This window comes from Streptococcus suis YS56, from assembly GCF_000440115.1.
Lineage (GTDB): Bacteria > Bacillota > Bacilli > Lactobacillales > Streptococcaceae > Streptococcus > Streptococcus suis_L.
This window is the reverse complement of record NZ_ALMY01000074.1, coordinates 1-44,426: the sequence shown is the minus strand read 5'-3', so window position 1 is coordinate 44,426 and position 44,426 is coordinate 1. Positions and strand designations below refer to the sequence as shown.

The following is a 44,426-nucleotide window of genomic DNA, read 5'->3' as shown; positions in this document are numbered from 1 at the left end:
CCAAACTCCTTGTCCCACAAGGGGTTAGCTATCCTTTGCATTTTTTTATGTGATAAAGTCGGGATTATAACACAAATTGATGAAAGTGCAAGTTTGGACTACAAACTAACTATCCGAAGCGGCTTGTGCCTTCAAGGCTTCTTTCTCAGCTTTTTGCTTTTCTCGCCTCTGTCTGAAAAAATCTTGCATAATCTGAGCACAGGATTCTTCCAAGATACCCGTTTCCACTTCCACACGGTGATTGAGCCGCTGGTCTGTCAAAATGTCATAGAGGCTACCTGCAGCCCCAAACTTCTGATTGGCAGCTCCGTAGACCACCTGGGGAATACGGGCAAGGCCAATAGCTCCACTACACATAACACAGGGTTCTATTGTGACAAAAAGGGTCGTATCCAGCAGTCGCCATTTCCCTTCCACTCGATTGGCTTCTTGAATGGCCATGACTTCGGCATGCATGATAGCCTGATTGAGTTCCTCGCGAGCATTGTGCCCACGACCAATAATCTGTCCATCCTTAACGATGACACAGCCGATAGGAATTTCATCTTTTGCCAGCGATTTTTCAGCCTCTGCCAAGGCTTGGCTCATAAAATATTCTTTTTCTTCTTGTGTATAGTCCATGGTGTTATTATAACAAAAACAGTCCCGAAGGACTGTTTCAAAGGTTATCTTAGAGTTCACCAACCAATTTCACAACATTTTCTACTGTGAAGCCGTAGTTGTCAATAACGGTTTGGGCTGGAGCTGATGCACCGAAGGTATCAATTCCGAGAACTTTACCGTCAAGACCGACATACTTGTACCAGCTTTGAGTTGCACCCATTTCGATTGCCAAACGACGACGGATAGCATTTGGAAGGATTTCTTCCTTATAAGCTGCATCTTGGGCATCAAATAGCTCAGTTGATGGTACAGAAACCACACGCACTTTTGTACCAGCAGCTTCTAGTTCTTTGGCAGCTTTAACAGCCAAGTTAACCTCTGAACCAGATGCTAGAAGAATCGTATCAAAGCCTTCTGTTTCGTAAACCACATAGGCACCTTTGGCAACCTTGTCAAAGTCAGTACCTTCTTCAACTGTCAAGTTTTGACGAGTGAGGACAAGTGCTGATGGAGTTGACTTGCTAGTCAATGACAAGTACCAAGCCGCCTGTGTTTCACGCGCATCTGCTGGACGGAAGACATTGAGGTTTGGCATAGCACGAAGTCCTGCCAAGTGTTCGATTGGCTCGTGAGTTGGGCCATCTTCACCAACTGCGATAGAGTCGTGTGTGAAGACGTAAGTCACAGGAAGACCTTGAAGGGCTGACAAACGAACCGCTGCCTTCACATAGTCTGAGAAGACGAAGAAGGTACCACCATAGACACGAAGTCCGCCGTGGGCTGCCATACCGTTCAAGATAGTACCCATAGCAAATTCACGCACACCGAACTGGATGTTGCGGTTGAGTGGATTTACTGAATCTTGCAAACCATCTTCCTTGATGTAGGTCATATTTGAGTGAGCCAAGTCTGCTGAACCACCGAGGAAGGTTGGCAAGACCTTAGCCGCTGCGTTGAGGGCATCTTGTGATGAGTTACGAGTTGCTTGTGAAAAGCCATTTTCATAGACTGGGAAGTCTTCTGGTTTCACTTCTACTACATCGCGACCTTCCAAGATAGCTGTTACTTCTTCAGCCAATTCTGGATGAGCTTGCTTGTAGTCTTCTACCAATTTCACCCAGGCATCGTAGGCTGCTGCACCACGGTCTGCTACATTTTCCTTGAAGTCAGCATAGACTTCTGCTGGAATTTCAAATGGACCATAGTTCCAGTCAAGCGCCTTACGAGTTGCTTCTGCTTCTTCCGCACCAAGTGGCGCACCGTGAACAGCGTTTGTGCCTTGTTTGTTTGGTGAACCATGTCCGATAACTGTCTTAATCTCGATAAGAGATGGTTTACCTGCTGCCTTGGCTTTTTCAATAGCTGCGAAGATGGCATCTACATCCGTACCGTCTGTTACCAAGTCCGTGTGCCAGCCGTAAGCATTGTAGCGAGCACGTACATCTTCTGTGAAGGAGTCTTTTGTTTCCCCGTCCAAGTTGATGTCGTTTGAATCGTAAAGAACGATCAGTTTTTCTAATTTTTGAAGACCAGCATACGAAGCCGCTTCTGCAGAAACACCTTCCATCAAATCGCCATCGCCACAGATGACATAAGTATAGTGGTCAAAGATTGGGAAACCGTCGCGGTTGTACTTCGCTGCGAGGAAACGCTCTGCTTGTGCAAAACCTGTCGCAGTTGAGATACCTTGTCCAAGAGGGCCAGTTGTCGCGTCGACACCTGCTGTATGACCAAATTCTGGGTGACCTGGTGTTTTTGAACCCCATTGACGGAAGTTCTTGATTTCATCCATAGTGACATCTTCAAATCCTGACAAATGAAGAAGTCCGTAGAGGAGCATTGACCCATGACCTGCTGATAAGATAAAGCGGTCGCGGTTCATCCAGTTTGGCTGAGCTGGGTTGATACGAAGTTCTTTAGTAAAAAGGCTGTAGGCCATTGGAGCCGCACCCATGACGACACCTGGGTGACCTGATTTTGATTTTTCGATGGCATCAATACCAAGGAAACGAATCGCATTGACTGAAAGATTTGACATGTTTTTCTCCTTTTTTAAAGTCATGAATTTATTATACCATAAAGCGTTTTCTATGTCTGTTTGAAATGAAGCGAGAAATAAATTGTCCGTAGAAAAGAGGCAGGACTTTCGTCCCGCCCTTGGAGTGAACAGTAGTAATTCGCACATTTCATACTTTATCAGAGTTTATAGTACCTCTCCTCGTCTCTATGGAGCAAGAGAGTTCTAAATCTTATAACAAAGCCTTAAATTGAATATTTGAGTCTTCTAAGAAGCAATCATCAAAGCCACGTGGGTGGTGATATTCAATACGGTCCTTGTCCATCGGATAAGTATACTTGCCACCAACTTCCCAGATGAATGGATGGAAGTCGTATTGCAGGCGTTCTTTGCGCATTTTCCAGAGCTGCAAGATTTCATCTGTTGACGCCATAAAGTTAGACCAGATGTCATAGTGAACAGGGATGATTACCTTAGCACGCAAGTTTTCTGCCATACGGAGAAGGTCGATTGAGGTCATCTTGTCTTGGATACCGATTGGGTTGTCACCGTAGTTGTTGATAGCAACGTCGATGTTGAAGTCGCGGCCGTGTTTTGCAAAGTAGTTTGAGAAGTGTGAGTCTGCACCGTGGTAGATAGTTCCGCCAGGTGTTTCAAAGACATAGTTGACTGCCTTACGAGCCATGAGTTCATCTGTCACAGGAAGTCCTGCTAGTTTGCCGCCATTTTCTTCGTAGCCTCCGATTGGAAGAGTTACCAAGCAGGTGCGGTCGAAGGATTCTACAGCGTGAACCTTGATGTCTTTGAATTCAAAGCTGTCTCCTGGTGCGATGCGGATAATGCGGTCTGCTGGAACGCCCCATTTTTCCCAGATGTCGCCACTTTCAACTGGTCCTACAAATTTGACATGGTCCAATTTAGGATTGTTGATGATGGCTGCGGCTGTGCTGATGTCCATGTGATCACTGTGGACGTGTGATACTAGGTAGTAGTCCAATTCATTGATAGCGAATGGATCGATAACCATTGGTTGTACACGCAAGTTTGGTTGCAATTTGCGAACACCTGCCATATTAGCCATTTGGTGTCCCCAAACCATATCTTTTACTTTTTTAGTTGACTTACCGCGAGATGACCAGAGGTCCATGACCACGTTAGCACCACCAGGTGTCTTGATCCAAACACCACAGTTACCTAGCCACCACATAGCAAAGTTGCCTTCGGGCACTACTTCTTCTTCAATTTCTTCATTGAGCCAAGTTCCCCATTCTGGGAAGGTTGAAAGAATCCATGATTCTCTTGTAATATCTTGAACTTTAGCCATTTTTCATTCCTCCTGTAAGGTACGTTTCTATGCTTCTAGTATATGCTCCAAAGGCAACAAAAAAAAGACCAAATAAAACACAGGTTTGTGTTCACATTTGGACTTTAATATAAGTCTGTTTCGATTTCCTGCCCCGACAGACTGGTCAGCAATTCATTGGCAATCAAGCCTTGCAAGCGTTGTTTTAGTTCTATCGCCTGTTTCTCGTCGGAAACATAATTTCCCAGAAGCTTGTCTAGCTCCATTGCAAAGCCTTTCTGACTGTCCGTCAAGGTACGGTATTTGGCAAAATGAATCAATTTCAAAACATCATCAAAATCTAGAATCGGATGCACCTGTATCAAGGGCAAGTCTGTTTCCAGAGCCTCATTGGTCGACACCAGAAAATCAATATCCAAGAGGTCTTCCACGCTCTTAAACTGCTCTGTTGTAAAGACAGCAGAGATTGTCTTATCCGGCAAATGATGCTGGCATTGCTTGAGTAAGAGCCTCTGGACCGAAACCCCTTCATCACAAATCAGATAAACAGTCGGACTGCTGACCTTCCGACTACCACTTCGACGGAGGGCACCTCCCAAATGAATGGTCAGGTAGGCCACATCTTCATCGGTCAGCACAATCTGCCAGGCCTCTTCCAAGATATGTCCCGCCGTTTTCGTCACCCGAAACAGCGTATCGTACTTGTAGCGAATCTGTTCTGCCAAGGGATTACGCGATAAAATCCCGTAGGTTTTGCGAAATAGCAGAGCTTTACAGTGAGCCAAGAGATGATGAGAAAGTTCCTCCTTATTCTCAAGCTCAAAGGAAGAATGAATCTCGAAATAACGAATAAATTTATCAACTACTTTTTTAAGTTCTACAAAATCCTGACTGGTCACATGGGCATCGCGGTCCTTCCGATAAGACAAGAGCAAGACCGCTATCAAAGAAACCTCAATATCATCTAGCTCAATATCAAAAGCAGTTTCTAAGGCTTGTTGAAAATGATGAGCGACCGTATACTCAATCCGCTCATAGACCAAGGTAAATTCGCGGACAATTGCCTCCTTATCCTCAGCCGTCAAGTCCATATTGCGATAGCTGAGCAAGATATAAGGCAAGATTTTCAACATAAACTCGATTTCAGATCGATTAATCTTTTTCCCCAGTTCCCGCTCAATGACCGATACTTGTTTGGTCAAAAATTGAGAAAGTTGGTCCGAGAAGAACTCCTGACAACCTGAAAAATCACCGACCTTGCCTTCTAATACCTGTATAAAACCTTCATTGGCCTCGGCGTAGAGATTATAGAGCAAGGAGTGCATATACTGAATCTTATTGAGAGGGTGGCAGTCCAAATCATAGCCATGTACCTTGGATACATACAGGGTCATCTGGTATTGTTCCTGAGCTAGCTTGCCCCTGATTTCATTCAAGTCATTCAGGACGGTATTGCGGGAAACCTCTGTCAACTCCATTAGTTTTTCAATGGTCACTCGCTCTTGTGCAATACAGATATAGATCAGCATCAACTGCATCCGCTCAGTCATATTGAGAATATAGCTATAGGAATCCAGACCTTCCAAGAGAACCTGACAAGCTTCTTTCTGCTCTGGCGTTAGCAGCAGACCAATCCGAGGCTGACTTTCAATCATATCTAGATGAGCCGGCAAGGAAGCATTGATTTTCTCGAGATGATAGTAAATCTTACGCCGTGATTGTCCCAATTCACGTGATATCTCCATTACCGTCGCTGGCTCCTGCAAGCGAATGAGGTAGTGTAACAAATCACAGCTACTCTTATCTAATAACATCTGGTCCTCCTTTTCATGTCACCGTTTCCATTGTATCATGTTCTGAGTCCTATTACCAGTTATCTTATCGTACGAAGTTCTCTACAGCATTCAATAGACGCTTTTTATAATTTCCACTCTTGTAATCAAATCCCCATGCATATTGTCAATTCGTAAGGCCACATTTTTCAGATAGACACAGGCACCGATAGCAATCGTTTTTTCCTCTTCATTCAGTTTGCGAGTGACAAATTCGCGCAGAGTCTCACTACCTTGGCTGGGAATTTTGACACGGGCAATGATATTGGCAACCTTGACCTTTTGACTGGCCCGCATGATGATATTATTAGAATCATCAAACTGGGTAAAGAGGTATTTTCGCACCGCAAATAAGATGGCAACCGACACAATGCCAATCAGGTAATCCATACTGGAACCATGCTCCACAATCAGTTGGCGAGCAATGGCAACCAGGAGTACCTCAATCACCGTGCTAGGGGATTGTTTGCAGAGCATTTTGATAAATTCAACCCCGACTGCCAGGGTCATGGCCTTGCTCAAAAAACTCTGGATAAAAGCATCTGCCTGTATCCCACCTGTGAGGGACTGAAGGAGGTCAGCTAGTAGCAGGCCCGACAAGGCAAGAAGGGCAAGCCCTAAAATGGCAGACAAGATCAACTCAAGATAGTAGGCAATCTCTGTCAGGCTGTCTTGTAAAAACTTTCTCATGTCCTCTCCTTTCAAAAAAAGAAGAATGAGGAGAGCTCTTTTCTCATTCTTCTAATCCTTTTTCTAGAAACCAAGTTTAGTGAGCATCGCCCTTTTGGCCGTAGTAGGCATTTGGACCATGCTTACGGAGGTAGTGCTTGTCCATAATATAGCTTGGTGCTGGCTCCACCCGTGGATTGATTTGTTCGGTGTAGCGGTTCATCCGAGCCACTTCCTCAAGGACAACACTGTGGTAGACTGCCTGAGCAGGATCCTTGCCCCAGGTAAATGGTCCATGGTTACGGACAACTATTCCTGGAACGGCAACTGGGTCAATGCCGCGACGCTCGAATTCCTCGATGATGACTGCACCTGTTTCTTTTTCATAGGCCGAGTTCACTTCCTCAGCTGTCAAAGAACGGGCACATGGTACTGGACCGTAGAAATAGTCCGCATGAGTGGTTCCATAGAATGGAATATCCCGACCTGCCTGAGCCCAACCAACTGCCTCTGTCGAATGCGTATGAACAACGGCATGGACATTTGGCCAAGCCTTGTAGAGGGCAACGTGAGTTGCCAAGTCAGATGAAGGATTGAGGTCACCTTCTACCACATTTCCATCCAAGTCCGTAACGACCATGTTTTCAGGGGACAATTTTTCATAGTCCACACCAGACGGCTTGATGACAATCCGACCAAGTTCTCGGCAGACTTCTGATACGTTGCCCCAAGTGAATTTAACAAGTCCGTGGGCAGGTAGGGCGATGTTGGCCTCATAAACCCGTTGGCGCATTTCCTGTAAATCTTTTGGCATTAGTTCAACCCCGCTTTCTCAATCAATGGATAGAGGAAATCTTGCGCTTCCTTGATAGCAGCTCGTGTTTCCTCAACCGTTTCGCAGTTTTCAGACCACATCTCAATCAAGAATGGACCTTGGTAGTTGGTCTTTTTCAAGACTGCAAACATATTGTCCCAATCCACACAGCCCTGACCGAATGGGACATCACGGAATTGACCTTTAGAAGTTTCCGTTACCGCATAGGTATCTTTCAAGTGAAGGGCTGCAATAGAACGGTGTCCTAGGTAAAATTCGCTGTAAATGTCATTGTGCCAAGCAGACACGTTTCCAGTATCTGGATAAACAAAGAGATATGGCGAATCGATTTCTTTTTCAACGGCTAGGTATTTTTCAATGGAGTTGATAAATGGATCATCCATGATCTCAATAGCCAACATGACCTGAGCCTGCTCAGCCCAGTCGCAAGCCTTACGGAGATTCTTTATGAAACGCTCTCTAGTTTCAGGCGATTTTTCCTCATAGTAGACGTCATAGCCAGCCAACTGGATGACACGAACACCAAGGTCCTGAGCCAGTTCGATACACTGTTTCATGGTTTCCAAGGACTTAGCTTCAAGAACAGGATCATTGGAACCTAGCGGGTAGCGACGGTGACCAGAGAAGCAAATGGTCGGAATACGGACACCTGTTTCATAGATAGCCTTGACCAGCTCCAAACGCTCTTCCTTGGTCCACTCCAAACGAGCCAAACGTGCATCACTCTCATCCACCGACATTTCCACAAAGTCGAAGCCTAATTCTTTGGCAAACTCCAAACGCTCCTTCCATGTGAAGTGCTTGGGTGTTGCCTTTTCATATATTCCGATTGGTCGTGCCATGGGCCTTACCCCCAAATACGACGGATTTCGTCTTTAAATTCACGTGCTGCAGCTGCTGGGTCTGCTGCTTCTGTGATACCGCGACCTGCGATAAAGGTGAAAACATCTACACCCTCGAACAATTTAAGCGTGTCAACATCCAAACCACCTGTTACAGAAACACGGAAGCCCATTTCAACCAATTTTTTCACTTTGTTGAGGTCTTTTTCGCCCCAAGTTTCGCCAGCAAGGAGTGCATCGCGTGATTGGTGGTAGATTGCTTGGGAAATGCCCGCATCCAACCAGAGTTGAGCTTGTTCATAAGTCCAATCACCGTAAAGTTCGATTTGGATTTCACCCTTGTCACCACGCACTTCCTTGATAGCCTTCAAAGCCGCTTCCATAGTTGGAATAGTTGCAGAACAGATACAAGTCATCCAGTCTGCACCACGAACGGCATTGTTTTTAGCAACCGTACCACCAGCATCCGCACACTTGGTATCCGCAACGATGATTTTGTCTGGGAAAAGGCTACGAAGCACTTCTACCAACTCGCTACCAACTTGGAGCAAGCAAACTGTACCTGCTTCGATAACATCCACTTCATGACCAACGGAGACAGCCGCTTTAATCGCACCTTGCAAGTCTGAATGATCCAATGCAACCTGTAGATTTGGGATATGTTTTGTCATCTTTTCTTCCTCCTAGCTATCCAAGTCTAAACCTTCTAAGTATGGGCTATTTTTAGATTCTTCAACCATTGCCAAAACCTCTTCTGCTGTCTGACAAGCTACCAGACGCTCAATGGAATTTTCCAATTCGAAGAGAGCAATGATTTGAGGGATAGCTACTGAAGTATGGATTTTTGGATCTGTCGCTGCAAGTGTCAAGAGGACAGAAACTTCCTTACCATCTGAGAAGGCTACTGGTTTTGTCAAGGTAATCAAGGCAAAGGAGTCCTTCAAGACACCGACACCAGCTTGAGCATGAGGCATAGCCATGCCTGGCATGAGCACATAGTAGGGACCATATTCTTCCGTCGAAGCGATGATGGCATCGTAGTATTCTTCTGTTGCAGCACCGCTTTCAATCAAAGGCTCAACTGCCAAGTGAACAGCCTCCTGCCAGGTTTCCGCCGTCAATCCCAAGCGAATGGAATTATTTTCCGTAAATGATTTTTGTAAATTCATATTGTCTTCCTCTCTATGTGAAAGGGGATGGGAAGAAATCCCGTCCCCTATTCATTACAATACTTGACTTAGTTTTGTCTTGATTTCGTTGTCGTCCATGAGATTGTCAAGACCAACCAAATGACCTTTCGTACGACCTTCCAATTCAGCAATTAGGTGATTAGAAGCAACCACAATGTCATACCCCGCTGCCAAGCCTTTTGCCTCACCTACTGAGCAAGAAGCAGATTGGAAATCTGTTACACCAAGTTGACGAAGAGCATTTTCAACCTTCATCTTGATAACCATGGATGAACCCATGCCATTACCACAAGCTGTTAATACCTTAACCATATTGTTTTCTCCTTGTTTTTTATAAAATATATTTTGTTGTTTTGTTAATGAACCAAGTAATAAATAAAGTTTTGTTCTGTTGATTTATGAAGAACTCTCGTCTTTCAGTTTGCTTTTAGTACGAGGCAACGAGATGCAGGCTGTACTAGAGTACGGCAAAGCGAGTTAACGAAGTAATAAAAGATAAACTGGATGACGATGTTAGTCAGCTTTCGCCTCACCGCGATAATAAGCTTCCTTATCTTTTGCTTTCGCAAATTGAAGTTGCGGAATAGCCAATAAGAAGAGGCAGACAAGAACATAACCAGCAACACCAAGGTATTTGAAGGCATATCCAAATGGCAACCATGGGATTTCGAAGTCGATGTTTCCGTGGTAACCACCGCTCAATTCAAGCAAGCCAACGCAGACTGCACCAAGAGCAACTTGAAGGACACCTGACAGGAAGGAAAGAATTGCTGCGGCTTTCCAACCACCACGTTTGTCAGCGTACACTGCGATCGCTGCGTTATCGAAGAATACAGGTACGAAACCAGTGATGATGAGGATTGGACTCTTGAAGACAATCAAGAGAACGATGGTAATCAATTGACCGATCAAACCGAAGGCAAAGCCTGAAAGAACTGCGTTAGATGAGCCGAAGCCGTAAGAAGCTGCAACGTCCACCGCTGGGAATGAACCAGGAAGCAACTTGCTTGAGATACCTTGGAAGGCATTGGTCAATTCTGCTACGAACATACGTACACCTTGCATCAAAATGAAAAGATATACTGAGAAGGTGAAGGCTGTTTGTAAAACATACATGAAGAAATCTTGTTTAGCTGGGTTGTATGGCGCACCTGAAGTGATAACTTCTGGATTTGCCATGATTTCTGGACCCAAGATGAACAAAATCACACCGAAGAACACAAGCATCAATGTTGCTGAAGCAACAACTGTATCGTGGAAGATGTTGAGGAAGCTAGGCAACTTCAAGTTATCTAGGTTTTCTTCTTTTTTACCAAGTTTTGGTGCAATCTTATCGACAAACCAGATAGCGAATTGTTGTTGGTGACCGATGGCAAATCCACCGCCGCCTGTTAATCGTTGGGTTGGTTCAACTGTCATATTTGAGCTGACTGCCCAGTAAATACCACAGATGATACCAATCGCTGCTGTACCGAATTGGTTACGAAGTCCTGGAATCAAGAAAAGCACCATCAAGGAAATAGTTGCAGCCTGTTGAACCATGATGTGTCCAGTGATGAACAGAGTACGTACTTTTGTAACCTTACGAAGTGCAACCAAGAGGATATTGACACCAAAACCAATCAAGAGGGCTGTCGTTGCTGCTGATACGAAATCAGGGAACTCCTCAGCAATTTTCCCATTTGCTGCTGCAAGACCGAAGTAAGGGTCAATAACTGCTGCATCAATTTGGAACTTATAGTTCAAAGCCGCCAAAATCGGACGGAAGGTTGTTACCAAGCCACCAGCAGCTACGTTCAAAATCATATAGCCGACTGTCGCTTTGATAAACCCTGCAAAGACATCATGAGGCTTTTTCTTTAAGAGGGCATAACCCACCAAAACCAAAAGACCTACGAAGAAGGCTGGATTCTGCAAAATGTTTTGCGAGAACCAGTTTAACGGGGTTTGAAGAATATCCATTTTTCATTCTCCTTTTTTGAAATGATTTTTATGGTTTTATTATAAGTTATGTAAGCGGAAACAAAAAGACCAAATAAAGCACAGGCTTGTGTTCACTATTGGACTATTTCCGAACTTTTCTAATTATTTTTTTCAACTACAGTCGAATGAATTAACTTTCAGACAAGGAACTGAGGTGCAGGTTGCTAAAATAAAATAATCGAAGCAAGTCACTTCTGTAGAGTACGGTAAGCCGAAAGTGACAATGTATCACAGTTAATTTAAATGACTATGTCGAATACCAAAAACAATTTCGACTAAATTCTGAAATCAGAAAAGAGGCTAGGAAACTATCAGTTCCTAACCTCTTTGGAGGAAAGCATGCTATTCTTCTGATTTTTTATTTCTTCCTTGTGCAGCAACTGTCAAACCAAGTCCAGCAAGTCCGAGACCTAGAAGTGCCAAATCACTTTGTCGGTCACCTGTAGCTGGTAGGCTTTCTTTGTTTGATGTACTTGTTGTAGCTTGTCCAGACACTTGAGCTGTTGGAGCAGATAGACTTGGTTTCAATACTTCTTGCTTCACAACTGCGTCTGATTTCGCTACTTCTTTTATCACTTCCTTGCTACCATGGACAAGGATGCGTGCCTCGCCATCTATAACTGTTTCTGATAACAAATTAGTAGCAACTACCTTACCATCAATCAAGACATCCTGATAAACCAAGACTCTCTTACCTGCCTTACCTTCTTGAAGCACATAAGATTGACCTTTTGCAAGAGTTGCATCATAGCGAACTTCCTCTGCAATCGGAAGGACAGATTCTTCTGTACGTTCTTTCCTAGTAAAGTCTAGGGTTGGTTTTTCTTCAGCGGTAGGTGCTGTATCTGGAACTTCTGTGATGGTATAAGGTAAACGAATCACTGTTGCAGTCAATGGGGCAAGCACAACTACGCTATCAGTCAACTCAACACCCACTAAATCAGACAATGCTTCTACACCTGCACGTTCACCATCGACCAGCACTTGACCCTTCAGCAATTCTTTGTAACTATCAGAAGGAACAAAGCTGCGCTCCTTGCTGTCTGCGTTGACAAAGACAGCATAGCGGTCCCCATTGCTTGCAATGGTTTGATAGGCAATGACCACATCATTTTTGGCAATACCATTTTGACCTGGAATTGAAATCAAGCTAACCTTCTGTTCAACTTCTTCTTTTGTTCCCAAACGGAAGGCATCTGTAGATTTGCGCAAGGCAATCAATCCTTTTGTAAAGGCCTGAGTACGGGTATTCTCTGGATAGAGCGCCTCATCTGTCGCTTTGGTCCAGTCAAACTTGTTGACCGCATCCGATGAATCGTAAGAATCATGAATGTAGTATGGATAGTCAAATGGCCTTCCATCTGCATTGGTCAACAAATGCGCCTTGTTTGGTACCTTGTCCTCTGTAACTGGCTTCTTGTAATCAGGATGGCGGAACTGTTTGGTCCGTCCATACTCCTGACCAGAATGAATAAACGGTGTCCCTTGAGCAGTCAAGACTAGCAAATTACCCAAGCGTTGACGTTGGTGAATTTCAGTGTAATTTTCAGCGATTGATGGATCCTTCTTGATGGACTGAGCGATAATATCAAAGAGGGTCAAGTTGTCATGCGCAGCAATATACTGGATCACATCACCTGGATCATCCGCCAAGAAGTTGCCTGGTTGTGCCTTGATGTTATTGAAGACAGACTCAACACTCTTAGCACCGCCTGTGATAAAGGCTGGCTGACCTTCGTTTGGATAACCAGATTTAAGTGTGTTGCGAATGTCATCTGAGAATACCGCAACCGTATCTGTTGAGCTCATCCAGTCTTGGTCCGCTGGCTGAACAGGCTGATTGGCATCACCTGTAAAGGTTCTCCATCCTTCACCAAGCATAATAATGTTTGGATTGAGTTTTTGAGCCTCTGTAAAGGCCAGCTCAATTGCTTCGGCATCATGATCCCCCATCATATCGAAACGGAAACCATCTACCTTAAACTCATCCACAAGATACTTGATGGAATCAACTAAGACACGACGGCTCATGTAGTGAGTAGTTCCCAGACGACCACCACCAAAGCTTGATTTAGCCGTACCATCTGCCTCCATGAAGTGGTAATAGTTTGGCTCCAAATCTTCAAATAAGAAGGTCTTAGAAGTGTGGTTATAGACCACATCCAAAATCACCCCCATGCCTTGTTTGTGGATTTCATTGACCAGGTTTTTGAACTCTTCGATGCGTTTCATTGGATCTGTCGGATCTGTAGAATACATACCCGTAAAGGCAAAGTAGCTCTGTGGATCATAACCCCAGTTGTAGTTGCTGTTGCTAGAAGCGTACTCGCTCATCCGCTCTGCATTTTTCAATTCATTGACAAAATAGTAGCTCATAACTGGGAGTAGCTGAATATGGGTCACACCCAGGTCTTTGAGGTAGCTGAGTCGCTCTGCAAAGGCTGCAAAGGTACCGAACTGAGCTGTCAATTCATCAGAAATAGCAGGGTCTGAGGTGAAGTCACGAACATGGGCTTCATAGATAATCGCATCTTCACGCTGATTGAAGTTAGGAATTGTGGCATAGTCCAAACCACTTGGACCAACTTCTGATGGATCCACAATCGCAGCTTTTGCAATCCGATAAGATGGATCTGTATCTGCCAAATCACTATTCCACTCCGCTAAAGACTTAGCATATGGGTCCAAGACCAGAACAGCTTGATCCCCACGAGTGATTTCATAATGGTAGTAGTAACCACGATAGTCCGAAATACCAAGACCTGATTGACTGTTCAATTCGAGGTCCCATTGTCCCTTATCGCCCTTGGTCATGGCTAATTTACCGACCACCTTAGATTGGTCATCCTTATCATAAAGAACAACTACTACACTGTCTGCACTTGGAGACCAGAGAGTCATATCAACGACACTACCAGCCTGACGCACACGCGCACCAAGCTCCCCATCATAAGCATAGAGCTCATCCTTCAATTGCCAGCTCATAGTTGTTGTGAAGCTATCATTGCCATATTTGAGGGTGTAGCCCGCATTTTCTTGGTTGAAATCCCCGAGGACTCGCACCTTGTTGCTAGTAGCATCCAAGACAAGGTCCGTCACAGCAACTGTCTGGCCATTCTTATCTGTTACAGACAATTTTTCTAAAATACTTTCCTTATCAGCACCTTCAAGCGTTGTAAAGGCTGCTTCTAAAGCTGTTAAGCTAACATGAGAAACACCTGTTACACGGACATTATTGACAAAATAAGGGTTGGTGTAAATAGTCGCATCATCATCCTTGAGGAAGATTTGTGTCTGATTTTTCAAATCTGTAAAGCTATAATCTTTCTGTTGAATCTTCACATCATCTCCTGACTTGCTTTCATCCAATAGCAGGAAGCCAATGGAACTTGGTAAATCTGTCAATTTGACATCAATATAGGCACCGTACTTGCCTTGGTTTTCAAAATCAATACCATTTGGCCAGTCACCCAAGGTAACATCAGTCACATCACCCCAGATCCAGAGACCTTTTTGGTCATAATCGCCATCTGTACGGAAGTAATTGATACGGATGTAGCCTTCTTTGAGTGGTTGATAGAGGCTGAGTTGATAATTTTCATCAAACCAAACTTCATTCATCTTGGTGCTAATCCGTTCAATGATCTTGTCACCTGTGATATTTTCACCAGAAGTGTTATTAATCAACAGACTAATCTTGCTGGCTGTTTCATCTTTCATCTTGATGTCCAGATAATAGCCATAGTCATCCTGTTTAGCCGTGCTGAAATTGGTTGCACCCGTCGGCCAAGCACCTACATCTGACGATGGTTTTTCGACATCATCCCATGTCCATAGACCTAGACTAGATAGATTATCAGATGGTAGGGTTTTAAAGTGAACACGGAAGTAGCCTGCTTCAATTGGCTCTTCAGTTGCTCCTTGCACACTTGCATTGACGATGTCACCTGCTTGAGTCTGAAGGAGCATGGTGCCACCTTGACCGATAGTTGGAAGTTCGACTTGAACAACCCATTTACCGTCTTTCTCGATAGCTTGATACGTTTTTCCTGTGTAGGTATCTGTGACCACTACATCCTTACCAGATACTTCAATTGCCATTTCCTTACTCTCGGTATTGGTTGAGAAGACAAGATAGGCAGCTTGATCTTGGTAACTGCGTTTGCTGATAAGCCAACCTTGGCTATCATTTCCAGCAAGGGTGCTTGTATCACCACGTGAGAGTAATGTTGAATTGGCATTGCGGAAAGCCAGCAATTTCTGATAGTGGTCTGTGATGTCGCTAGTCTCTACCTTGCTCCAATCGAAATCGTACCGGTTGTCATAAACTGGCCAATTATTTTGTCCAGATTGACCTACTTCTTCACCGTAGTAGATGACTGGCTGACCTTTAGCAGTAATCAAGAGACTTGCAGCCAATTTCAGTTTATCCAGATTTCCTTCTTTTTCTGCGCCACCGAGACTGTAGAGGAAACCATCTTCGTCATGACTGCCCAAGAATTGACCCAGAGAAGCTGCACTAGTCAAAACCTTGCTACGTTCTTCCAGCTCTTTTCCAGCTGCTTTCAGTTGACCATTGACCAGATATTTGGCAATATCCTTGAAGCCAAAGTCCAACAAGCTATCCATAGTACCGATACCCAAGTCACCCTTGGTATCTTTATAGTTAGCTCCCCAAGTTTCCCCAATCAAGTGGAAGTCAGGATCTCTATCCACCAATTCATTTTTGAAATGCTGCCAGGTTGTATCATCAACGTGTTTGACTGTATCGACACGGAAAGCATAGATGGAGTTGCCCTTGGCAGTTGTTGAGCGTTCCAACCAAGATGCCTGCCAAGCAACCAACTGATTGCGAACAGCTGCTTCTTCTGTCTTGAAGTCAGGCAATCCTGCAAGCGAACCTAACTGGTCATCCCCCTGCTTATCTTCTTCCTTAGTCCGTACCATGCCTGCAAAGGTTTCTTCTGTACCATAGCCAGCATGGTTAAGCACCACGTCAACAACAATGTTTATACCTTTTTCGGCTGCGGCATCAATTAATTCATGAAAATCAGCTAAACTTCCCAAATGCGGGTTAAGTTTCTCAAAATTGGATGCCCAATAACCATGGTAAGCATAGTACTCTCCATCTGTTGCGCTACCGACATTCTGTGGAATATTTTCCACAATCGGAGTCAACCAGATAGAGTCCACACCCAATTCTTTCAGATAGTCCAGCTTGGCTGTCACTCCTTTGAAGTCACCACCTTGGTAAAGACCGCGTGGGTTGGAGGCCGTTCCTTCCACCAGCTTGTCGTTGCTGGTGTCTCCATTGTAGAAACGGTCGGTCATCATAAAGTAGATGACTTGCTCGTCCCAGTCTTTTTCACCATCTGCCTTGATACGCTCTGTAATGGTCACATCTAGGCTGGTCTCGTAGTAACCGTTGTCCTTGTCATAGGCCTTTACAGGAAGACTATAGGTCCCTTGCGCTGTGATAGACGTCGCTTTAATGGTCACACGATTGAGCTCAGTAGAGATTGGCACAAGACCTCCGCCGATGGCACTTGTATCGACTTCCATTTTGACAATCTCAGCATTTTCAGGGTTGGTGACAGTTACAGATACCAAGCCACTTTCATTGTAGTTGAATGGCGCTTTGCTACTAGCCTCAACAATCACATTTTTTGTACCCGGAGTCGCTTTGCTGGTATCAAGTTCTACTTTCTCTTCGATAAAATATGGATTTGTGTAAACTTTATCGTCATCGTTTCGAAGGAAAATTTGGCTATGCCGTTTACGATCTGCAAAGGCTAAATCAATCGATTTATTGCCCGCAAGATCTGGATTATTCTGATTGATTAGTAGAAATCCAAGCTTAGAATCTAAACCGTTCGATAGAGGAATGTCAACATAAGCTCCGTATTTGCCAAGTTTAAAATCAACGGCACCTGTTGGCCAGCCATCACTCGCTTCAGTCGTATCGCCCCAAGTCCATACGCCCCAACCTTCATAATTATTGTCTTCACGGGTGTAGTTGATACGGAGGAGATTTTCATCTTTGAGCGGCTCATAGCTAGACACGCTATAGTCACTAGCGATCCAGGCTTCATTTTGTTCCGGAACAAGAAGCTCCACTTTTTGGTCCGATTCTGTTACTTTTTCCCCATTCTTGAGGACTAGATAGCCAATCGTGCCTGGCGTCTCAGATTTTTTAATATCAACGTAATGGCCGTAGTCATCTACCTGACTGCTTGAAAAATTTGCTGTATCCCTTGGCCATTGATTGCTATCGGATGGCTCTGCCACTCCTCCCCAAGTCCACAACCCTTGGCTTTCTGGTGCTGTTTCATCTACGTTTTCAAAGTGCAGACGAATGCTGCCTTCTTCGATAGGGGTTTCTGCTGCAGCTCTTTCTACCACAGGTGTTTCAGTAGTTGCCAGTGGAGCAACTGATGCATTATCTACGGTTTCCGATACTCCTGTAGGACTTGTATTGGTTACAGTTGATACAGTTTCACTTGTCGATGCTCCTCCAGACTGTTCCGAAACACTAGTTAGGGTAGTTTCCGCAGGAGTAGCCACTCCCTCAGCATGAACTGTTTGACCAGGTCCAGACATTAAAAAAGCTGTCGCAATGCCGACGGATGCAACGCCGACATTAAATTTACGAATGCTAAAAAATTGTTTTTTCTCAAACATTCCTCTTGATTTCATCTCACGCATGGATTTCTTTTTCATAGGCTCCTCCACGAAAATTGATTTTTATAGTATAAGTATATACAATCGCACCTAGTCTTTGCAAACGTTTTCTTAACTGTTATCGGTAACAAAAATCATCAAAAAAAAAAGAAACTACTATGGCGTAGTTTCTCGTTCAATTAATTCAGCACGGTCGAAATGGGCCAAGCTGATCAATGGTTTTCCGTCCAACATATCCATCAATCGCTTCACACTGATTGCCCCCATTTTTTGAATGGGTTGCTTCATGGTCGTCAACCTCGGATTTGAAATCCTATCGATAAAAAATCCGTCAAATCCAATCACGCCAACATCTTGAGGAATCGATTTTCCAATCGCTTGTAGCCCCCTTGTAATTCCCAGTGCTAGGCGGTCCGAAGCACAGACAAAGCAAGTCTTATCTGGTAAATCGTCTAGATTTCTGATAAAGTCTTCTGCGACGTGAGAATGATTGGCCAAGCGATACAGGCGACTTTCTCGGTCTTTCATAGCCTTTTTATAGCCTTCTTCTCGCCTTTCTTCAAATGACTCTGGTAAATCAATACCCACAAAGAAAACCTGTTCATATCCTTTTGATAGGGCAAATTCTGTCGCTAATCGAGTGGCTTCCTTGTTATCTGAATCCACAAACGGTAGCCCCTCACTATTTTCTCCAAATAATATGAGAGGTTTACCCAAGCCTTTCAACCATGAAAAATCTGACTTTCTGGCACCTGTGATAATATAGCCATCACACTGATCCGTCACTAACTTCGCATCGGTTACCAATTGCAAGGTATAATTTCGTTGATTCAATTCTGCTGCAATACCTCGCAGTAAATCGATATAATACGGCTCAACGACATCCATTTTTTCAAGGATGACCACCTGGACAATCAAGGTCCGTTGCTGGGCCAAGGCCTTGGCGACAACATTTGGCTTATAATTTAATTCTTCCATGGCTTTCGTCACCAACAGTCGCAATTCGCGTGTCACCTGCTCTGGATGATTGATAACACGCGACACTGTCATCTTTGAAACATTAGCTAACCTAGCTACATCTGCTAAAGTTGTCATCAGCCCCTCCTACTTTTCTTATTCATATATTCTCGATTTTTTGTGCAAACGTTTTCTCTGTTCTATTATATCCAATTCCAGTAAAAAATGCAAAAGTGTTTTGAAGGTTATGACATCTATTTCTTTAGGTACGAGAAAAACACCAGCATTGCCAGTGTTTTCCTTCTATAGTTCTTCTTTCTGAATCCGAGCCAAGAATTGCTTGGTTCGTTCTTCTTTTGGTTGGTCAAAAATAGCTTCTGGTCGGCCTTCTTCAATAATCTGGCCCCCATCCATGAAAATCACACGGTCGGCTACTGCACGCGCAAAGCCCATCTCGTGCGTCACAACCACCATGGTCATGCCTTCTTTGGCCAACTGCATCATGACAGCCAAGACCTCACCGATTAACTCAGGATCCAAGGCTGAGGTTGGCTCATCAAAATAGATGACCTCGGGATTTGTCGCAATGGCTCTGGCAATGCCGACCCGTTGCTGCTGACCTCCTGATAGCTGGCTCGGATAAGAATCATATTTGTCCGACAGGCCAACCTTGTCCAAGGCTGCCTTACCAATTCTTTCAGCCTCCTGCTTGGGTACTTTCCGAGCTACAATTAAGCCTTCCGTCACATTTTGCAGGGCAGTCTTATTGGCAAAGAGATTGTAGTTTTGAAAAACAAAGGCTGTTCGCTTGCGAATACCTGCAATTTCCTTCTTGGTCATCTGAGCCAAGTCATAGCTGTCCTCACCGAAAACCAACTGACCCGCGTCAGCTTTTTCCAAAAAGTTCAAGGAACGAAGAAGGGTTGTTTTTCCGGAGCCAGATGGTCCCAAAATAACAACCACCTCTCCTGGATTGACCTCTACATCAATGCCTTTTAATACCTCTTGACCATTGAAGGCCAGCTTTACTCCATTTGCTTGAATCATCTGAACCTCCTAATAGACCGCCAACTTCTTCTCGCCATAGGCTTGAAGCTTGGTCAAAATAGTTGAAAAGAATAGATAAATGAGAGCAACTTCACAATAGAGGGCAAATGGCTCATAGGTCCTTGCCGCAATCTGCTGTGTCGCCATAAACATCTCCAAGACCGTGATATTGGCCGCTAAAGATGTGTCCTTGACCAATCCAATCAAGGTATTCGATAAGGGCGGAAAGGCCACTCGAAAGGCCTGTGGGAGAATAATCCGACGCATGGTCTGGGCAAAACTCATCCCGACAGAATAGCCAGCCTCCAACTGCCCCTTAGGCACGGACTCAATAGAAGCCCGTATGGTTTCCGCAGCGTAGGCACCTGTATTGACAGAAAAAACCAAAACCGCCGACGGAAAAGCGTCCAAGACAATTCCTAGACTTGGTAGCCCAAAGAATATCACATAGAGTTGAACCAAGAGTGGCGTCCCTCGAACAACCCAAATATAGAAACGAGCCACTTGTTTGAGAATGGGAATCTGAGCAATTTGCACCAAGGCTGTCCCAATAGCAATGATTAGACCAAAGATAAAAGACAAGATGGTCAGTGGAATCGTCACCAATAATCCTGGGACAAGGATTTGCGTAAATGAATCAATTAATAATTGCCAAACTCTATCTGTCATCGTTTCTCCTACTTATTCTTTATTTGGCTTTAGATACATCCTCACCAAAGTATTTGTTTGAAATTTCAGCTAATTTTCCTTCACTAGCCAATTCTGCCAAGGCTGCATCAATCTCTTTCACAAGATCTTCATTTCCTTTTGCAACTGGGAAGGCTGTTGTTGACACGTCATCCGTCAAGGTCACAACCTTAATCGGTGCATCAGCATGTTGTTTCACATAGTCTAAGTAAACCAAGTTGTCATTGATGGTAGCATCCACACGCCCTGTGTTCAACAATTCAACTGCCTGAGAGAATCCATCCACACCGACAACTTCTGCACCATTTTCACGCGCCAAATCTGCCCAGTTACTTGTCAAGCTGTTGGCTGACTTTTTACCTGACAAATCTGCAAAGTTTGTAATGTCAGTATTATCCTTCTGTGTTACCAAGGCTCCATAGATGTATGTATATGGTGTTGAAAAATCGTATTTTGCCTTACGCTCATCTGTAATACCAACTTGGTTAGCGATAGTATCAAAACGGGCTGCATCCAAACCTGCAATCATGGAATCCCATTCTGTTTCAACAAATTCCACCTTAACACCTAATTTCTCAGCAACGGCTTCGGCTACTTCTACATCATAACCGACCAACTTTCCGCTCTCGTCGTGGTAAGAATAAGGAGCATAGGCACCTTCAGTACCGATTTGAATAACGCCTTCTTCCTTAATTTGTGCCAAAAGGGTTTGGTCTGTGCTGCTTGATGAGCTCGTTGATGTTGACGAACTACAAGCTGCTAAGGTAAAAGCTGCTAGGGCTGTTGTTGCAAATAAAGCTAATTTTTTCATTATAAATACACTCTTTCTTTTTCAGATTTCTCAATCATATCACGAAATGAAGCGTATAACCAATATAAATTTTCTATCAAAGCGATTAAATTTTTTTAATCAAGTCTTAAAAATAAGAAAAAGGCCTAGCAGACCTTTTTAACTGATTATACACCAGCTGGTGGGTAAATGTAGCTAACCGTTCCTGCTCCTGTTTCAAGTGGATTGAAAAAGCCACGGTAATTTGCTACGGTCATATTGCCATTATAATTTGATTCCACAATCCGAATCAGACCATTTTCTCCAACTTCAGTCACAACTCCAACGTGGCCATAGCCACCATCTGTCCATACGATGACTGCGCCAACTTTAGGTGTTGTACCGACTTCATAGCCTTGTGCTGCTGCACTGGCAGCCCAGTCTCCACCATTTCCCCAATAGTTTCCTACCCACGGTGCTGCTTCCTTTGCACCCCAGGTACATTGACCTACTGGATAAGTGTTAGCTGTGTAGGTTACTGCTACTTCTGAAACCATATTGGTTGCAAGGGCAGCTTGAGCGGCTTCCTCTGCAGCAGCCTTTTCTGCAGCTGCTTTCTCAGCGGCAGCTTTGGCTGCAGCCTCTTCCTTTTGCTTTCCCTCCTCTACTTGAATCGTTAATGCCTCAATTATCGGAGTATCTTCTGATATGCTATCTGCCTTTGCTAAGTCCTGTCCCAAAGTCAGCATTCCTCCCAACATAGCCGTAGCAAGAACAGTTTTCATTGTTTTGTGAGGTGTTTGTTTATTCATACTCATCAAATCCTTTCAATTTATACTCAATGAAAATCGAAATCAGACTAGGCGACGCAGATGCAGATAGAACTGAAGTTCATCAAATCAAGTCAACAACGTCTGATTTTGATTTTCGAAGAGTATTACTTCTGCATCTATCCTAACCAACTAATCTTGCACAAGACTTAAAGAAATGTGACTAGTAGGTTAACTTTTTTACAGACAGTTAACAATTAGCTTTCAGCATGCTATAATAGAAAAAAGTCAGGAGGAGAATATGAAAGATATCGTTTTGATTCACGGAACCTGGTGCGATGGTTCTGTTTGGGGAGACTTTGCTACGAAATTGGAACAAATGGGTCTACGAGTCCACACGCCCAGCCTACGCCACCATGACTTACCGTATAACGAAGTCGCAAACAAGGTCGGCGCCGTCAGCCTGACAGACTATGCTGATGATTTGGTCGCCTTGGTTGAGAGCCTAGAAGAACCGCCACTTCTTTTGGGGCATTCTCTGGGCTGTCTACTAGCCCAAATGGTCGCAGAACGCACTCCGGTGGCTGGCATGATTCTCATGGGACCCGCCCCAACAGCTGACATCCTGGCCCTCTATCCGACCATGTTAGCCAGCTTTTTACCGCATTTCCTTCGCTGGGGATTCTGGAAAAAGCACATGCCACCCTATAAAAAAGCCTTCTTTAACTACTGTCTAAATGCTCAAGACCCAGAGATAAAGGAGGAACTCTACCAAGGCCTAGTCCCAGAATCTGGCAAGGTCTATACCCAAATGGCATTTCCTTTTTTGGATAAAAGCAGAGCTGCCTATGTTGATTTCAGCAAGATGTCAGGACCTGTCCTCATTATCACTGGAAGCGAAGATAAGATGACCGTTTCTGCCATCGCTCGGAAAACAGCACAGAATTACAAAGATTCAATCCTGATTTCCCTAACAGGAGCAGACCATATGTACCCGATAGGCAAATTCCAAGACAAGACCCTATCCGTTATCCATGCTTGGTTGAGCGAGAAAAGTTATCTATAAACAGCCAAAAACGACCTCCAATACGGAAGTCGTTTTCTTATTATTTACATTTATTTCGCTAGGATATTCACTAATTTGGTTACTTCACAACAATATTGACGAGTTTATTCGGAACACTAATCACCTTCACCACTGTTTGACCAGCGATTTCAGCTTGGACTTTTTCGTCTGCCAGAGCTGCTTTTTCAAGGTCTGCTGGTGACAGGTCTTTGGCTACGGTCAAGCGGGCTTTTACCTTGCCTTTGATTTGGACTACGATTTCCACTTCGCTTTCTACCAGCTTGCTTTCGTCATAGCTTGGCCATGCGACATAGCTGATTGATTGGCCCGTATTTGCTAGACCCTGCCAGAGTTCTTCTGCCAAGTGTGGTGCAAATGGGGCGATCAATTGGACAAAGCCTTTGGCGTATTCGACATAGAGCTTGTCTTCCTTGTTGGCTGCGTTGACAAAAATCATGAGTTGAGCGATAGCTGTGTTGAATTTCAGGTCTTCAATATGCTCTGTCACCGTCTTCACAGTTTCATTGTAAACTTTATCAAGCGCTCCGCTATTTTCCGCTACAAGCTCCTTGGTCGTCAAGAGGCGGTAAACACGATCGAGGAACTTACGGCTACCTTCGAGACCTTCTTCTGACCAAGCGATTGATGCATCAAGCGGTCCCATAAACATCTCGTAGACACGGAGGGTGTCCGCACCAAATTGCTCAACCACATCATCTGGGTTAACCACGTTTTTAAGAGACTTAGACATCTTAGCAGGTGCCTGCTCCAACTCCTCACCAGTTTCGATGTGGAAGAAAGAACCATCACGTTTTTCAACTTTATCGGTCGCTACAAGGGCACCACGGCTGTCGCGGTAGCTAGTCCCCAAAATCATGCCCTGGTTAAAGAGTTTTTGGAATGGCTCTTTGGTTGGCACAACGCCAAGGTCATAGAGGAACTTATGCCAGAAACGAGCATAAAGCAGGTGAAGGACCGCGTGCTCAGCACCACCGATGTAGATGTCCACTGGCAACCAAGCCTTGAGAAGCTCCTCGTCTGCCAATTTCTCATCGTTGTGTGGGTCGATATAGCGGAGGTAGTACCAGCTAGAGCCCGCCCATTGTGGCATGGTGTTGGTCTCACGGCGACCTTTAACACCGTCTTCACGCACCACTTCCAACCAGTCTGTTAGGTTGGCTAGCGGCGACTCGCCTGTACCTGAAGGCTTGATGTCAGAGGTTTTTGGCAATACCAGAGGTAACTCATTTTCAGGTACTGCTGTGGAAGTTCCGTCTTCCCAGTGGATGATTGGAATTGGCTCACCCCAATAACGCTGACGGCTGAAGAGCCAGTCACGGAGGCGGTAGGAAATTTTCTCCTGACCAAGACCATTTTCTTCCAACCAAGCCACCATTTTAGCAATAGCTTCTTCCTTATTCAGACCATCTAGGAAGTCTGAGTTGATGTGGGCACCATCTTCTGTGTAAGGTGCTTCCTCTACATTGCCACCTTTCAAAACTGGAATGATGTCCAAACCAAACTGTTTGGCAAATTCCCAGTCACGCTCGTCGTGGGCAGGAACAGCCATAATAGCACCTGTTCCGTAGCTTGCAAGGACATAATCAGCAATCCAGATTGGGATTTCCTTGTTGTTCACAGGGTTGATAGCATAGGCACCTGTCCAAACACCTGTCTTGTCTTTGGCAAGGTCTGTACGGGCAAGATCTGATTTGAGGGAAGCTTGGCGTTTGTACTCTGCCACAGCTTCTGCCTGCTCAGGCGATGTAATGCTATCGACCAAGTCATGCTCAGGAGCAAGGACAGCGTAGGTCGCACCAAAAAGCGTATCTGGACGAGTTGTGAAAACAGTGAAGTCCTTGTCTGTGTCCTTGATCTTGAAGGTCACATTGGCACCAGTTGACTTACCAATCCAGTTGCGTTGCATATCCTTGATAGATTCTGGCCAATCAACATCTTCTAGGTCATTGAGCAAGCGTTCTGCATAGGCAGTGATTTTCAACATCCATTGACGCATTGGCTTGCGGACAACTGGGTAGCCACCACGCTCAGATGTTCCGTCAAGAAGGACCTCTTCGTTGGCGATAGCTGTTCCCAATTCTTCTACCCAGTTGACAGGCACTTCTGCCTCGTAGGCTAGGCCTTTTTCATACAACTTAGTGAAAATCCACTGAGTCCACTTGTAGTAGTTGGGGTCAGTCGTATTGACCTCACGGTCCCAGTCGTAAGAAAAGCCAAGGGCATTAATCTGACGCTTGAAGTTGGCAATGTTTTCTGCTGTAAAGTCAGCTGGGTCATTTCCCGTGTCCATAGCGTATTGCTCTGCTGGCAGACCAAAGGCATCCCAACCCATTGGGTGAAGGACGTTGTAGCCTTGGGCACGCTTATAACGGCTGAGAATGTCCGTCGCCGTATAACCCTCAGGGTGACCTACGTGAAGACCTGCACCAGACGGATAAGGGAACATATCTAGGGCATAAAAGTTTGGCTTTTCTGCATCTGTTCCCGTTTTAAAAGTATGATTTTTTGCCCAAAATTCCTGCCATTTGGGCTCGATTTCCTTGTGATTGTAGAAGCTCATATCATTTCTCCATGTCAATAAATTATCTTTACTATTATATCACGTTTTTGGGGAATTGGGAAAGACAAAAACAGCCAGTTTTCACTAGCTGTTTTCCCATTTTTACCAAATAATCACACGGTCTTCTTTTGCACGCCACATGCCGTCGCCTTCTTGAACGCCAAAGGTTTCATGGAATTCATCGAAGTTTGGCAACTGGATGTTGGTGCGTAGGTGACCTGGTGCGTGGACATCGACACTCGCCAACATCTGCATGTACTCAGGACGAGCCTTCATTCGCCAGATGCGAGCAAAGTTAGTGAAGAATTCCTCTGCGGAGAAGTCATCTTCTGACTTGGCTGCCTCTAGGGCTGCTGCAATCCCACCAAGGTCGGCAATATTTTCTGACACGGTCAACTTACCATTGATTTTGGCACCATAAGAATCCTGACCTTCAAACTGGTCGATGACCTGCTGAGTACGGGCTTCAAAGGCAGCATAGTCTTCCTCTGTCCACCAATTGTTGAGACTACCGTTCTCATCAAAGGAAGCACCGTTGGAGTCAAAGGCATGGGAAATCTCGTGGGCAATGACGGCACCGATACCGCCGTAGTTAGCTGATGAAGACTGCTCCAGCGAGTAGAAAGGCGCCTGCAAAATCGCCGCCGGGAAGACAATCAAGTTTTTCTGTGGGTTGTAGTAGGCATTGACCATGTGGGCTGGCATACCCCATTCCTTAATATCCACAGGCTTGTTCCACTTGCTCCAACCATGAGCAATGTCAATCTTGTTTAGTTCGATGGCATTTTCCACCAAGGACTTGCTTGGGTCAACAATCTTCTTATAATAACGCTCTGGCAAGGCTTCTGGGTAGCCGATGTAAGGCTTGATAACATTGAGTTTGACAATGGCCTTGTCACGCGTTTCCTGAGCCAACCAGTCTGCCGTTTCCAAACGAGACTTGTAAACCTCAATCATCTTAGCAACTTTTGCTTCCACATCGGCCTTGGCTTCTGGTGAGAATTTTTCTCCAGCATACCAAAGACCGAGGGCTTGGTTAAAGTAACCTTGTGCCAGATTGTAGGCTGCTTTTTCTTGGTTTTGAGCCTGCGGTGTACCAGAAAGGGCACGGCTGTAGGCTCCTGCTAGAATACGGATTTCATCCGACAGGAAGGCTGTATAAGCTCCTGCCGCTTTCAAAATCAAGGTCGCCTTCAAAAGCTCCCAATTATCCGCACTGTAAATGTCCTTAGCAGCCTGCCAGAAGCGTTCCTCAGGCACGATAATCTTGTCTGGCGTTTGCCCTAAAATAGCTGTAAAGAAATCATCCAAAGGCAACTCTGGTGCCAAAGCAGTAAAATCTGCCCACTCATAAGGATGATAGAGTTTGGCGTACTCGGAACTCTCTTCATTTGACAGGACATACTTGGCAATCTTGGCATCCAGTTCCAAACGTTTGTCTAGGAGGTCCTTGATTTCCTCATCGCTGAAACCGAACTTAGGTAAGAGAGCTTCTTGGCTCTCTCTCCACATTTTAAGCAATTCCGCTCCTTTTTCATGGCCTTCTTCATAGTAGGTCGTATCTGGCAGGATAATGCCTAGAGAATCTGCCCAGAGGACGTTGGTAGTCGCATCCATAAAGTCAGGCGCTACACCAAAAGGCATGAGGTTTGGCTTGCCTGCCAACTCATATTCTGCCAGCTTGCTGGTAAATTCTTCGAAAGAGTTGAGAGCCTTGTACTCTGCAATCAAGGCCTGTGCTGGTTCTGCTCCCAAACGGTCACGGGTTTCATAGTCGGCTACTTGTTTGTGAAAGGCCACAAAGTTTTGCAAAACGCTATCTTCTGGGACGTTTTCTCCAGCCAACCATTCGTTTGTCGTGTCAATCATGAGCTTTTCAATCTCATCCGCCAAATCAGAGAAACCACCTGTTCTTGGCTTATCGTCTGGAATCACGGCTGTTTTTGCCCATTCACCATTGACGTATTCGTAAAAATCATCTTGTAAACGTGTCATTCTATTCTCCTTTGCTTGTATGATTACTTACTATAATAACAAAAAAGTCTGACAATTTCATTTGCCAAACTAAAGTTTTAGGGCATTTTTTAGGAAAAAGCTGACGCAGACTGTCAGAAGCCCCATGACCGAGCAGGTGCCAGACATGGTCAGATCAAGCCAGCTGGCAAGCCCAAAGCCTAGACAAATCATCAGAATGGCGCAGCATTGCCCCAAAACTAAAAACTGGAAGAAATGCCGAGACCAAGGCAAAGCTGCCATGCTAGGTGCCACTAGGAAAACAATGACCGCCATAGAACCAACCGCTTCAAAGGAGAAAACCGTTGTCAAAGAAACCAGAAAAAGAAGGCTCCATTCCAGTCTTTGGGTGGTAATCCCCTGTAGTTTGGCCTGCTCCTTGTCCAACAGATACAGCTTGAGTGCTTGAAAGTTGAGAAGAAAGAAGACCAGTAAGACCAGCAGGAGACCGACAGACTTGACCAAGGCTAGCGGCATAGATAGACCATAGAGGTCCAGCCGATTAAGCGGCGCAAAAAGCACCTCGCCCATCAGGACCATGTCTAAGTCCAGATGGACATTACGGGCAAAAAGGGAGATAAGGATAACCGCTAGGGCGAAGAAAAAGGTGAAGAGCAAGCCCGTCGCCGCATCCTGAGCCAGCTTGCGACTGTGCAGCCCTTCAATCGCTAGGACTGTCAGTAAGCCAAAGACCGCCGCTCCAAGCAAGAGCAGGGGAGAGTCTAGGTTTTGACTGACAAAAAAGCCCAACACAATGCCCAAGAGGACCGAGTGGGACAAGGCATCTGCCAACATGGCCTGATTACGCACCACCAAGACAGACCCAATCAAGCCACAAGAAGAACCAACAGCCAGTAAAATCAAGAAGACTTCAAGCATGCACATTCTCCTTTCTGATATAGGTCACATAGGCAAAGGCTACTAGGGACGACACACTCAAACAAAGGATGATGGTAGGCCCAGTCGATAATCCCGTCACAACAGAACTCAAATAGGTTCCGACAAGGGCTGAAAAGCTGGCAATGCCAGCTGCCAAGGCTAAGGTTTGGGCATAGGATTTTCCCAGGAGCAAGCCAAAGACGGCTGGTGCTATCAAGAAACTACTCATCAGGATAGCACCGACCACCTTCAAGCCAACCGCTATCAAACTCAGTAGCAAAAACAGGGTCAGGCGGTCAATCTTTTCCACAGGAATCCCCACTAGCTTGGCAAATTGTCTGTCAAACAGATAGAGTTTAAGCGACTGGTAATGCCAGCCAAATAAGAACAGGCCCAGCAAAGCAACCAAACAGATGAGCAGGACATCATCCAACTGCATAAAGGCTGCCTGACCAAAGACATAGTTTTCCAAACCTGCCTGGGCTGCTCCTTGAAAGGCAGCATTGCCCTGAACATACTGCTTGAGAACCAATCCCAGTCCAAAGAAGGCCGCTGAAACCAGAGCCAAGGCATTAACCCGACTGGTCCGCCCCCTTCGGCAGAGCCAGCCAACCAATCCGTAGGACAGATAGCCTGAACCCACCGCTCCAAGCAACAGAAACAAGGGCTGGCGTGATTGAAAGACCATATAGGACAGGATAATGCCAGGATAGGCCGCATGTCCCAAGCTATCTCCGATTAAACTTTGCCTGGTCAAAACACTGATGGTTCCGATCTGACTAGCCGCCAGAGCCAAGACTAGAGTCCCCAGTGCCACCGTCCAAAAAGAGTAATCCCGTAAGAGTTCAAGCATGACCAAGCCCCTCCTTTAGAAAGAAGGCTGGTTCCTGACCATAGGCAGCCTGATAGGCTTGTAGCAGACCCACCTGATCCATTGGCCCCTCCGCTATCAAACGACCATTGAGCCAGATGACGTGGTCAAAGTACTTTTCCAAGGTCAATAGGTCATGGTGAATGACCAGAGAGGTCTTGCCTTCCTGCTGAAACTTCTTCAAACAGTCCATGATAATTTGCTCCGTCGCCTGATCAATTCCCGCCAAGGGCTCATCCATCATATAGAGTTCGGCTTCCTGAGCCAAGGCTCTAGCTAGAAAGACTCGTTGCCGTTGACCTCCTGATAACTGATCAATCTGCCGATTACTCAAATCGCTGATCTTCATCTCTTCCAAGGCCTGCTCTGCCTTTTCCTTATCCAAGGAACTTGGTCGACGGAAGAAACCACTGGTGTGGGCAAACCGCCCCATCAGGACAATATCAAGGACCCTTGCTGGAAACTGCCAGTTGACCTGACTGGCTTGGGGAATATAGGCAACCTTTTTCTGAATGACTTGGTCCAACTGCTGCGACTGACCCAGTAGCGAGACCTTGCCAGTCGCCCCTTTTTCTAAGCCCAAGATGGCCTTGAACAAACTGGATTTCCCTGCACCATTTGGTCCGACCAAGGCTGCACGACAACCCTTGGGTAGCTGAAAACTGACCTGATCTAGAGCCTTGACCTGTCCAGCACCATAGTGCAAGGACAGGTTCTCCACTCTCAGAATTTCTTCCATTTTCCCAACCTTTCTACTGCAAATGCTCCACAATCAACTTGATATTATGCTTGTACATCTCAATAAATGTCGCCCCGTCTTCCCCTTCTGGTGCTAGAGAATCCGAGAACAGCTCCTTGCCTTCACCTGTTACAACAGCCACCTGACCACCCTTGGCCTTGACAGCTTCCTGCAATTTTTCCATCCGTTCAGGACTGGTCGTTGACTCTGTAAAGATAGCCTTAATCCCATGTTCTAGAATCATATTGACCGTTTCAATCATATCGCTGTTGGCTACTTCGGACTCGGTGCTAATACCCTGCGGTGCATAGAGGGTAAAGTCGTAGCTAGCTGCGAAGTAGTTAAAGGCATCATGAGGGGTTACTAGGTAACGGCTCTCAGTAGGCAGGACGCTCAACTCTTTTTCAATCCACGCATGCAAGTCATCCAACTGAGCCAGATAAGAATCGGTATTCTTCTGAATCAGCTCTGCTTTTTCCGGAAGAAGCTTTTGCAACTCCTCTGAAGCCACCGCTACCGCTGATTGATAGAGCGGAATGGTAAACCAGAAGTGCGGATCGACAATTTCTTCCCCATCCTCATCCATCGTATTCAAGTCTTTTACATTAAAGTTTTTAGAAACAGCTACTCCGGTCTTCTCCAAAGCTTCAACCATTTTACCTTCAAAGTGCAAACCGTGGTAGAGAACAAGGTCAGCCTTTTGTAATTTTGATAAATCACTAGATTTGGCTACGTACAAATGAGGGTCTTCTCCTGCTGGAATCAGCAAATCACGTTCCACCTCATCGCCTGCCAACTGATAGACCATGTCATTGAGGAAGGAAGTAGTCACAGCCACCCTTGGCTTACTAGAGCCTTCTGTGGTTTGCGATGGACGACAAGCTCCTAGTCCTATTAGGGACAATAGCAGAGCAAAACTGAACAATATTTTTTTCATATAGGTTCTCCTTTTATTTTTATTAAGCATACCTAACTATATAATTAGATTAAGCTAAAAAATTCATTTTGTCAACTGATTTTTAAATTTTTTGATATAATAGTTTCAGTAGAAAGCGAGTTCTCATGACACCAAACAAAGAAGATTACCTAAAATGTATTTATGAACTAGGTCAATTAGACCAAAAAATTACCAATAAACTCATCGCAGAGAAGATGGCCTTCTCCGCACCAGCCGTTTCTGAAATGCTAAAAAAAATGGTGAATGAGGAACTGATTGAAAAGGACAAGACAGCCGGCTATCTCCTTAGCCAAGCCGCCTTGGAAATGGTCGCCAACCTCTACCGCAAGCACCGACTGATCGAAGTCTTTTTGGTCGAACAGCTGGGCTATTCCCCTGAACAAGTCCATGAAGAAGCTGAAATTTTGGAACATACTGTTTCAGACCATTTTATCAACCGACTGGATAAACTCCTAGGTTATCCCCAAACCTGTCCACACGGTGGCACTATTCCAAAAGAAGGACAGGGTCTAGTAGAACGTTACCAAACCCGACTTTCCCAACTGACAGAAACAGGCACCTACCAACTGGTTCGTATCCATGATTTCTACCAGCTCCTCCAATACCTGGAGCAACATGAGTTAGCCCTCGGTGACCAACTGCTTGTGACGGATTTTGACCACTTTGCCCAGACCATCACCATCCAGTACAAGAACAAAGAACTGGCTATCCCTACAACCATCGCCCATGAATTATTCGTAGAAAAAACCAATCGCCCAGCCTAAACAAGCTGAGCGATTATTTTTTCTTCACATTACGAAAAATGGATCTGGCAACAAAAAACACTTGCCCTAGGATATATACCAAACCCAAAAAAGAACCGATATAAAAACAAGCCAAGAGAAAGAAAGGATGATAGGTTAAGGGTTGGATGACAAACATGAACACGAGCACCAATCCCCACCGCATCCCCCAGGTCATCTTTCTCTGGATAATCCACTCCAGCCTATCTTCTCCAACTGAACTTCTGGTTTCCAGATAGTCTTGATTAAGGTCTTGAAAAAATTTTCTCATATTTCTGCCCACCTCTGCACTTGATAGTTAGCAATTATAAAGTTGCTAACTTCCTCTTAGTATACAGGCATTTCCCCAAAATGTCTACTGTCAATTTTTATCCACCAATCTGCACCAAACCAAATAAAATTTGGAGGAGTAAAATGGAGGCATTATAGAAGCTATGTGCAAGGATACTGTCCGTCATTCGTCTATTGCACATATACAGATAGCCCAGATAAGCCCCTGTTATAAAGTGACCTAAAAATGCCACTGAAAAGCTCCAAGTATGAAAAAAAGCAAATAAAATAGCAGAAAATAAGATGACCATTTGAGGATACTTAGGAAAATACTGGGCTGTCTTTTCTAACAAAATCCCTCTGTAAAGAAATTCTTCTAAAACTGGTGCAAACAAGACAACTGAGAGAGCCATCACCCAAAAATTGTCCGAATTTAACTGATTGACTGTATCTAAGGCGTTAGAATCACTAGGGCTAAGACCCAAATACTGCCAAAGGAGGTTTAGAAAAGTTTGTCCAGTAAATACCAGTGCTGTCATACCGACTATTTTAAAAATATTCAGCTTCTCTCTTGAATAGACTTGATTCTTCACCATTCCTCGTCTGATGACAGAAAGTAGTGCCAATATTGCAAGACCAAGCCCTGTCATGACTGCAAGTTTTAAAAGCACACTCTCTTGAAAGGCTGTTATCCCCATATAAACTGGAAGTTGAATGAGTAAAGTGAGAAGCAAGGTACCTACTGCTAAACCGATGGATTTTATTATTTTCATATTCTACTTATTTTTTATCTATTACAACTAATTCCGACTGTCATTTTTATATGTATGATAACTCAGAATTAATATTCCTACTAACCCCAGTATATTTAGAATATACCGCAAGTAGTCTGTCACTCGAAACAAGTTTAGTATTCCCATCATTAATAGTATAAACAAGGGAATAATAGTTAAATGTCCAACTTGACTTGATAGACCCACCGATGTATAATAAACATAGAAAAAGGGAGTTGCCAGAAACAACTACCCCTTGCAGAACCGTTTAAGACGGTGGCTTGTTATAAATTATTAAAAAATAACCGTTAACCTGCCAAAGTTATAGACGGTTATTTTTTTGTCGTTTTCACCAATTCAAGCACTAACATCACAAGAGCGATAAAAGAAAATAGTCATTCAGTTTACTTTTAGTACTAGGCAACGAGCTGCAGACAGTACTGGAGTACGGCAAAGCGAGTTCAAAGACTCCAATGGAGTCTTTGAAGTTGGAAATAAGGAAAGTACGTTTCCTCGCTCGTCGAAGTAATAAAAGAAAAACTGGATGACTGTACCAGCTACAAAAATGAGTGTTAGCCACTCAAAGGTTGACAAGCAATAACCTCCGACGTGAGAGTTTTGAAACGATATTTTTCAAAACTCGAGCTAGTGCGAGCCCTAGACAAATCTTATAGGATTTGTCGTTGCCAGATGAGTAAGTTCACTTACCAGCTGGCTTGGGCTAGCCTTTCTGTTAGATTTTGATGATTTTCAGAGTAGAACAAAAAGTTCCATTCCACTTCTCTTAATTCTCGTCAACATCTCAGCGCAGTGGTTGATTGGCAGATTTGTTCGTGCTTCGCACTCCAAATCTGACCTAATCAACTGTGCGGGGGCGGTAAGACGAACTCATCTTCTACTAGTTGAGTTCTGTACCGCTCCCACCTACCTTTCAGAAATTAGAGCCACCGTCTTTACTTTTCTGCAAAAACTATTATAGCATATTTAATAAAGAATTGTAGTCCAATTTACACATCAAAAAACCAGCCTACTTGGGCTGGTCTTCTTGGAGTCGTTCTTTAAGGCGACGACGGTACAAAATCTGCGAGGGGATAAAATAGAGAAAACTCGCTAAGATAATCCATCGCTTATCGATTCCACTAAGGTAAATCACCAAAATCAAGGTGAAAGCCACCGTTAGGTAGAAAAAATGATTGGTCAGTAAGTTTTTCATTGAGCACCTCCACATTTTCTTAATATTAGTATACCAAATTTACATATAGATGTATAGAGGTCTAGCGATTTTTCGTATCCAAAACGATGGTCACCGGTCCATCATTGACCAGACTGACCGCCATATCCGCCCCAAAAATACCCACTTCAACAGGCACAAAGGCTGACAGGGCTTGGTTAAAAGCATCGTAGAGTTGGCTGGCTAGGGCAGGAGCTGCCGCTCCTGTAAAGGCAGGGCGATTGCCTTTTTTGGTGTCCGCAAAAAGGGTAAATTGGGAAATGGATAAAATCTTGCCCCCTATATCTTGGACAGACTTGTTCATCTTGCCTGCCTCATCTGAAAAAATCCGCATATTGACAATTTTTCGAACAGCATAGTCCAAGTCTTTCTGGTTGTCATCTGGTCCCACACCGACTAGGAGCAAAAGCCCTTGTTCAATTTGCCCATGTATACTTCCGTCGATGGTCACACTGGCCTGTGATACACGTTGTAATACAATTTTCATCTTATCCGTTGGTCCTTTTCACTGAGTAAACTTCTGGCACTGATTTGATCTTGTCCACCAGACTGGTCAAGGTTGCCAGGTTGGAAATACCAAAGGAAACGTGAATAGTTGCAAACTTCATATCCTTGGTTGGCTGGGCATTGACCGAAGAAATATTCTTACTGGCATTGGTCAAAACCTTGAGGACATCATTGAGGAGACCTGAACGGTTGAGCCCGTAGATGTCAATGTTTGCCATGTATTCCTTGGTCGAATTTTCATCCTCCCAACCAACATCAATCAGGCGGACATCATAGTTTTCTTGACTCTTGAGGTTCATACAGTCTACACGGTGAACGGCTACCCCACGCCCCTTGGTGATGTAGCCGACAATTTCATCGCCAGGTACTGGATTACAACATTTGGCAATCCGTATCAGCAAGCCTGACGCCCCCTCAATGACCACGCCACCTTCGTGACGGATTTTCAAACTATCTTTGTTGTCGTGTTTGACTTCGCCACCGTTGACCAATTCATCCGCGACAGCTTTGGCTTTAGCTCGCTCGGCTTCGCGGCGTTCTTTCTCTGTTAGACGGTTAAAGACAGACACGGCAGATATTTCCCCAAAACCAACTGCCGCAAAAAGGGATTCGTCGGTCTTATAGCTGGTCTTTTGCAGGACTTCGTCCATGTGGCGACGGTCCAGGTATTGGTTGGGAACGTAGCCATTTTCTTGGAGCAGATTCTGAAGCATCTCACGCCCCTTGGAAACAGATAGTTCCTTGTCCTGATTCTTGAAGAACTGCTTGATTTTATTGCGGGCCTTGTGGGTTTTAACCAGGTTGACCCAGTCACGACTTGGACCGAAAGAGTTGGCAGAAGTGATGATTTCCACCTGGTCACCTGTCTTCAGCTTGGTCGTCAGAGGCACCATACGGCCGTTGACCTTGGCACCTGTCGCCCGCTCGCCGACCTTGGTGTGAATTTCATAGGCAAAGTCAATGGGCACAGAGTCCTTAGGCAATTCACGCACTGCACCATCTGGCGTGAAAACGTAAATACGCTCTGTAAAAATATCGTCCTTAACCGAATCGACGAAGGATTGGGCATCTCCGGCTCCTTCTTGGAGCTCAATCAGGTTGTTAATCCAACGCAATTCTTTTTCACTGGCAGTTGCCTTGCCACCACGCTTATAGGCCCAGTGAGCCGCAACCCCGTACTCTGCCACCTGATGCATTTCCACTGTCCGAATTTGAAACTCAATCGGTCCCTTTGGTCCATAGACTGTCGTATGGATGGACTGGTAGCCATTGGCTTTTGGACTGGCAATGTAGTCCTTGAAACGACCCGGCATGGGCTTCCATAGTTCATGAATGTAGCCTAACATAGCATAGACATCGCTCGGTGTATCCATCAAGCAACGGATGGCCGTCAAGTCGTACAGCTCATCAAAGCGTTTTTTCTTGTCATGCATCTTCCGATAGATAGAGTAGATGTGCTTGGGTCTACCGTAAATCTGACCATGTAGATGGCGCTCCTCTGTATATTCTCGCAACTTGTCAACAACTTCATTGACCAATTCTTCCCGCTCACGACGCTTTTCCCTCATCATGTGGGTAATCTTGTAAAACTCAACTTCATTCAAGTAGCGGAAAGACATATCTTCCAATTCCCACTTAATAGAAGAAATACCAAGTCGGTGGGCAAGCGGTGCATAGATTTCCATTGTTTCACGTGAAATCCGTTCCTGCTTGTCCTTGCGCAAGTGCTTGAGGGTCCGCATATTGTGGAGACGATCTGCCAGCTTCACCAGAATAACCCGCATGTCTTGGGACATAGCAATCAGCATGTTGCGGTGGTTTTCAGCCAACTGCTCCTCATGAGACTTGTACTCGACCTTACCCAGCTTGGTCACACCACCGACAATATGGCGAACCTCTGGTCCAAATTCAGCTTCCATATCGTCCAGTGTCACATCGGTATCTTCGACCACATCATGTAAGAAGCCACAAGCTACAGTTACTGCATCAAGCTTAAGCCCTGCCAAAATTCCCGCTACTTGGATGGGGTGAACAATATAAGGTTCGCCTGATTTACGAAATTGAAGTTTATGAGCCTCAGTAGCATAGTTCAAAGCTTTCTCAACAAAGGCTACATCATCAGCTGGAAGATAGCCTGCTGTCAGGGCAACAACTTCCTCGCCAGTGTAATTGATTTCTTTCATTTTTTCTTCCTCTTCCCGTTTCCTCCTATTCTACCATTTTCATGAAAAAAGAAAAAGGAATCTAACATAAGACTACTAATTACAAACAATCTAACCCAGACTCAGATTCAACGAACGTTCCTTTTTTCATTGTTTTTCTTACTATTTTCACTTATTTTTCAATCAAACGTTCAGAATTAGTCTTGAATTTTATATTTCTTAGCTGTATAATGATTGTAGAAGATTATTACAAAAAGAAAATGGAGGATTCTTATGAATTTTCGTTTCAGTAAGTGTGCCGTAGCACTCACACTAGCTCTCTTAGCTGCAAGCAATCCAAAATTAGCTCAAGCCGAAGAGATTCTCAATACAACTCCAGCTTCTTCAACAGAAGCAAGTCAGGCTGTACCAGTTGAAACTGACACCACAGAAAAAGCTGATAGTACAGAATCTCCTGCTCCAGCTACTACCGAAGCTGAAAATCCAAGCTCTTCCGAGACAGCTGAAACCAGTGATCCTACGAGCGAGACAACTGCCGCAACTGCTTCAGAGGCACGCACGGTCACTCCTGCTGCAACTGAAACTAGTCAGCCTGTTGAAGGACAAACTGTTGATGTTCGCATTCTCGCAACAACTGACCTCCATACGAACTTGGTCAACTATGACTATTACCAAGATAAACCAGTGGAAACGCTTGGTCTAGCAAAAACAGCTGTTCTTATCGAAGAGGCAAAAAAAGAAAATCCAAATGTTGTATTGGTAGATAATGGAGACACCATTCAAGGTACTCCTCTTGGAAATTACAAGTCTATCGTTGATCCTATTGAAGAAGGCGAACAACATCCTATGTACGCCGCCTTAGAGACGCTGGGATTTGACGTCGGTACACTTGGCAACCACGAATTTAACTACGGTCTTGCCTACCTCGAAAAAGTAATTCGTACAGCCAACATGCCTCTAGTCAATGCCAATGTCCTCGATCCGACTACGAAAGACTTTCTCTACACCCCTTATACCATTGTGAAAAAGACATTCACAGACACCGAGGGTAAAAATGTTACACTAAATGTCGGTGTTACAGGGATTGTTCCCCCTCAAATTCTCAACTGGGACAAAGCTTATCTAGAAGGAAAAGTGATTGTCCGTGATGCAGTTGAAGCAGTCCGTGACATTGTTCCTGTTATTCGTGAAAATGGCGCAGACATCGTTCTGGTCCTTTCCCACTCAGGTATCGGCGATGACCAATATGAAGTCGGCGAGGAAAATGTCGGTTACCAAATCGCCAGCCTGTCAGGAGTTGATGCGGTCATCACAGGTCACTCCCACGCAGAATTCCCAGGAACTGCCGAAAAACCAAGCTTCTATGCTAAATACTCTGGCGTGGATGATACAAATGGTAAAATCAACGGCACTCCTGTCACCATGGCGGGTAAATACGGTGATCACCTCGGTGTGATTGACCTTAATCTGGTCTTTAAAGATGGCAAGTGGACAACTACTTCTAGCAAAGCGGCTATTCGTAAAATCGATACAAAATCATCTGTAGCAGATGGTCGCATCATCGACCTTGCTAAAGAAGCCCATAACGAAACCATCAACTATGTGCGCCAACAAGTCGGTGAAACAACTGCTCTAATCAACAGCTTCTTTGCCCTTGTTCAAGATGATCCTTCTGTACAGATTGTTAACAATGCCCAAATCTGGTATGCCAAACAGCAGCTAGCAGGAACGCCTGAAGCTGGCCTACCAATCCTTTCTGCAGCGGCCCCATTCAAGGCTGGAACCCGTGGCGACGCGACTGCCTATACCGATATTCCTGCTGGACCAATCGCCATCAAGAACGTAGCAGACCTTTACCTCTACGACAACGTTGTAGCCATCTTGAAAGTCAACGGTGCCCAACTCAAAGAATGGTTGGAAATGTCCGCAGGGCAATTCAACCAAGTTGATCCAAGCTCAACAGAACCACAAAACCTAGTCAACACAGATTTCCGCACTTACAATTTTGACGTTATTGACGGAGTAACTTATCAGTACGATATTACGCAACCAAATAAATACGATCGTAATGGTAAGGTAGTCAACGAAACCGCTAGCAGAGTTCGGAATCTGCAATACAATGGGCAAGATGTGACGACTGATCAAGAATTCATCGTCGTGACCAACAACTACCGTGCAAACGGTACTTTCCCTGGGGTCCGCGAAGCTTCTGTCAACTACTTGCTCAACCTGGAAAACCGCCAAGCCATCATCAATTATATTATCGCTGAGAAAGTTATCAACCCTACAGCAGACAAAAACTGGACCTTTACAGATAGCATCAAGGGACTCGACCTCCGCTTCTTGACAGCAGATCGTGCGAAAGCTCTAGTTGCTGACCAAGAAGGTATTGTCTACCTACAGGCTTCAACTGCCAGCGAAGGGTTCGGTGAGTTCAAATTTGTCTATACTGAACCTAAAGTAGTAACTCCAGATGAACAGCAGTCAGAGCAAGGTAATACAGGTCAAGATATTGTACTCGAATCTGGTCAACGAATTACTCTTCCAGCGGTAAATCCACCTGCTCCTGCTCCACAACATAAATTGGCTAGTCCACATTCACAAGCGAGCACCAAGACACTCCCTGCAACAGGAGAAGCTACCTCTATGCTTAGTCTGCTTGGCCTCACTTTGATTGGTTTTGTCGGCGCATGGACTAAGAAAAAAGAACATTAAAATAATCAGCAAGAGTTTGGGAGCCCAAACTCTTCTGTTTTATAAAGGAGAAATTATGTTCCAAAACATTCCACGCCTTACTAGCGCAACCTTATGCCTACGCCTCATCCGAGAAAACGATTTGGAAGACCTCTGGGAAATCTATTCCAACCCCATTCACTTTCAGATGACTCCCAACACCTCCACACAAAATAAAGAAACTCTCCGCAAGCGTATCGGTCATTTCCAAAGAGATTTTGACAAGAAAAAACGCCTGTTTCTAGGAGTAGAATGCGGGAGGAAATTGATTGGCGTTTTGGAAGTTTTTGACCACAAGAAACGGTCTGCGTCGGTGACCATTGGTTATCGGATTCACCACGCCTTCTGGAATCAAGGTCTGGCTAGCCAAGCAGTTAGCCTGCTCTGCCATTACTTGATAGAAGAATGCCAAATAAAAGCAATCGTCGCCCTCGTCCTACCCGAAAACCAAGCCTCACAAAAGGTACTGATAAAGAATAGCTTCCAACAAATCGGGCGAGTTGAGGAAGACTGGAAGGGATTGGGACAAGTTAACCTTTTAAGGTTTGAACGAAGACAGTAAAAAACAGGGCAATAATCAAGAGCTTGTTTTTTCAAGCTCATTTTTACCCTCATATACTCTCTAGATGAATTAATCAAAGCATATAAAAATAGCTCGAAGACGTACTCGAGCCGTTTTTATATTTATATCGCTACTCCCAATAAATCGGTACATAGCGGGTTTCTTTGGGACTTTTTACTGTATAGGTTCCCAAATCTACCCAGTTTGATTAATTCGCTAACCGCTGTTCTACTCTAAACTCCTGACAAAGTATCGTTGTTTCTAGGCGAATGTTTCCATACTTCCTTGCAAAAACAGGGTAAGAAACGCTTTCTGAAGCAAAAACGAGATTCCCCAAAGCCGTTTTTCTAGGACGACTAAACTCCATAATTCTGCCTTCTTCTCCACCGTAAATCGAAGAAATCAGATTTTCACTCATAATGGTTTCATGATAGGTTGCTTCGAGATAAGTACGACTATCAGACGCTTGAAAACCTCGACTAGACGTACTCGATAATTGACGAATAAAAGCCTTTCTCACTTCATGATTTTCAAACTCATAGGTCTGCTCTGTTGCTTGATTATACAAAACCAATTCCGAGATAATCTGATAGCTAGTCCCTGGAACTCTACCAAATTGATTAAGAGCAACAAAGACTATCAAGAAAAATCTAAGAGCAGCAAAAATAGGGGTACTCAATCTTTTCATGGGCAATCTCCATCACATATCTCCTCAATCTTCGCTAATTGCAACGACCATTGAGCTATGAACGAATCCATCATGATCCTGTTTATTCGAATCGTTCGGAGCGATACATTCACTATTTGCTAACGTGTTTTCGGGACAAACTTCTTCCTTAAAGCGACAGATCATTCATCTTTATCACAATTTATAGTATATCAACATATTCTTTAAAAAACAACTAATCAAGTATGTAAATGTAAACCAAATCATGTAAAATATGACCAAATAACTGCAATCACGATGGCTGGCAGCATATTGGCCACTCGGATTTTCCTATCCCAAACGATATTGACACCAACACAGAAGATGAGAGCGGAGCCGATAAAGGAGAGATTGGCAAGGGCCTGATCCGTCATCAAAGGTTCAATCAGGCGAGCTAAGAGGGTGACCGAACCTTGAAAAATCAATACCGGTACTGCGGAAAATCCTGCTCCCTTACCCAGACTTGCTGTCATGATAAAGATGATGATAAAGTCCAGAATGCTCTTAATGGCGAGGAGGGTATAATCCCCCGTCAAGCCGTCTTGGATAGAACCGATAATGGCCATAGCACCGATACAGACGGTTAGGGAAGCGGTTAGAAAAGCATCTAAAAACTGTGAATCCTGACCATTGCCAGACTTTTCTCGAAGCCAGATACCCAAGCGCTCAAACCAGCCTTCGATATGAAGGACTTCGCCTAGAAAGGTCCCGAAAGCCAGACTGAGTACAAAGAGCATGGTGTTCTGGGTGACCAGTTGACCATCTTCCACTCTTAAAAGACCTGCCAGCGTGCCTGAAATCCCTAAAAAGAGAATAGCAACACCACTCGCCATCGTCAACCCCGACTGATGGTGTTCTTTTAGTAAGTGCCCGAACCAAGACCCTAGCAAACCTGCTAGGGCAATGGCCACCGTATTGATAATCGTTCCTAAGGCAAACATGGACTACCTCAATAATTCCGTTGCGTAGCTAATGGCAGAAAGGGCGTAGAGTGGAGCCGTTTCTGCTCGCAAGATACGAGGTCCTAGACCTGTCTTGACCGCCCCTGCTCCTTCAAATACAGCTACTTCCTCAGGCGACACGCCTCCTTCTGGACCGACGATGACTAGAACTGATTGGCCGATTTCTAAGCCAGACAAGATTTTCACCAGGTTAGCTTGTTCGCCTTCCTTAGCGGCTTCTTCATAGGCTAAGATAATCCTGTCAAATCCTGTTAGTTGGGCTAGGAAATCCGCTTTTTTCTCAAATAAACGAACAGCTGGAATGCGATTGCGTTTGCTTTGCTCGGCTGCTCCTTGGGCAATTTTTTCCAACTTTTCTGCTTTTTTTGCCAGTTTTTTACCGTCCCATTTGACCACGGACCAGTCAGCTGGAAAGGCCCAGAGGGCTGACATACCTAATTCCGTTGCCTTTTGGGCGACAAATTCGAGCTTATCTCCCTTGGGGAAGCCCATGGCAATGGTAACGGAAACGGGTAATTCAACATTATCTGCCAGTTCTTCGATGATTTCAACAGATTGGCTCTGGCTATCCACTACCCGTGCCAAGTGTTTGATGCCGTCATCAAAGACCAGGACAATCTGATCATCTGCCTGCAAGCGCATGACAGAAAACATGTGCTTGGCAGTGTCCTTATCCTTAATCTGAAAAACGCCCTGCGGTGCTCTGCCATTGACAAAATACTGCTGCATCCTAGCCTCCAATCACACCTGAGCGGTCAGCTGTTTTCTTGAAGACGCAGCAATTCCACTCACCCTGAATCATGTGGGTCTCAAGGAAGAAACCAGCCGCCTCCGCAGAGGCTCGCACCATGTCCCACTTGTCCGCGATGATACCGCTCATAATCAAGTAGCCTTCGTCCTTGACCAGACGGTAGGCATCCTCGGTCAGATGAATGAGAATATCCGCCAAGATGTTGGCAACGATGATTTCCGCTTCAATGTCAACGCCACGAAGCAGGTCGCCTGCCGCGACATGAATATTGCTAGTATTGGCGTTGAGGTCAATGTTTTCCTGAGCCACACGCACCGCCACTTCATCCAAGTCATAGGCGTAAATCTCCTTGGCACCCAAGAGGGAGCTGGCAATGGAGAGGACACCTGAGCCTGTGCCGACGTCAATGACCGTTTCGCCACCACGCAGAACCTGCTCCAAGGCAAAGAGGCTCATCTTGGTGGTCGGGTGGGTTCCCGTACCGAAAGCCATGCCTGGATCCAGACGGATAATCTTCTCACCAGCAGTCGCCTCATAGTCGGTCCAAGACGGCACAATGGTCAAATCGTGGGTAATGCGGGCTGGCTCATAGTATTTTTTCCAGTTGTCCGCCCAGTCTTCCTCTGCCAATTCCTGACTTTCTAGGCTGACCTGACCCGTTTCCAAGCCAAAGCCTGTCAAATCCGCCAAGCGAGTCGCCAAGTCTGCCTTAACTTCCTCAATATCCACAGTGTCAGGATAATAGGCCGTAATCGCAATCATATCCGACTGCTCCACCTCGGGATAAAGCTCACCAAAACGGTCCTCCTGTCCCACATAGTCAGCCGAGTCGCTAATGGCCACCCCCTGACTGCCCGTTTCAATCATCAGATTTGAAACTGCTTCTTCTGCATCACGATGAACGTGAATGGTTAATTCTTGCCATGAGTTCATGTTTGTTTTCCTTTTCTTTTCTATGCGTCAATCACTGTATTATTGTACCGATTTCTAGCCCATTTTACAAGTTAATGTTATAAGGTAAGTAAAATCACAATAATTTTCGAATAAATGAAATGACAGGAAAATCTGAGCGGTGGTTCTGATTTCTGAAAGGTGGTGGTGCCTATGCAAATAGACACAAAATCCAACGGAAAGGCTAGCCCATGCCAGATGGTAAGTTAACTTACTCATCTGGCAACGACAAATCCTATAAGATTTGTCTAGGGCTCGCACTAGCTCGAGTTTTGAAATATATCGTTTCAAAACTCTCACGTCGGAGATCTCTGGGTTTATATTTATCAAATTTACTTGTAAATATGCTTGGTTTGATCATTACAATCATCGTAACCATGCTAGATAAAAAATAGACCGCCCAAGATTTCAAGCTGGCGGTCTATTTTGTCCAAAAGCTGAACCATCGTTAGCAACCGCCTAATAACAAGGTATCTATCTAATCACTCCCTCCTCCTGTATACTGTGAGAAAAACATAACTGGAAGATTTATCATGTCACACCCCATCGTCCCATTGACTATTCCCCAATCTCGCCGTGTTGAGAAGAAAGGTAGAAACGATATTCTGATGAAAATTCGTCTCGGAAAAGTAGAAGTCACTTTCTTCCAATCTATCAACCATGAAGTAATGGAAATGATTTTGGACAAGGTACTACACTATGACCATACGACTTAGTGATTTAGGTCAAGTCTACTTGGTTTGT

Annotated in this window: 37 protein-coding genes; 5 read left to right on the top strand and 32 right to left on the bottom strand. The window is 44.8% G+C overall.

Annotated elements, in window-relative coordinates:
* Nucleotides 1–105: 105 nt before the first annotated feature.
* The 17 genes from tadA to SST62_RS0109220 form a co-directional block, all read right to left on the bottom strand.
* Nucleotides 106–621 carry a tRNA adenosine(34) deaminase TadA gene (gene tadA / locus SST62_RS0109300; RefSeq protein WP_029187132.1) on the bottom strand — a complete coding sequence of 172 codons (516 nt, stop codon included), beginning with the start codon at nt 619–621 and terminating at the stop codon, nt 106–108.
* A gap of 49 nt (nt 622–670) precedes the next feature.
* On the bottom strand, nt 671–2,641 hold the full coding sequence (gene tkt, locus SST62_RS0109295; RefSeq protein WP_029187131.1) for a transketolase: 1,971 nt from the start codon (nt 2,639–2,641) through the stop codon (nt 671–673).
* Nucleotides 2,642–2,852: 211 nt separating this feature from the next.
* The gene (ulaG, locus tag SST62_RS0109290) at nt 2,853–3,944 is read right to left on the bottom strand and encodes an L-ascorbate 6-phosphate lactonase (RefSeq protein WP_029187130.1); all 1,092 of its coding nucleotides are present in this window, start codon (nt 3,942–3,944) and stop codon (nt 2,853–2,855) included.
* A gap of 104 nt (nt 3,945–4,048) precedes the next feature.
* The gene (locus SST62_RS0109285; protein ID WP_029187129.1) at nt 4,049–5,737 is read right to left on the bottom strand and encodes a BglG family transcription antiterminator; all 1,689 of its coding nucleotides are present in this window, start codon (nt 5,735–5,737) and stop codon (nt 4,049–4,051) included.
* A 90-nt stretch (nt 5,738–5,827) separates the two neighbouring features.
* Nucleotides 5,828–6,445 carry a hypothetical protein gene (locus SST62_RS0109280; protein ID WP_029187128.1) on the bottom strand — a complete coding sequence of 206 codons (618 nt, stop codon included), beginning with the start codon at nt 6,443–6,445 and terminating at the stop codon, nt 5,828–5,830.
* 76 nt (nt 6,446–6,521) lie between these two features.
* On the bottom strand, nt 6,522–7,238 hold the full coding sequence (locus SST62_RS0109275; protein ID WP_029187127.1) for an L-ribulose-5-phosphate 4-epimerase: 717 nt from the start codon (nt 7,236–7,238) through the stop codon (nt 6,522–6,524).
* On the bottom strand, nt 7,238–8,101 hold the full coding sequence (locus tag SST62_RS0109270) for an L-ribulose-5-phosphate 3-epimerase (protein ID WP_029187126.1): 864 nt from the start codon (nt 8,099–8,101) through the stop codon (nt 7,238–7,240). The genes SST62_RS0109275 and SST62_RS0109270 overlap by 1 nt, the downstream gene beginning before the upstream one ends.
* A gap of 5 nt (nt 8,102–8,106) precedes the next feature.
* The gene (locus SST62_RS0109265) at nt 8,107–8,772 is read right to left on the bottom strand and encodes a 3-keto-L-gulonate-6-phosphate decarboxylase UlaD (RefSeq protein ID WP_029187125.1); all 666 of its coding nucleotides are present in this window, start codon (nt 8,770–8,772) and stop codon (nt 8,107–8,109) included.
* Nucleotides 8,773–8,784: 12 nt separating this feature from the next.
* Nucleotides 8,785–9,270, bottom strand: a complete 486-nt coding sequence (locus tag SST62_RS0109260) for a PTS sugar transporter subunit IIA (protein WP_029187124.1) — start codon at nt 9,268–9,270, stop codon at nt 8,785–8,787.
* Nucleotides 9,271–9,324: 54 nt separating this feature from the next.
* Nucleotides 9,325–9,603, bottom strand: a complete 279-nt coding sequence (locus SST62_RS0109255) for a PTS sugar transporter subunit IIB (RefSeq protein ID WP_002939872.1) — start codon at nt 9,601–9,603, stop codon at nt 9,325–9,327.
* A gap of 201 nt (nt 9,604–9,804) precedes the next feature.
* Nucleotides 9,805–11,253 (bottom strand): PTS ascorbate transporter subunit IIC, encoded by a 1,449-nt coding sequence (locus SST62_RS0109250; RefSeq protein ID WP_029187123.1) that lies wholly within the window; start codon nt 11,251–11,253, stop codon nt 9,805–9,807.
* A 363-nt stretch (nt 11,254–11,616) separates the two neighbouring features.
* Nucleotides 11,617–17,994, bottom strand: coding sequence for a pullulanase (locus tag SST62_RS1000000112405; protein ID WP_029187122.1), 6,378 nt, complete (start codon nt 17,992–17,994; stop codon nt 11,617–11,619).
* A 117-nt stretch (nt 17,995–18,111) separates the two neighbouring features.
* Nucleotides 18,112–19,050, bottom strand: coding sequence for a LacI family DNA-binding transcriptional regulator (locus SST62_RS0109240; protein ID WP_029187121.1), 939 nt, complete (start codon nt 19,048–19,050; stop codon nt 18,112–18,114).
* Nucleotides 19,051–19,215: 165 nt separating this feature from the next.
* Entirely contained in the window at nt 19,216–19,959 is a 744-nt protein-coding gene (locus SST62_RS0109235; protein ID WP_029187120.1) for an amino acid ABC transporter ATP-binding protein, read from the bottom strand.
* Between the two features lie 9 nt (nt 19,960–19,968).
* Nucleotides 19,969–20,628, bottom strand: a complete 660-nt coding sequence (locus tag SST62_RS0109230) for an amino acid ABC transporter permease (protein ID WP_029187119.1) — start codon at nt 20,626–20,628, stop codon at nt 19,969–19,971.
* Between the two features lie 19 nt (nt 20,629–20,647).
* Nucleotides 20,648–21,457 carry an amino acid ABC transporter substrate-binding protein gene (locus tag SST62_RS0109225; protein ID WP_029187118.1) on the bottom strand — a complete coding sequence of 270 codons (810 nt, stop codon included), beginning with the start codon at nt 21,455–21,457 and terminating at the stop codon, nt 20,648–20,650.
* A 146-nt stretch (nt 21,458–21,603) separates the two neighbouring features.
* Nucleotides 21,604–22,227 (bottom strand): CHAP domain-containing protein, encoded by a 624-nt coding sequence (locus SST62_RS0109220; protein ID WP_029187117.1) that lies wholly within the window; start codon nt 22,225–22,227, stop codon nt 21,604–21,606.
* Between the two features lie 259 nt (nt 22,228–22,486).
* Here SST62_RS0109220 and SST62_RS0109215 point away from each other — a divergent pair, with 259 nt between their 5' ends.
* The gene (locus SST62_RS0109215) at nt 22,487–23,251 is read left to right on the top strand and encodes an alpha/beta fold hydrolase (protein WP_029187116.1); all 765 of its coding nucleotides are present in this window, start codon (nt 22,487–22,489) and stop codon (nt 23,249–23,251) included.
* A 79-nt stretch (nt 23,252–23,330) separates the two neighbouring features.
* On the opposite strand, the gene leuS is transcribed toward SST62_RS0109215, so the two are convergent.
* The 6 genes from leuS to SST62_RS0109185 all read right to left on the bottom strand — a co-directional run bounded on the left by leuS (nt 23,331) and on the right by SST62_RS0109185 (nt 31,271).
* On the bottom strand, nt 23,331–25,832 hold the full coding sequence (leuS, locus tag SST62_RS0109210; protein ID WP_029187115.1) for a leucine--tRNA ligase: 2,502 nt from the start codon (nt 25,830–25,832) through the stop codon (nt 23,331–23,333).
* Between the two features lie 102 nt (nt 25,833–25,934).
* On the bottom strand, nt 25,935–27,827 hold the full coding sequence (locus tag SST62_RS0109205; protein ID WP_029187114.1) for a M13 family metallopeptidase: 1,893 nt from the start codon (nt 27,825–27,827) through the stop codon (nt 25,935–25,937).
* A 69-nt stretch (nt 27,828–27,896) separates the two neighbouring features.
* Nucleotides 27,897–28,724 carry a metal ABC transporter permease gene (locus tag SST62_RS0109200; protein WP_029187113.1) on the bottom strand — a complete coding sequence of 276 codons (828 nt, stop codon included), beginning with the start codon at nt 28,722–28,724 and terminating at the stop codon, nt 27,897–27,899.
* Entirely contained in the window at nt 28,717–29,577 is an 861-nt protein-coding gene (locus SST62_RS0109195; RefSeq protein WP_029187112.1) for a metal ABC transporter permease, read from the bottom strand. The genes SST62_RS0109200 and SST62_RS0109195 overlap by 8 nt, the downstream gene beginning before the upstream one ends.
* Nucleotides 29,570–30,334: a metal ABC transporter ATP-binding protein gene (locus tag SST62_RS0109190; protein WP_029187111.1), complete on the bottom strand. Its 765-nt coding sequence runs from the start codon at nt 30,332–30,334 to the stop codon at nt 29,570–29,572. The genes SST62_RS0109195 and SST62_RS0109190 overlap by 8 nt, the downstream gene beginning before the upstream one ends.
* 13 nt (nt 30,335–30,347) lie before the next feature.
* Nucleotides 30,348–31,271 (bottom strand): metal ABC transporter solute-binding protein, Zn/Mn family, encoded by a 924-nt coding sequence (locus tag SST62_RS0109185; RefSeq protein ID WP_029187110.1) that lies wholly within the window; start codon nt 31,269–31,271, stop codon nt 30,348–30,350.
* A gap of 125 nt (nt 31,272–31,396) precedes the next feature.
* Here SST62_RS0109185 and SST62_RS0109180 point away from each other — a divergent pair, with 125 nt between their 5' ends.
* Nucleotides 31,397–32,056 (top strand): metal-dependent transcriptional regulator, encoded by a 660-nt coding sequence (locus tag SST62_RS0109180; protein ID WP_029187109.1) that lies wholly within the window; start codon nt 31,397–31,399, stop codon nt 32,054–32,056.
* Between the two features lie 13 nt (nt 32,057–32,069).
* Here SST62_RS0109180 and SST62_RS0109175 read toward each other — a convergent pair whose 3' ends face one another.
* The 5 genes from SST62_RS0109175 to SST62_RS0109155 form a co-directional block, all read right to left on the bottom strand.
* Nucleotides 32,070–32,345 carry a hypothetical protein gene (locus SST62_RS0109175; protein WP_029187108.1) on the bottom strand — a complete coding sequence of 92 codons (276 nt, stop codon included), beginning with the start codon at nt 32,343–32,345 and terminating at the stop codon, nt 32,070–32,072.
* 97 nt (nt 32,346–32,442) lie between these two features.
* Nucleotides 32,443–33,117, bottom strand: a complete 675-nt coding sequence (locus tag SST62_RS0109170) for a CPBP family intramembrane glutamic endopeptidase (protein WP_029187107.1) — start codon at nt 33,115–33,117, stop codon at nt 32,443–32,445.
* A 1,027-nt stretch (nt 33,118–34,144) separates the two neighbouring features.
* Nucleotides 34,145–34,330: a hypothetical protein gene (locus SST62_RS0109165; protein ID WP_029187106.1), complete on the bottom strand. Its 186-nt coding sequence runs from the start codon at nt 34,328–34,330 to the stop codon at nt 34,145–34,147.
* A gap of 61 nt (nt 34,331–34,391) precedes the next feature.
* Entirely contained in the window at nt 34,392–34,835 is a 444-nt protein-coding gene (gene dtd, locus SST62_RS0109160; protein WP_029187105.1) for a D-aminoacyl-tRNA deacylase, read from the bottom strand.
* 1 nt (nt 34,836) lies between these two features.
* A complete protein-coding gene (locus tag SST62_RS0109155) occupies nt 34,837–37,038 on the bottom strand; it encodes a RelA/SpoT family protein (protein ID WP_029187104.1) in 2,202 nt (733 codons plus the stop codon).
* Nucleotides 37,039–37,290: 252 nt separating this feature from the next.
* Between SST62_RS0109155 and sntA the strand changes: the two genes are divergently transcribed.
* Together sntA and SST62_RS0109145 are read left to right on the top strand one after the other, a co-directional pair.
* Entirely contained in the window at nt 37,291–39,732 is a 2,442-nt protein-coding gene (gene sntA / locus SST62_RS0109150) for a heme-binding protein SntA (protein WP_029187103.1), read from the top strand.
* Nucleotides 39,733–39,787: 55 nt separating this feature from the next.
* Nucleotides 39,788–40,312 carry a GNAT family N-acetyltransferase gene (locus tag SST62_RS0109145; RefSeq protein WP_029187102.1) on the top strand — a complete coding sequence of 175 codons (525 nt, stop codon included), beginning with the start codon at nt 39,788–39,790 and terminating at the stop codon, nt 40,310–40,312.
* A gap of 208 nt (nt 40,313–40,520) precedes the next feature.
* Here the strand turns inward: SST62_RS0109145 and SST62_RS01000000111705 are convergent, their stop codons facing one another.
* The 4 genes from SST62_RS01000000111705 to prmA form a co-directional block, all read right to left on the bottom strand.
* Complete coding sequence (locus SST62_RS01000000111705) at nt 40,521–41,000, bottom strand: hypothetical protein (protein WP_228376860.1); 480 nt, start codon at nt 40,998–41,000, stop codon at nt 40,521–40,523.
* A gap of 242 nt (nt 41,001–41,242) precedes the next feature.
* Nucleotides 41,243–41,959 (bottom strand): DUF554 domain-containing protein, encoded by a 717-nt coding sequence (locus SST62_RS0109135; RefSeq protein ID WP_029187101.1) that lies wholly within the window; start codon nt 41,957–41,959, stop codon nt 41,243–41,245.
* Between the two features lie 3 nt (nt 41,960–41,962).
* On the bottom strand, nt 41,963–42,709 hold the full coding sequence (locus SST62_RS0109130; RefSeq protein WP_029187100.1) for a 16S rRNA (uracil(1498)-N(3))-methyltransferase: 747 nt from the start codon (nt 42,707–42,709) through the stop codon (nt 41,963–41,965).
* Between the two features lies 1 nt (nt 42,710).
* A complete protein-coding gene (prmA, locus tag SST62_RS0109125; RefSeq protein WP_029187099.1) occupies nt 42,711–43,664 on the bottom strand; it encodes a 50S ribosomal protein L11 methyltransferase in 954 nt (317 codons plus the stop codon).
* Nucleotides 43,665–44,215: 551 nt separating this feature from the next.
* Here prmA and SST62_RS0109120 point away from each other — a divergent pair.
* On the top strand, nt 44,216–44,398 hold the full coding sequence (locus SST62_RS0109120) for a hypothetical protein (RefSeq protein ID WP_029187098.1): 183 nt from the start codon (nt 44,216–44,218) through the stop codon (nt 44,396–44,398).
* The last annotated feature ends 28 nt before the right edge of the window (nt 44,399–44,426 follow it).

Bases quoted from the DNA above. Each gene is read 5' to 3' on its own strand.
- tadA (WP_029187132.1), bottom strand. From the start codon at position 621: ATGGACTATACACAAGAAGAAAAAGAATATTTTATGAGCCAAGCCTTG.
- tkt (WP_029187131.1), bottom strand. From the start codon at position 2,641: ATGTCAAATCTTTCAGTCAATGCGATTCGTTTCCTTGGTATTGATGCC.
- ulaG (WP_029187130.1), bottom strand. From the start codon at position 3,944: ATGGCTAAAGTTCAAGATATTACAAGAGAATCATGGATTCTTTCAACC.
- SST62_RS0109285 (WP_029187129.1), bottom strand. From the start codon at position 5,737: ATGTTATTAGATAAGAGTAGCTGTGATTTGTTACACTACCTCATTCGC.
- SST62_RS0109280 (WP_029187128.1), bottom strand. From the start codon at position 6,445: ATGAGAAAGTTTTTACAAGACAGCCTGACAGAGATTGCCTACTATCTT.
- SST62_RS0109275 (WP_029187127.1), bottom strand. From the start codon at position 7,238: ATGCCAAAAGATTTACAGGAAATGCGCCAACGGGTTTATGAGGCCAAC.
- SST62_RS0109270 (WP_029187126.1), bottom strand. From the start codon at position 8,101: ATGGCACGACCAATCGGAATATATGAAAAGGCAACACCCAAGCACTTC.
- SST62_RS0109265 (WP_029187125.1), bottom strand. From the start codon at position 8,772: ATGACAAAACATATCCCAAATCTACAGGTTGCATTGGATCATTCAGAC.
- SST62_RS0109260 (WP_029187124.1), bottom strand. From the start codon at position 9,270: ATGAATTTACAAAAATCATTTACGGAAAATAATTCCATTCGCTTGGGA.
- SST62_RS0109255 (WP_002939872.1), bottom strand. From the start codon at position 9,603: ATGGTTAAGGTATTAACAGCTTGTGGTAATGGCATGGGTTCATCCATG.
- SST62_RS0109250 (WP_029187123.1), bottom strand. From the start codon at position 11,253: ATGGATATTCTTCAAACCCCGTTAAACTGGTTCTCGCAAAACATTTTG.
- SST62_RS1000000112405 (WP_029187122.1), bottom strand. From the start codon at position 17,994: ATGAAAAAGAAATCCATGCGTGAGATGAAATCAAGAGGAATGTTTGAG.
- SST62_RS0109240 (WP_029187121.1), bottom strand. From the start codon at position 19,050: ATGACAACTTTAGCAGATGTAGCTAGGTTAGCTAATGTTTCAAAGATG.
- SST62_RS0109235 (WP_029187120.1), bottom strand. From the start codon at position 19,959: ATGATTCAAGCAAATGGAGTAAAGCTGGCCTTCAATGGTCAAGAGGTA.
- SST62_RS0109230 (WP_029187119.1), bottom strand. From the start codon at position 20,628: ATGACAGATAGAGTTTGGCAATTATTAATTGATTCATTTACGCAAATC.
- SST62_RS0109225 (WP_029187118.1), bottom strand. From the start codon at position 21,457: ATGAAAAAATTAGCTTTATTTGCAACAACAGCCCTAGCAGCTTTTACC.
- SST62_RS0109220 (WP_029187117.1), bottom strand. From the start codon at position 22,227: ATGAATAAACAAACACCTCACAAAACAATGAAAACTGTTCTTGCTACG.
- SST62_RS0109215 (WP_029187116.1), top strand. From the start codon at position 22,487: ATGAAAGATATCGTTTTGATTCACGGAACCTGGTGCGATGGTTCTGTT.
- leuS (WP_029187115.1), bottom strand. From the start codon at position 25,832: ATGAGCTTCTACAATCACAAGGAAATCGAGCCCAAATGGCAGGAATTT.
- SST62_RS0109205 (WP_029187114.1), bottom strand. From the start codon at position 27,827: ATGACACGTTTACAAGATGATTTTTACGAATACGTCAATGGTGAATGG.
- SST62_RS0109200 (WP_029187113.1), bottom strand. From the start codon at position 28,724: ATGCTTGAAGTCTTCTTGATTTTACTGGCTGTTGGTTCTTCTTGTGGC.
- SST62_RS0109195 (WP_029187112.1), bottom strand. From the start codon at position 29,577: ATGCTTGAACTCTTACGGGATTACTCTTTTTGGACGGTGGCACTGGGG.
- SST62_RS0109190 (WP_029187111.1), bottom strand. From the start codon at position 30,334: ATGGAAGAAATTCTGAGAGTGGAGAACCTGTCCTTGCACTATGGTGCT.
- SST62_RS0109185 (WP_029187110.1), bottom strand. From the start codon at position 31,271: ATGAAAAAAATATTGTTCAGTTTTGCTCTGCTATTGTCCCTAATAGGA.
- SST62_RS0109180 (WP_029187109.1), top strand. From the start codon at position 31,397: ATGACACCAAACAAAGAAGATTACCTAAAATGTATTTATGAACTAGGT.
- SST62_RS0109175 (WP_029187108.1), bottom strand. From the start codon at position 32,345: ATGAGAAAATTTTTTCAAGACCTTAATCAAGACTATCTGGAAACCAGA.
- SST62_RS0109170 (WP_029187107.1), bottom strand. From the start codon at position 33,117: ATGAAAATAATAAAATCCATCGGTTTAGCAGTAGGTACCTTGCTTCTC.
- SST62_RS0109165 (WP_029187106.1), bottom strand. From the start codon at position 34,330: ATGAAAAACTTACTGACCAATCATTTTTTCTACCTAACGGTGGCTTTC.
- dtd (WP_029187105.1), bottom strand. From the start codon at position 34,835: ATGAAAATTGTATTACAACGTGTATCACAGGCCAGTGTGACCATCGAC.
- SST62_RS0109155 (WP_029187104.1), bottom strand. From the start codon at position 37,038: ATGAAAGAAATCAATTACACTGGCGAGGAAGTTGTTGCCCTGACAGCA.
- sntA (WP_029187103.1), top strand. From the start codon at position 37,291: ATGAATTTTCGTTTCAGTAAGTGTGCCGTAGCACTCACACTAGCTCTC.
- SST62_RS0109145 (WP_029187102.1), top strand. From the start codon at position 39,788: ATGTTCCAAAACATTCCACGCCTTACTAGCGCAACCTTATGCCTACGC.
- SST62_RS01000000111705 (WP_228376860.1), bottom strand. From the start codon at position 41,000: ATGAAAAGATTGAGTACCCCTATTTTTGCTGCTCTTAGATTTTTCTTG.
- SST62_RS0109135 (WP_029187101.1), bottom strand. From the start codon at position 41,959: ATGTTTGCCTTAGGAACGATTATCAATACGGTGGCCATTGCCCTAGCA.
- SST62_RS0109130 (WP_029187100.1), bottom strand. From the start codon at position 42,709: ATGCAGCAGTATTTTGTCAATGGCAGAGCACCGCAGGGCGTTTTTCAG.
- prmA (WP_029187099.1), bottom strand. From the start codon at position 43,664: ATGAACTCATGGCAAGAATTAACCATTCACGTTCATCGTGATGCAGAA.
- SST62_RS0109120 (WP_029187098.1), top strand. From the start codon at position 44,216: ATGTCACACCCCATCGTCCCATTGACTATTCCCCAATCTCGCCGTGTT.